The organism is Serratia sp. CoH_134_PS_4 (assembly GCF_058190535.1).
Map to the genome: position 1 here is coordinate 690,306 of NZ_JBXWKI010000001.1, position 57,671 is coordinate 747,976.

49 protein-coding genes (2 of these 49 cut by a window edge) are annotated in these 57,671 nt (G+C 55.5%); 18 read left to right on the plus strand and 31 right to left on the minus strand.

Annotation, left to right across the window (positions count from 1 at the left end):
- Positions 1-142: the start of a penicillin-binding transpeptidase domain-containing protein gene (locus AC2FCQ_RS03145; RefSeq protein WP_209633289.1), read on the minus strand. It extends 1,577 nt beyond the left edge of the window; only the first 142 of its 1,719 coding nucleotides appear in the window; its start codon is at positions 140-142; the stop codon falls past the left edge of the window.
- A 102-nt stretch (positions 143-244) separates the two neighbouring features.
- A complete protein-coding gene (gene mrdA / locus AC2FCQ_RS03150) occupies positions 245-2,170 on the minus strand; it encodes a penicillin-binding protein 2 (RefSeq protein WP_265556888.1) in 1,926 nt (641 codons plus the stop codon).
- A 294-nt stretch (positions 2,171-2,464) separates the two neighbouring features.
- On the opposite strand from mrdA, the gene AC2FCQ_RS03155 reads away from it, so the two are divergent.
- Complete coding sequence (locus AC2FCQ_RS03155) at positions 2,465-2,746, plus strand: YjcB family protein (RefSeq protein ID WP_209633285.1); 282 nt, start codon at positions 2,465-2,467, stop codon at positions 2,744-2,746.
- Between the two features lie 187 nt (positions 2,747-2,933).
- Positions 2,934-3,620, plus strand: a complete 687-nt coding sequence (locus AC2FCQ_RS03160; RefSeq protein WP_209633284.1) for an ATP-dependent Clp protease proteolytic subunit — start codon at positions 2,934-2,936, stop codon at positions 3,618-3,620.
- 86 nt (positions 3,621-3,706) lie between these two features.
- On the opposite strand, the gene AC2FCQ_RS03165 is transcribed toward AC2FCQ_RS03160, so the two are convergent.
- The 7 genes from AC2FCQ_RS03165 to AC2FCQ_RS03195 all read right to left on the minus strand — a co-directional run bounded on the left by AC2FCQ_RS03165 (position 3,707) and on the right by AC2FCQ_RS03195 (position 10,856).
- Complete coding sequence (locus AC2FCQ_RS03165; protein ID WP_265556890.1) at positions 3,707-4,654, minus strand: oligopeptide/dipeptide ABC transporter ATP-binding protein; 948 nt, start codon at positions 4,652-4,654, stop codon at positions 3,707-3,709.
- Positions 4,644-5,648, minus strand: a complete 1,005-nt coding sequence (locus AC2FCQ_RS03170; protein WP_265556891.1) for an ABC transporter ATP-binding protein — start codon at positions 5,646-5,648, stop codon at positions 4,644-4,646. The genes AC2FCQ_RS03165 and AC2FCQ_RS03170 overlap by 11 nt, the downstream gene beginning before the upstream one ends.
- Positions 5,648-6,535, minus strand: a complete 888-nt coding sequence (ddpC, locus tag AC2FCQ_RS03175) for a D,D-dipeptide ABC transporter permease (protein ID WP_265556919.1) — start codon at positions 6,533-6,535, stop codon at positions 5,648-5,650. Before ddpC ends, AC2FCQ_RS03170 begins: the two co-directional genes overlap by 1 nt.
- A 5-nt stretch (positions 6,536-6,540) precedes the next feature.
- Entirely contained in the window at positions 6,541-7,557 is a 1,017-nt protein-coding gene (locus AC2FCQ_RS03180; protein WP_209633278.1) for an ABC transporter permease, read from the minus strand.
- A 258-nt stretch (positions 7,558-7,815) separates the two neighbouring features.
- Positions 7,816-9,366, minus strand: a complete 1,551-nt coding sequence (locus AC2FCQ_RS03185) for an ABC transporter substrate-binding protein (RefSeq protein ID WP_490307554.1) — start codon at positions 9,364-9,366, stop codon at positions 7,816-7,818.
- A 35-nt stretch (positions 9,367-9,401) separates the two neighbouring features.
- Positions 9,402-9,965 (minus strand): D-alanyl-D-alanine dipeptidase, encoded by a 564-nt coding sequence (gene ddpX / locus AC2FCQ_RS03190; RefSeq protein WP_265556892.1) that lies wholly within the window; start codon positions 9,963-9,965, stop codon positions 9,402-9,404.
- An 18-nt stretch (positions 9,966-9,983) separates the two neighbouring features.
- A complete protein-coding gene (locus tag AC2FCQ_RS03195) occupies positions 9,984-10,856 on the minus strand; it encodes a MurR/RpiR family transcriptional regulator (protein WP_209633272.1) in 873 nt (290 codons plus the stop codon).
- Between the two features lie 545 nt (positions 10,857-11,401).
- Here AC2FCQ_RS03195 and AC2FCQ_RS03200 point away from each other — a divergent pair.
- Positions 11,402-12,598 (plus strand): multidrug efflux MFS transporter, encoded by a 1,197-nt coding sequence (locus tag AC2FCQ_RS03200; RefSeq protein ID WP_209633269.1) that lies wholly within the window; start codon positions 11,402-11,404, stop codon positions 12,596-12,598.
- A 68-nt stretch (positions 12,599-12,666) separates the two neighbouring features.
- On the opposite strand, the gene AC2FCQ_RS03205 is transcribed toward AC2FCQ_RS03200, so the two are convergent.
- Both AC2FCQ_RS03205 and AC2FCQ_RS03210 read right to left on the minus strand, forming a co-directional pair.
- Positions 12,667-13,104 (minus strand): VOC family protein, encoded by a 438-nt coding sequence (locus AC2FCQ_RS03205; RefSeq protein WP_209633267.1) that lies wholly within the window; start codon positions 13,102-13,104, stop codon positions 12,667-12,669.
- A gap of 20 nt (positions 13,105-13,124) precedes the next feature.
- Positions 13,125-13,994, minus strand: coding sequence for a helix-turn-helix domain-containing protein (locus AC2FCQ_RS03210; RefSeq protein WP_490307555.1), 870 nt, complete (start codon positions 13,992-13,994; stop codon positions 13,125-13,127).
- Positions 13,995-14,173: 179 nt separating this feature from the next.
- Between AC2FCQ_RS03210 and AC2FCQ_RS03215 the strand changes: the two genes are divergently transcribed.
- Positions 14,174-15,079, plus strand: coding sequence for a DMT family transporter (locus AC2FCQ_RS03215; protein WP_209633262.1), 906 nt, complete (start codon positions 14,174-14,176; stop codon positions 15,077-15,079).
- Positions 15,080-15,176: 97 nt separating this feature from the next.
- Here the strand turns inward: AC2FCQ_RS03215 and AC2FCQ_RS03220 are convergent, their stop codons facing one another.
- Complete coding sequence (locus tag AC2FCQ_RS03220; protein WP_490307556.1) at positions 15,177-16,412, minus strand: alpha/beta fold hydrolase; 1,236 nt, start codon at positions 16,410-16,412, stop codon at positions 15,177-15,179.
- Between the two features lie 125 nt (positions 16,413-16,537).
- Here AC2FCQ_RS03220 and AC2FCQ_RS03225 point away from each other — a divergent pair, with 125 nt between their 5' ends.
- The 5 genes from AC2FCQ_RS03225 to AC2FCQ_RS03245 all read left to right on the plus strand — a co-directional run bounded on the left by AC2FCQ_RS03225 (position 16,538) and on the right by AC2FCQ_RS03245 (position 21,157).
- Positions 16,538-17,413 (plus strand): LysR family transcriptional regulator, encoded by an 876-nt coding sequence (locus AC2FCQ_RS03225; RefSeq protein ID WP_490307557.1) that lies wholly within the window; start codon positions 16,538-16,540, stop codon positions 17,411-17,413.
- Between the two features lie 144 nt (positions 17,414-17,557).
- Positions 17,558-18,727, plus strand: a complete 1,170-nt coding sequence (locus AC2FCQ_RS03230; protein WP_490307558.1) for a pyridoxal phosphate-dependent aminotransferase — start codon at positions 17,558-17,560, stop codon at positions 18,725-18,727.
- Between the two features lie 125 nt (positions 18,728-18,852).
- Complete coding sequence (locus tag AC2FCQ_RS03235) at positions 18,853-19,857, plus strand: alpha/beta fold hydrolase (RefSeq protein WP_490307559.1); 1,005 nt, start codon at positions 18,853-18,855, stop codon at positions 19,855-19,857.
- A 75-nt stretch (positions 19,858-19,932) separates the two neighbouring features.
- On the plus strand, positions 19,933-20,592 hold the full coding sequence (locus AC2FCQ_RS03240) for a dihydrofolate reductase family protein (RefSeq protein WP_490307560.1): 660 nt from the start codon (positions 19,933-19,935) through the stop codon (positions 20,590-20,592).
- A 205-nt stretch (positions 20,593-20,797) separates the two neighbouring features.
- The gene (locus AC2FCQ_RS03245; RefSeq protein ID WP_209633253.1) at positions 20,798-21,157 is read left to right on the plus strand and encodes an AprI/Inh family metalloprotease inhibitor; all 360 of its coding nucleotides are present in this window, start codon (positions 20,798-20,800) and stop codon (positions 21,155-21,157) included.
- A 56-nt stretch (positions 21,158-21,213) separates the two neighbouring features.
- On the opposite strand, the gene AC2FCQ_RS03250 is transcribed toward AC2FCQ_RS03245, so the two are convergent.
- Both AC2FCQ_RS03250 and AC2FCQ_RS03255 read right to left on the minus strand, forming a co-directional pair.
- On the minus strand, positions 21,214-21,735 hold the full coding sequence (locus AC2FCQ_RS03250) for a chromate transporter (RefSeq protein ID WP_490307561.1): 522 nt from the start codon (positions 21,733-21,735) through the stop codon (positions 21,214-21,216).
- Entirely contained in the window at positions 21,732-22,304 is a 573-nt protein-coding gene (locus AC2FCQ_RS03255; protein ID WP_265556901.1) for a chromate transporter, read from the minus strand. Before AC2FCQ_RS03255 ends, AC2FCQ_RS03250 begins: the two co-directional genes overlap by 4 nt.
- Before the next feature lie 98 nt (positions 22,305-22,402).
- Between AC2FCQ_RS03255 and AC2FCQ_RS03260 the strand changes: the two genes are divergently transcribed.
- Positions 22,403-23,323 carry a LysR family transcriptional regulator gene (locus tag AC2FCQ_RS03260; RefSeq protein WP_209633246.1) on the plus strand — a complete coding sequence of 307 codons (921 nt, stop codon included), beginning with the start codon at positions 22,403-22,405 and terminating at the stop codon, positions 23,321-23,323.
- On the opposite strand, the gene licT is transcribed toward AC2FCQ_RS03260, so the two are convergent.
- Genes licT through AC2FCQ_RS03275 form a run of 3 tightly spaced genes read right to left on the minus strand, consistent with a single transcriptional unit; the run spans position 23,320 to position 27,461 of the window.
- Positions 23,320-24,159: a BglG family transcription antiterminator LicT gene (gene licT / locus AC2FCQ_RS03265; RefSeq protein WP_209634196.1), complete on the minus strand. Its 840-nt coding sequence runs from the start codon at positions 24,157-24,159 to the stop codon at positions 23,320-23,322. The genes AC2FCQ_RS03260 and licT overlap by 4 nt on opposite strands.
- Before the next feature lie 24 nt (positions 24,160-24,183).
- Positions 24,184-25,599 carry a glycoside hydrolase family 1 protein gene (locus AC2FCQ_RS03270; RefSeq protein ID WP_490307562.1) on the minus strand — a complete coding sequence of 472 codons (1,416 nt, stop codon included), beginning with the start codon at positions 25,597-25,599 and terminating at the stop codon, positions 24,184-24,186.
- Complete coding sequence (locus tag AC2FCQ_RS03275) at positions 25,596-27,461, minus strand: beta-glucoside-specific PTS transporter subunit IIABC (protein WP_490307563.1); 1,866 nt, start codon at positions 27,459-27,461, stop codon at positions 25,596-25,598. Before AC2FCQ_RS03275 ends, AC2FCQ_RS03270 begins: the two co-directional genes overlap by 4 nt.
- 583 nt (positions 27,462-28,044) lie before the next feature.
- On the opposite strand from AC2FCQ_RS03275, the gene AC2FCQ_RS03280 reads away from it, so the two are divergent.
- Positions 28,045-29,214 carry a cupin domain-containing protein gene (locus AC2FCQ_RS03280; RefSeq protein WP_490307564.1) on the plus strand — a complete coding sequence of 390 codons (1,170 nt, stop codon included), beginning with the start codon at positions 28,045-28,047 and terminating at the stop codon, positions 29,212-29,214.
- Positions 29,215-29,247: 33 nt separating this feature from the next.
- Here AC2FCQ_RS03280 and AC2FCQ_RS03285 read toward each other — a convergent pair whose 3' ends face one another.
- The 3 genes from AC2FCQ_RS03285 to AC2FCQ_RS03295 are packed head-to-tail and all read right to left on the minus strand — an operon-like array spanning position 29,248 to position 33,244.
- Positions 29,248-30,552, minus strand: a complete 1,305-nt coding sequence (locus tag AC2FCQ_RS03285; RefSeq protein WP_490307565.1) for a c-type cytochrome — start codon at positions 30,550-30,552, stop codon at positions 29,248-29,250.
- Between the two features lie 11 nt (positions 30,553-30,563).
- A complete protein-coding gene (locus AC2FCQ_RS03290) occupies positions 30,564-31,022 on the minus strand; it encodes a (2Fe-2S)-binding protein (protein WP_209633236.1) in 459 nt (152 codons plus the stop codon).
- A 14-nt stretch (positions 31,023-31,036) separates the two neighbouring features.
- Positions 31,037-33,244 carry a xanthine dehydrogenase family protein molybdopterin-binding subunit gene (locus AC2FCQ_RS03295; RefSeq protein ID WP_209633234.1) on the minus strand — a complete coding sequence of 736 codons (2,208 nt, stop codon included), beginning with the start codon at positions 33,242-33,244 and terminating at the stop codon, positions 31,037-31,039.
- A gap of 238 nt (positions 33,245-33,482) precedes the next feature.
- Here AC2FCQ_RS03295 and AC2FCQ_RS03300 point away from each other — a divergent pair, with 238 nt between their 5' ends.
- Both AC2FCQ_RS03300 and hpxO read left to right on the plus strand, forming a co-directional pair.
- Positions 33,483-33,977 carry a DUF1003 domain-containing protein gene (locus AC2FCQ_RS03300; protein ID WP_037414954.1) on the plus strand — a complete coding sequence of 165 codons (495 nt, stop codon included), beginning with the start codon at positions 33,483-33,485 and terminating at the stop codon, positions 33,975-33,977.
- 151 nt (positions 33,978-34,128) lie between these two features.
- Positions 34,129-35,286 carry an FAD-dependent urate hydroxylase HpxO gene (gene hpxO / locus AC2FCQ_RS03305; RefSeq protein WP_490307566.1) on the plus strand — a complete coding sequence of 386 codons (1,158 nt, stop codon included), beginning with the start codon at positions 34,129-34,131 and terminating at the stop codon, positions 35,284-35,286.
- A gap of 174 nt (positions 35,287-35,460) precedes the next feature.
- On the opposite strand, the gene AC2FCQ_RS03310 is transcribed toward hpxO, so the two are convergent.
- The 4 genes from AC2FCQ_RS03310 to AC2FCQ_RS03325 form a co-directional block, all read right to left on the minus strand.
- On the minus strand, positions 35,461-39,036 hold the full coding sequence (locus AC2FCQ_RS03310) for a molybdopterin cofactor-binding domain-containing protein (RefSeq protein ID WP_490307567.1): 3,576 nt from the start codon (positions 39,034-39,036) through the stop codon (positions 35,461-35,463).
- Complete coding sequence (locus AC2FCQ_RS03315; protein WP_490307568.1) at positions 39,029-39,571, minus strand: (2Fe-2S)-binding protein; 543 nt, start codon at positions 39,569-39,571, stop codon at positions 39,029-39,031. The genes AC2FCQ_RS03310 and AC2FCQ_RS03315 overlap by 8 nt, the downstream gene beginning before the upstream one ends.
- A gap of 147 nt (positions 39,572-39,718) precedes the next feature.
- The gene (locus AC2FCQ_RS03320) at positions 39,719-40,192 is read right to left on the minus strand and encodes a MarR family winged helix-turn-helix transcriptional regulator (protein WP_209633227.1); all 474 of its coding nucleotides are present in this window, start codon (positions 40,190-40,192) and stop codon (positions 39,719-39,721) included.
- 66 nt (positions 40,193-40,258) lie between these two features.
- Positions 40,259-41,317 (minus strand): 2,5-dihydroxypyridine 5,6-dioxygenase, encoded by a 1,059-nt coding sequence (locus AC2FCQ_RS03325; RefSeq protein ID WP_490307569.1) that lies wholly within the window; start codon positions 41,315-41,317, stop codon positions 40,259-40,261.
- A gap of 329 nt (positions 41,318-41,646) precedes the next feature.
- On the opposite strand from AC2FCQ_RS03325, the gene AC2FCQ_RS03330 reads away from it, so the two are divergent.
- The 5 genes from AC2FCQ_RS03330 (at position 41,647) to AC2FCQ_RS03350 (ending at position 46,587) form a co-directional block, all read left to right on the plus strand.
- Complete coding sequence (locus AC2FCQ_RS03330; protein ID WP_404759666.1) at positions 41,647-42,798, plus strand: FAD-dependent monooxygenase; 1,152 nt, start codon at positions 41,647-41,649, stop codon at positions 42,796-42,798.
- Complete coding sequence (locus tag AC2FCQ_RS03335; protein ID WP_209633221.1) at positions 42,795-43,589, plus strand: alpha/beta fold hydrolase; 795 nt, start codon at positions 42,795-42,797, stop codon at positions 43,587-43,589. The genes AC2FCQ_RS03330 and AC2FCQ_RS03335 overlap by 4 nt, the downstream gene beginning before the upstream one ends.
- Before the next feature lie 16 nt (positions 43,590-43,605).
- Complete coding sequence (locus AC2FCQ_RS03340) at positions 43,606-44,358, plus strand: maleate cis-trans isomerase family protein (RefSeq protein ID WP_404759667.1); 753 nt, start codon at positions 43,606-43,608, stop codon at positions 44,356-44,358.
- A gap of 9 nt (positions 44,359-44,367) precedes the next feature.
- Positions 44,368-45,036 (plus strand): N-carbamoylsarcosine amidohydrolase, encoded by a 669-nt coding sequence (locus AC2FCQ_RS03345; RefSeq protein WP_209633219.1) that lies wholly within the window; start codon positions 44,368-44,370, stop codon positions 45,034-45,036.
- A 243-nt stretch (positions 45,037-45,279) separates the two neighbouring features.
- Positions 45,280-46,587 carry an MFS transporter gene (locus AC2FCQ_RS03350; RefSeq protein ID WP_209633217.1) on the plus strand — a complete coding sequence of 436 codons (1,308 nt, stop codon included), beginning with the start codon at positions 45,280-45,282 and terminating at the stop codon, positions 46,585-46,587.
- Between the two features lie 379 nt (positions 46,588-46,966).
- Here AC2FCQ_RS03350 and dcp read toward each other — a convergent pair whose 3' ends face one another.
- The 7 genes from dcp to guaD form a co-directional block, all read right to left on the minus strand.
- Complete coding sequence (dcp, locus tag AC2FCQ_RS03355) at positions 46,967-49,165, minus strand: peptidyl-dipeptidase Dcp (RefSeq protein ID WP_209633215.1); 2,199 nt, start codon at positions 49,163-49,165, stop codon at positions 46,967-46,969.
- Between the two features lie 283 nt (positions 49,166-49,448).
- Positions 49,449-51,074, minus strand: a complete 1,626-nt coding sequence (locus AC2FCQ_RS03360) for a thiamine pyrophosphate-dependent enzyme (RefSeq protein ID WP_490307570.1) — start codon at positions 51,072-51,074, stop codon at positions 49,449-49,451.
- A 45-nt stretch (positions 51,075-51,119) separates the two neighbouring features.
- The gene (hpaX, locus tag AC2FCQ_RS03365; protein ID WP_490307571.1) at positions 51,120-52,472 is read right to left on the minus strand and encodes a 4-hydroxyphenylacetate permease; all 1,353 of its coding nucleotides are present in this window, start codon (positions 52,470-52,472) and stop codon (positions 51,120-51,122) included.
- 330 nt (positions 52,473-52,802) lie between these two features.
- Complete coding sequence (gene xdhC, locus AC2FCQ_RS03370) at positions 52,803-53,576, minus strand: xanthine dehydrogenase accessory protein XdhC (RefSeq protein ID WP_404759672.1); 774 nt, start codon at positions 53,574-53,576, stop codon at positions 52,803-52,805.
- Positions 53,569-55,962, minus strand: a complete 2,394-nt coding sequence (xdhB, locus tag AC2FCQ_RS03375; RefSeq protein ID WP_490307572.1) for a xanthine dehydrogenase molybdopterin binding subunit — start codon at positions 55,960-55,962, stop codon at positions 53,569-53,571. The genes xdhC and xdhB overlap by 8 nt, the downstream gene beginning before the upstream one ends.
- Complete coding sequence (gene xdhA, locus AC2FCQ_RS03380; RefSeq protein WP_490307573.1) at positions 55,955-57,385, minus strand: xanthine dehydrogenase small subunit; 1,431 nt, start codon at positions 57,383-57,385, stop codon at positions 55,955-55,957. Before xdhA ends, xdhB begins: the two co-directional genes overlap by 8 nt.
- A protein-coding gene (gene guaD, locus AC2FCQ_RS03385; protein WP_490307574.1) for a guanine deaminase crosses the window boundary here: on the minus strand, positions 57,382-57,671 show its 3' end. Its footprint extends 1,042 nt past the window's final position; 290 of the gene's 1,332 nt are visible here — the last part of the coding sequence; the start codon falls outside the window, past its right edge; the stop codon is at positions 57,382-57,384. Before guaD ends, xdhA begins: the two co-directional genes overlap by 4 nt.

Below are 57,671 nucleotides of genomic sequence, written 5' to 3' on the forward strand. Positions count from 1 at the left end.
CGGCCAACTGCTGGTGCTCCATCAGTTGCAAATAACCGACCCTGAACGCCAGCAGAAAAAAGCACACCAGTATCCCGCCGCAAATCCAGCCAAAGCGAAGGCTTGAATAATTTTTACCGCTTTTTTTTGTTGAAGGCGCCACTGTTAACCCTGCGTTTTTATTCGGATTATGTAATTATTTCAGTCTAACCTGACGGAAATCTTTAGAAGATTGCAGTTTGTAAGAAAGTAAAAACAAACGCGTTTACTGTTGCACATCCGCGCTATCGTTTAACTCCGGTTTACCTTTCTGGTCCGCGTCAGGCTGCGGTGCGTTAGCCGGGTCAAAAATGTGATCGAGAATTGCCCGCGCGGTCGGCCCTGCCACCACGCCATCCCCCCCGCCGTTTTCCAAAATCAGCGCCATTGCCACCCGCGGATTTTTATAAGGAGCAAACAAGGTATAGAAAATATGATCACGTAACCGCACCGGGATCATTTTGGCGTTATACGTCTGATTTTCTTTCAAACCGAAGACCTGTGACGTCCCGGACTTGGCGGCTATTTGATACGGAGCGGTATGGAAAAGCTTATAGCCTGTACCGTTCGGCAGATTGGCCATGCCATACATTCCATTACGCACGATGCCCCAATACGGCGATTTGGCATCACCGATCTGCGTGGCCTTTGCCGGCGGCTGGTAGCGGCTTACCTGATTGCCCTGGCGCATGGAGTACAGCAAATGCGGCGTTTTCGCCTTACCGTTATTGATCAGCGTGGTTAATGCCTTCACCATCTGGATCGGCGTGGCGACCCAATACCCCTGGCCGATACCCACCGAAATGGTGTCACCCTGGTACCAAGGTTTCTTATGTACCCGTTGTTTCCATTCACGGCTTGGCAACACGCCACGATACTCTTCGTTAAGGTCGATCCCGGTCGCCTGGCCGTAACCAAACTGGCTCAGCCAACTGTGAATACGGTCAATGCCCATTTCGTACGCCACCTGATAGAAGAAGGTATCGGCAGATTCTTCAATGGCCTTGGTCACATTCAACATGCCGTGGCCGCTCTTTAGCCAATCACGGTAACGGCGTTCGGTGCCTGGCAATGTCCAGGTCGGCGCGCCGAAGAAAGTGGTATTGGGGGTAATCACACCGGCAAACAGCGCCGACGTCGCCATGTAAGGCTTCACGGTGGAGGCCGGTGGATACAACCCCTGCGTGACGCGGTTAATCAGCGGTAAGTCGGGGTTGGTCAGCAGTGTTTTATAAGCTTTATAGCTGATGCCTTTCACAAAAGGATTGGGATCGTAACTGGGGCTGGAAACCATGGCCAAAATGCCACCATCGCGCGGGTCCTCAACCACCACCGCCGCACGCTGCCCCTTCAATACCGACTCAATGTACTGTTGTAGAGACAGGTCCAGCGTCAGATAGATATTTTTACCGGCCTGTGGCGGTTGTTCCTTCAGCAGGCGTATCACGCGACCATGGTTGTCCACCTCCACTTCTTGATAACCGGTCGTGCCATGCAATTCGGACTCGTAGTAAGCCTCGATGCCCTGCTTACCGATATTGTGGTCGGCGGCATAGTTCTCGCTCAGACCGGCTTTATCCAGCCGCTTTAAATCACCGTCATTGATTTTCGAGACGTAACCCACGACATGGGCTAATTCGGCCCCGTAGGGATATTCCCGCTGCTGATAGGTATCAATGGTCACGCCGTCAAAGCGATACTGATTTACCGCAAAACGTGCCACCTCGGTTTCTGTCAGACCCGTTTTCAGTGTCACCGGTTTATAGCGGCCGTTGTGATGCATTTCATCGCGAAAAGCAGTGATATCTTCGGGGGTCAGATCGACAATCGGCGTCAACGCCTGCAAAAGCGCAGCCATATTGTCGATTTTGCTGGGGGTAATCTGGATCTGGTACAGCGTAATGTTGCGCACCAAAGGAATGCCATTGCGGTCGAATATCAGCCCTCGGCTGGGTGCAATTGGCACCATTTTAATGTCGTTTTGGTTGGACCGCGTTTGGTAAAAGGCATGCTGCTTAACCTGCAGACGGTACAGGTTAACAATCAAAATGCCAAAACAGGCGACAACCAACACCATCGCCACGCCAGCACGGCGGATAAACAGCATTTCCTCAGCGGAATGGTCACGGATTTTATCTTTTAATAGTGCCATACGTGGCAAGTTACCTGTCTGACGTCACATTTTCCCAAGATAAATCAGGGCAGTGAAAAGTCGGCAAGCATAGCGTTATTGGCTAACGGTCCCCATGAAAAGGTTGCTAATGAAATGGCATAAATGTTTCAGCATGTTTGAATGTTACCAAATGCCGATTTTCCCCCGTTCAGGGATTGAGCAGTGATTTGCAGCGATGCTACAATGTGACGAAGATCACACTAATTTACCCTTGCCCGCACTGATTTCCCGACGCACCGCCGGGTGCGGCTTTTCCACCAAGGATCATGTTCGATGAGTACCATAGCCACAGGTTTTATTATGATGCGCTGGGAGTTACTGAGCGCTGTTATGATGTTTTTGGCCAGCCAGCTAAATGTCGTGTGCCGTAAGACCAGCCGTAACGGTATGGCATTTATGTTCAGCAGCCTGGGGCTATTCACCACCTGTTGGTTCGTTATGGGCCTGATGGGCATCAGCGTCAGCCAGGAAGGATTTGTGCAATTTTGGTCAAACGCGTGGGATATGTATGTCGACGTGGTGAGCAACACGCCTGTCGACTGGCCCATGCCCTGAAATCGCCTCGGCAGGTAGAGTGCGACGCGCTTTACCTGCCGTGAATATCGGCTCCGGCCTCGATGTTATATTCTTTCCGCGTTGTTCGTAGGGGTAAATAAACGCTAAACCAACCTGATTCATTCCAAAACGGTTCATCGACTCGTTTTACAATAGTGCACCACTTTATTGAATAAGGAATATTCAAATGCATAGAAACACCTTTAAAATAATAACACTTTTCTGCGCCACGGTATTTTCGACGGCCTCTTTTGCGACCGTATCCGTCGTCAAAAAGAGCAATGTAAAAAACAATAACGTTGAATCCGCCAAAATCCTGTATGTCGGCGATGTCACGGAAAAAAGTGTCACCGAACTCATTGCCTCCATCGATGAAATTAACGCCAGCTACCCCGCGTTAAAACACCTGTATTTGTATATCAATAGCGGCGGCGGTGATATGGCCAGCGGTTACATGGCTTATGAAGCGGTCAAGAGCTCGCCGGTCCCCATTACCACGGTTAACTCGGCGTTTGTCGGTTCAGCGGCAACCCTGTTCTATTGTGCCGGTAAAGAAAGACTCTCCATGCCCGCCGCCAGCTTTATGCTGCATCCTGCGGCTGCGTCAAACATCAAGCAAGACTATCTGAAGCCTAACGAAATAGCGCAAATCAAGCAGTTCTCTGACGGTTACAATGCGTTGTTCCGTAACGTATATAAACAATGCACCACGTATAATGATGAAGAAATAAGTAAAATGCTGTTCAATGAAGATGGCCGCCAACTTATTAATCTCGATACTGCATTGGCAAGGAAGATGACGACCGACAAAGCCAATAAGATGGAAACTGTTCCAGTGTCTTATTACATCTTGAATGAAGAAACCAATAACTGATTGCGTTTCACCCTGAGCCACTGTTCAACACCCCTATATTCACAGCGCCCCTGAATTTAAAAAGGGAACGCTGTGAATGTTCTGCATCATGCCACCTTGTGGCAACGCACCGCCGATCCCCCTAAATTCACCCGTAAACTTTGTGGCAGTTGGCACCCTTCCCCCGCATACGGGCATCTCTCGCGGAAAAAACAGCCTGGCGGTAATTGGCGGTTGCCCGGCAGTTCGCCCTTACGGTCTTCAATCGCACTGTCACTCAGTGAGCGGCCTGCCCGCGGCACAGAATCCAGCAGCAGCCGCGTATAGGGGTGCTGCGGCTGGCGCAGTACCTGTGCGGTCGGCCCCAGTTCGACGATTTGCCCCAGATACATCACGGCCACCCGGTCACTCATATGCTGGATAACCGAAACGTTGTGCGAAATCAGCACGTACGTCAGATTGCGTTCGCGCTGCAATTCCACCAGTAAATTGAGGATCTGCGCCTGTACCGAAATATCCAACGCAGAGGTCGGTTCATCCAGCACGATGATATCCGGTTGCGAAGACAGCGCACGTGCAATGGAGATGCGCTGGCGCTGGCCACCGGAAAACTCATGCGGCAATCGGTCGATCGCCTCCGGTCGCAGGCCAACCTGTTGTGCCAGCTCCGTTGCCAGTGCTCGCCGCTGTGCCACACTGTTATGCTGCTGCACGTACACCGGCTCAGTGATAATGCGCCACACTGGCAAGCGTGGATCGAGCGACGACTGCGGATCCTGAAATACCATTTGCATACCGCTGCCAAACCAAGAACCCGCGTTGCGAGCACGTACCAGTTCGCCACTGCTCGGTTTTAACAATCCCATCAGCAACTGCGCTAACGTGCTTTTGCCGCAGCCGGACTCACCGACGATACCCAACGTTTCGCCACGCATGATGTTGAGATCCAGCCCATTGAGCGCATGCACATACTCTTGTGGTTTGCCACGCCAGTTATAACTGGCAGGAAAACGCAGGCGCACATCGCGCAACTCCAGTAGTGCTTCAACGTTCATTTCGCGCCTCCAAATCAATAGACTGCGGATGCCAGCAGGCCACGTGTTGGGCCGGTTCAGAGGCTAATGGCACCAGCCGTGGCGTTTGCAGGCACTGAGCGTCAGCGTGGCTACAGCGATTACTGAAAGCACACCCTGGCGGCAAGGCACCAAGATTGGGCACCGTGCCAGGAATGGCACGTAACAGACTGCGTGGCTCGGCACGTTCCGGTGCCGCTAACAACAACCCGATCGAGTAGGGATGACGGGGATTTTCTATCACATTTCCCGTGGTACCACTTTCTATCACGTGCCCGGCATACATCACGTACACCCGGTCACACAGCTGCGAAACCACGGCCATATCATGAGTGATAAACAGCACTGCCGTACCGCTGGCGCGCGCTTTTTGTTGCAGCAAACGCAGTACCTGTCGCTGTACCGTGACGTCCAGTGCGGTCGTCGGTTCATCGGCGATAATCAGTTCCGGTTCGCAAGAAAACGCCATGGCGATCAACACCCGTTGGCGCATGCCGCCGGACAACTCAAACGGATAGCGCTCCATCACCCGTTCCGCGTCGGCAATTTGCATCTCACGCAGCAGTTGGGCAGCCTTGTCTCGTGCCGCCTGCGGGGATAGCTGCTGATGCAGGCGGATCACTTCACACATTTGCCGACCAATTTTGCGCGTAGGGTTTAGCGCACTCATCGGCTCCTGAAAAATCATCGACACCCGTGCGCCGCGCAGTTGGCGCATTTGCCGCTCGCTGGCGTTAAGCACGTCAGTGCCCAACATCTCCAGAGAACCGCCGGTAACGCTGTAGCCGTCTTCAGCCAACAGACGCAGCGTCATCATCGCCGTCACCGACTTGCCGGAGCCGGACTCGCCAACCACGCCCACAATTTCGCCAGCCTTGACCTGCAGCGATACCCGGTTGAGCGCTTTGATACTGCCGCCGTAAACCGGGAATTCCAACTGCAACTCATCAATGGATAACACCGTAGTTTCGCTCATTAACGCCCCCGGGATTTAGGATCAAGCAGGTCACGCAGACCATCGCCGAAGAGATTGAACCCCGTGGCGGTGATCAAGATCGCCGTTCCGGGAAACGCCGAATACCACCACTGGTCGAGGACATAGTTCCGGCCGTTGGCCACCATCGCCCCCCACTCGGCGGTCGGCTGCTGCGCACCCAGCCCGATAAAACCCAGCGTGGCGGCCATCAGAATCGCGGTGCCAATATCCAACGATGCCTGCACCACCAGCGGCGGCATCACGTTGCGAAGGACATGCCAACCGATCAGGTGCCAGCGTGAGGCACCAAAGGTACGTGCCGCTTGCATATAGGCCTGATGGCGAAGCGTCAACGTCTGCCCTCGTGCCAATCGGACGTAGAATGGGATGCGTACCACGGCAATCGCCAGCATGGCGTTGAACAGGCTGGGCCCCAGCGCTGCCGCCAATGCCATCGTGAGCACCAGCGAGGGCACTGACAGCATGATGTCCATGCAGCGCATGATCAACGCATCCACCGTACCGCCCATCACGCCGGAGAAACAGCCGAGCAGCGAGCCAATTCCGCCCGCCAGCACCACCACCGCCAATCCGGCGGCCACCGACTGACGGCTGCCGACCAGCACCCGGCTGAACAGGTCTCGGCCCACTTCGTCGGTGCCGAACCAATGCGCTGCCGAAGGCGGCAATAACCGGGCGGTAAGATCGATAGCGTCTGGGTTATGCGGTGCCAACCACGGTGAAAACAGCATCAGAAACAGCACGGCAATCATGATGGCAGCACCCAACAGCGTAAGCGGACTGCGGCGTACCCGGTACCAGGCACGACGCAGGCTGACAAAACGCAGTGCTGCCTCCGCCACGGGCGGTTGTTCGATTTGAATCATCGTCATTATCCCTCGCGCCCCATTCGCGGGTCGATCCACAGATAGAGCAGATCGACGATCAAATTCACCATTACATAGGCAAAAGACACCACGACGGCAAAGCCCATCACCGCCGGGAAGTCCAATGCCTGAATGGAGTCCACGACGTAAGCCCCCATACCTGGCCAGGCAAATACCGTTTCAGTCAGCACCGCACCGTACAGCAAATCCCCCAGCGCCAGCCCCAACACCGTCACCGAAGGGATTAACGCATTGGGCAACGCATGGCCCAGCACCACACGCCAGTGTGAGAGGCCATTGGCCCGCGCGGTACGGATGTAGTCTTCCCCCAACTGTTCAAGCATTGCCGAGCGGATTTGCCGCGCCACCACGCCGAGGTGAACAAACGCCAGGGTGAGTGCCGGCAAAATCAGATGCCGCAGACTGTTCCAGAACGCTTCACCATTGCCGGTCAGTAGTGAATCAAGTAGATAAAATCCGGTGATATGCGTGGGTGGATCTAACCAGTCGTCTAACCGACCACCGCCGGGTAACAGATTGAGTTGTCCATAAAACAAAATGATCACGCCCAGCCCCAGCCAGAAAGCCGGGGTAGAGATGCCGGTCACCGACAATAGCCGTACCAGATGGTCGGGCCATTTATTACGGTAAACCGCCGACACAACCCCGAGTGGAACGCCCAACGCGATCGCCAATACCAACGCGCAAAAAGCCAACTCTAACGTCGCGGGAAAGAAAGCGCGTAAATCCTCTAGCACCGGTCGCCCGGTGCGGATAGATGTCCCCAGATCGCCGTGCAGCAAATCCAGCACGTAGCGACCGAATTGCACATATAGCGGCTGATCCAGGCCCAGCTGTTGGCGAATATGCTGGACAATCTCCTCGCTGGCCCGGTCACCGGCCAACAGCCGCGCCGGATCGCCGGGGATCAGGTGTGAGATGGTAAAGGTGATCACGCACACCCCGAACATCACCAGCACCAGTCCCCAGCAGCGCTGACGGATAAGGCTCCAAACGTTCATAGTGGTTTCCCATGGTGCATGGGCAGCCAAACGGCTGCCCGAGTTGGATAGCAATATTGTCTTCAAACCAGAGATACTCGGGCCTGGCGCACCGAGGGGCCATTATGGGACACATCCGTGTGTCCCACCCTACGGGCCGACTCGACGTCGTTCCCATTTGCTCCCGGCAAATGGGTCGACGGCCAAGGCCGTTACGACCCCTTCGGCACGCTCTCTCTAATAACTGGCTTTGTTAGCTGTCTGAAGCACCCAAACAACTTACTTGCTCATCTGCCCAACGTTGAATACCTGCTCCAGCATCGGGTTATATACAAAGCCCTTCACATCTTTGTTCATCGCTACCTGATAGTTTTTCTGGAACAGATAGACGTAGGCCCCCTGGTCAATGACGATTTTCTGCGCAGCCTGATAGTCAGCAGTGCGCACCTGTTGATCGGACACCGATACCGCTTTCTTCAGCAGCGCATCGACCTGCGGATTACTGTAGAACGCGCGGTTGCCGGGTAGCCCTTTCTTGTCGGACTCGAACCAGTAGTTCATGAACATGTAGGGGTCGGCAAAGTCCGGGCTCCAGTTGCCAATTGCGATGTCGTAATTGCCCTGACCGATGCGATCGCGCATGGTGGCGTTAGCCAATTTCTCCAGCTTGACGTTGATGCCCACGGTCGCCAGACTGGCCTGTACCGAAAGCGCAATCGCCTCCCAGTTGGGATCGCTGACCGAATACAGGAAGTTCAGCGACGCGGGTTTATCCTTCACCGCCGCCAGCGCTGCTTTGGCTTTATCGGCATCTTGGCTGTACTGCTGCGCGCTGGCATCGTAACCCCACATGCCTTCCGGGATCGGGCCACGCATTTGTTTGCCGTTACCGCCGAGGATCCCTTTCACCATGCCCTGATAATCCACCGCGTAAGAAATGGCCCGGCGCAGATCCACCTGGTTCAGCGGTGCTTTGCCGTTGTTGAGGTATAAATAGGTCACCCGCAACGACGGATATTCATTTACCGCCACCTTGTTTTCGCTCTTTAATGCAGTGAGCTGGTCGATCGGCAGTGACTCGGCAATGTCCAGATCGCCACGTGTCAGTTGCAAACGGCGGGTTGCGCTTTCACCGATGATTTTGACCGTCACACGCTTAAACGCCGGTTTTGTCCCGTTGTAATGCGGGTTCGGCACCAGCACCAGTTGTTGTCCTTTCTGCCAACGATCCAGCTTGTACGGGCCCGAACCGGCACTGTGACTCGACAGCCAGGCTTTACCTTCATCGGCCGGATTGGCCTTGGCGATAGCCGGGTTAACAATACCGGCCCCGTCGTTGGCTAAGGTGTACAGGAACGGCGCAAACGGGGTTTTCAAGGTAAAGCGCACAGTGAGCGGATCCACCACCGTGACCTGCATGTCTTTCGGGAAGGCTTCTGACGGCCCCTGGCCAATTTTCATCAGGCGTTCAAACGACCACTTCACGGCGTCTGCATTGACATCCGAACCGTCGTCAAATTTGTTGCCCGGCTTAAGCTTAAAGGTCCAGACGAGTTGATCATCAGAAGCCGTCCAGCTTTCGGCCAGTTCGCCTTCAACCTGAGTCGAGCCTTTCCCGCCTTCGGTTTTGTACTGGACCAGCCGTTGGTAAGCCGGATAGGTCACCGTCCAATCGTTGTTATCAATAGTCACCGCCGGATCCAGCGTTTGCGGATCGGCGGCTTTGCCAATCACCAACATGTCTTTGGGTACGGCGGCCTGTGCCTGCCCCATGACGACCATGCCCAACGTCACTGCTGCCGCCAGAGCGGCGTATTTGATCTTATTCATAAACAAAGCTCCTGATGCGTTGAATGTGTGTTGTTTTAATCGTAAGAAAAACAGCCGAAACGATCGGCCAGCAGCGGGTAATCACCGGCGTTAGGCAGTTCAAAGTGCCACCATTCGCTGGCAATGCCGCGAAAACCTCCGGCAGCCATCACCGCATTCAGCAGCAGCCGATTGCGTTGCACCTCCGGAGAGAAATCAGGGTAAAACGGGTGAGAGCGTTCGCTCATCTCATCAAATCCGGTGCCCATATCCAGCGCTGTGCCACTGGCGTCCAGCAACGTCACATCGATCGCCACGCCGCGGCTGTGGTGCGAACCGGTTTGTGTGCTGGTGACATACTGCGGATCGGGACACGCCAGCCACAACAGTGCCTGCGCCTGCTGTGGACGGTAAGCATCAAACACCTGCAGAGAAAAGCCGGCCAGCCGCGCAGCCAATAAACAGCGCCGTAGCCCTGCCACCGCATCGGGATGCAGCAAGCAGCGGCTTTCACGGTAGATTGCCCGCCCCGTCAGGTTGTCAGCGGTGGCGTACTTCAGATCGATAGGCAAGTCGGGGAACATGGCTGCCAGATCGGTTAAGGTTACATTGTCACTCATTGCATTTTCCCATAGCGATTAAGATTCAAATTGCCCCAGTTCTTTTTGCAGGATGCGGTTATTGGCCAGCCGTTGTTCTACCGCCGCTCCCCCTTGTTCCAGCACGGAGGACAGCAGCAAGTTGAACAAGCAGCTGAACGGTGCCAATGAATCCCAAAATTGGCCGGTGTCAGTTTTCACCTGCAGCAGGTCAATGGGATAATCTCGTGCCCAAGGGCAGTAAATATCGGTAACCAGTGCCAACCGCAGCCCGCGTGCGCATGCCGCCTGGCAGTATTTCTGGGCGATAGTGGAATAGGCGCGGGTATCGGTCAGCACCAGATAGGGTGAATTGAATTCTGAATTGAGTGACTCTACGTAGGTACCGGACAGACCATCGGCGTAATAGACCTTGGGCCGCAGGTATTCCAGGTGGCTGTAGAAGGCGTTAGCAATCCCCCGCGTCGACTGGACGCCAATCACAAATACCGCCTCTGCCTGTGCCAACTGGCGGCTGATCTGGGCAAAAGCTTCGCCACCTGCCAATTGGTAAACGTGTTCTATCGCCTCCAGTTCCAGCGTTAACGCCTGGCGCAGCTTCTGAGGCTGTGGCTGTTTGCGACGTTGTCGGTAGGCACCCAGACGATCGGTCACGCCCCAGGGCTGATACAGCGCGGTGCCCTGTTCACGCAACGTGCGTTTCAAGTCCTCAAGATTGCGGTACCCCAGACTACGCAGATAGCGCCCGACTGAAATGCCGCTGGTGGCCGTGCTGCGGGCGATGCTGTCAGCCGTTTCAAACGGAACTTGCGCCAAATTGGCCAGCAGATATCCGGCGATACGCTTGCCCGTTGGGGTCTGAACCGCAAATGACGCTTCGATTTGTGCGATCACATCAGGGTGCTCTGCCATATTCTGCCCACTGTTGTTGAGTTGTCACTAAACCACCTTCTGTTACTCAGGTAACAGACGCTGATGATGGCTATGCATGGCCTGTGCCAATTGCGAACGGCTGGGGGAGATTCACGCAGGGCGGCGTAGGGACGGCAGAACCTACGGTTACAACATAGTCATCAGTTGATAACTATTGCACAACAATTGGGCAATGCATCTGGCAATGCACTGCCATGAACCACTGATTTTCAATTTTATGACAGCGCTTGCGAAACCAATGCAAACGTCGGTGCAAGATCGTAATCCGGTCTATGAGGCTCGCCTCGGATCCTGATCGTGGGCGTATCAATACAGGGCAGACCCCGTCTAACGCCCCCTTCGCTAAGTCCACTGTCCAGCGGTGTATCCACCCGCACAGACTGGCCGCTGCAAGGCTTGATCAGGGCAATGTCCCGGCGGGTTTTACTTTTGTTCACTTATTTCCCCCGGCACAGCCTGATAACTGGTGTTATTATTATTCTGCTCAATAATTCCCTCCTAATTCAAAGTGGTACGACAAGCTGATGGAAGCGTGGAAACTCAATCTGATTTCGGTCTGGCTCGGCTGTTTCTTTACCGGGCTGGCAATGAGCCAAATCCTCCCTTTTCTCCCGCTGTATGTCGAACAGCTCGGTGTTACCGGCCACCAGTCGCTGAGTATGTGGTCCGGTTTGGTATTCAGCGGTACTTTTTTGGTCTCCGCATTGGTATCGCCGCTGTGGGGCAGCCTGGCGGACCGCAAAGGCCGAAAACTGATGTTGCTGCGTGCGTCCCTGGGGATGGCAATCGTGATTGCGCTGCAAGGCCTGGTCAGCAACGTTTATCAACTGTTCGCGCTACGCGCATTGATGGGGCTAGCCTCCGGTTATATCCCCAATGCGATGGCATTAGTTGCCTCGCAGGTGCCACGCGATAAAAGCGGTTGGGCACTGGGTACGTTGTCCACCGGCCCGGTGACCGGAGTGATCGTCGGTCCGCTATTGGGTGGATTAATGGCCGATCACCTTGGCTTACGCGTGGTGTTTTTTGTCACTGCCGGGCTGATGTTCGTCAGCTTCCTGATCACTTTGTTCCTGATAAAAGAACGTCGCATTGAGGTGAAAAAAGCCGATCGGCTGACCGGTAAGGCGGTATTCCAGTCGCTGCCCTATCCAGCGCTGATCGTAACGCTGTTTGTCAGTACGCTGATGATCCAAGTGGCCAATTCGTCCATCAGCCCAATCTTGACGCTTTTTATTAAGGAGTTATCCAGTGATAGCAGCAATATTGCTTTCATTAGCGGCATGATTGCCGCCGTTCCCGGCGTTGCGGCCTTGATTTCCGCCCCGCGTCTTGGCCGGCTTGGCGACCGTATCGGCACCTCACGTATTTTGTTGGCCGCACTGGGGTTAACAACGGTGCTGTTCGCGATCATGGCCTGGGTGGAAACGCCACTCCAACTGGGGATACTTCGCTTTCTGCTGGGGTTTGCTGACGGGGCCTTGATGCCTGCGGTACAGACGCTGCTACTGAAGTATTCTTCCGATCAGGTCACTGGCCGTATCTTTGGTTATAACCAGTCATTTATGTACCTTGGCAATGTGGTCGGCCCGCTGGTTGGCTCTGGTGTTTCGGCACTGATGGGATTCCGCTGGGTATTCGCCGTAACGGCGGTACTGGTATTGATCAACTGCCTGCAGGTTCGCCGTCAGTTTAAAAAAGTTGAGCGTGACCAGGCGTGATCAATAGGGCCGCCGCAGCGGCCCTGATAAAAGGAAGTACTGTCATTGAGGGCGGTAATAAACAGCGATTAATCCCGCAACCAAGGGGTAACGGTCACGCCGATCAACATCCCTTCCGGGCTGAGTAAGCGGGTCACGCTTTGGCCCCACGGCTCTTCACGGTTGGCAACCAACAGGCGATAGCCGCGATCAATCAGCCCTTGAGTCGCCAGCGCGATATCGGCGACGTCGAATTCCATCCAGGCCTGCGGCACCGGCAGATCAACGGGCCATTGATCGCTACCGAAACACGATTGTGCGGCCTGCGCCAGCGGCCACAGGGCAAAGTGTTTTACCCCCTCCAGCGCGCCATGCTCGGTTAACAGATAGTCTGGATTACCTTCCATCGGCTTAAGCGGCAATCCCAATGCGTCAACATAAAAGGCTTTGCTGTGATCCGTCTCTTGAGTAATCGGGCCAAATCCAGCGATAAATAACACACCCAGTCCTGCGAACTGCTGTTCCATGTTCTCTCCTGTAAAGGACATCAACGCCCCTGGCGCATTTGTGTTGGGGAAAATCCGTAGGCCGCTTTAAAGCGATTGCTAAAGTGGCTGGACGAGCTAAAGCCGCACTCCAACGCAATCTGCGTCAGCGACAGTACGCTGTGGCACAGCAACCTTTCCGCCTGTTGCAACCGTGCACGCATCACGAACTGGTGCGGCGCCATACCGGTATCATGTTTGAACATACGGGCAAAGTGGAATTCACTCAACCCGGCCTCTGCCGCCAAATCTGACAGCAACAACGGTTGGTCCAGATGCTGCTCTATGTAGGCTTTCACCCGCCTGGCAACCACGGGGGCCAAACCGCCCCGTACCTGTGGCAACACCCAATGCAGTTGGCTGTAATGCTGCACCAAATGCGACATCAAAAAGGTCGTCGCACTACTGAGTGCCAGCTGATTGACATTCTCCTGCCAGTTACAGTTGAGTATAAACTGGCGAAACAGCAACGTAATCTTGGGATCTTCGCCAAACGCGAGCTGATCGAGGTTAATCGCGGCGGGGCTCCGATCCCAGGTGTGTTCCACCACCTGACGCAGATGCCGATCGGTGCAATAAAGGTGTACGAAAGATAAATCGCTGCGCACATCCCAGGTAGATTCATATTGACGGGGCATAATGCAGAAGCGGTCTGGCCCACCGCCATTTTTCCAACCGCCGGGCACTTTCTGATAGCACTCATACCCGTCTGCGACATACAGACTCAGCGTATGGTGATCGGCACTTTCCTGAGTAATGCGATCGTTACGGTTGGACCAGGCCGCAATTTCCACACCGGACCCCAGCTGCACATTGTTGTGCAACTGCGCGTTATGCTCCCGCAGTGTTTCAAACGCCTTGTACCTGGACATCACCCGCCCCCGCTTTTTCCAATGTTTCCAGTGTAGAGAGAGGTGCCGTACCACACCAGACGCTAACCCTCGCTTTTGCCAAAAAAAGCGCAAGAATATGCAATTGCGCGCAATGCACTGAAAGCGCGATACCCAGCCACGAAGGATACTGACCCAGTCTATTTTTGTCGGAGCCAATTATGAACACGCTGTTGTACCTGGCCGTGGTACTGATTTGGGGCACCACCTGGATTGCAATTACCTTACAACAAGCAGGCCCGGTGGCCATTCCTGTTTCCATCAGCTACCGCTTTGTTGTTGCCGCCATGACGATGTTTGTCATCTTGTTGTTGATGCGCCGCTTGCGCCGCATTGCCCCACGTGATCATGTGTTTTGCATCCTGCAAGGCTGCTGCGTTTTCGGTTTTAACTTCTACTGTTTTTACCATGCTGCGGCTTATATCAGCAGTGGTTTGGAATCGGTAATTTTTTCAATGGCAGTGCTGTTCAATGCCGTTAACGGCATGATTTTCTTTCGTCAACGCCCCAGTCCGAACCTGTTGCCGGCAGCGGTGCTGGGATTAACCGGGATCGTCGCCCTGTTCTGGCAAGATTTGGCCGCCACGCAAATGGCACCCGAACTGTTGAAAGGCATTGGACTGAGTGCGCTCGGTACTTACGGCTTTTCGCTGGGAAATATGATCAGTACTCGCCACCAGCGGCGCGGGCTGGATATTCTCTCCACCAATACCTATGCCATGAGCTACGGCGCAATACTGATGGCATTGATCGCGCTGTCTCAAGGAGCGTCGTTCCAGATTGAATTCAACACCCGCTATATTGGCTCATTGCTGTATCTGGCCATTTTTGGATCAGTGATTGCCTTCGCGGCCTACTTCAGTCTGCTGGGCCGCATTGGCGCCGGGGCTGCCGCCTACAGCACACTGTTGTTCCCGCTGGTCGCACTCAGCATTTCAACGTTCTATGAAGGCTACCAATGGCACCTCAATGCCGTGATGGGTTTAGGCATGATTTTACTCGGCAATCTGGTGATGTTTGCGAAGCCGGGCAGGTTCAGTGCGCTATGGCACAAGCGGGCCGTTTAAGTAAAGAGCGCCTTACTGGAAGGCGCCCCCCCTGGTTATCAGTTATCAGCCATCACCCAGAGCGAGTTTTTTTGGTTACTCCGCCATTAATAACCGGTCAGTTAATGTCGGTGAACGTTCCAATGAAACACTCAAGCGCCTGCGCCAGTTCGCTGGCGGCCTCCCGTGGGGGATGGTGCCCAACACCGGGCATCATTAATAAACGGGCGTTAGCAATCCCCTCAGCAATTTCCCCACTGAGCTCTGGCGGTGTCGCTACGTCTTGTTCCCCACAAATAACCCATGTCGGGGTCGTTATCAGCGGTAACAACGCACGGCAATCTCCGCGTTCGATGACCGCCGCATCTATCGCCAACGACAGCCCCTTACGGTCATGTTTCAGCATGATAGCCCGGTCTCTCACCATGGCCTGCGGATTGTTACGTCGCCAGGCTGGCGCATTGACGTGTTGCTGCACATTGATGAAAGCGGCCTCGCAATCTTCATGACTACCTTGCAGGAGTGTCGTTTTTAAACGCTCCCACGTCCCGTAGCGTTGGGGATCCTCTTCACGGGCGCTGGTTCCAATTAACACCAAACCGGACAACAATTCCGGGTGCTTTGCCGCCAACCGGATCCCCACCATTCCGCCCTGACTTTGCCCAATAAATACCACAGGCCCCAGAGAGAGTTCGTTAATCATCAACGCCAGATCGTCAGCAATATCATCCAGACTCCATCCCCGGTGATTGAAACTGCTTTCCCCGTGGCCTGGCATATCAAGCCCAATACAGCGGTAATTTTTTGCCAGTACTGCCATCTGCTCGGTAAAAATATCGCCATCGACAAAAAGTCCATGGGCAAACATGAGCACAGGTCCTTCACCACGATCCGTATAGGCATATTCTGTGTGATTGAGGCGTACCCTGTATTTCTCATCATCGCAGGTAGAATCAAAAGCTCGTGCAAGCAACGCTGAATCTTCAAAAATCTGATAACGCGCAATCAAACCCTCTCGGATTTGAAAATGCAGTACAAAATCGCTGCCTACAGTACGGCCGGTAGAAACCACCCGGTGGCGGAAATACCCTTTCACCATGACGCTATCATCGGAAACCCACCAGTTATCCAACCGGAAAACCCGTGGCTGAAAGTTTTCAGGGAATGACTGCAACCACTGACGCACCGACTCGCGTCCTTTCAATATGCCAACGGTTGAAACCTGTGTGACCCCGTCAACATGCCACACCACATCATCGGTCAGCAGTTGTAATGCGCTATCAACGTCGCCCGCCCCAAAAGCGCTGATGTAACGCTGCACAACTTCGGTATGAAGTGAGGTAAGGTTAGCCATGTCATGATCCTCTTAAGAAATAATAAAACCCGCCGTCAAAACTCGAACAAAGGGCGTCAGAGGGGTATTATTGGATTTCTTTTTATGCATAACTACAGAAGAAATTGCCAATAGGTTTTCTAAAAATGAAAAATATGGATTGGAACGATCTGCGTTATTTTCTTTGTGTGGCCAGGCATGCAAGCCTGACCGGCGCAGCACAAGAAATGAGTGTCAGCCAGTCCACTATCGCAAGACGTATTGCCGCATTAGAAGAGAGTCTGGGTACTGCGCTATTTGTGCGTCATGCAACGGGTTATTTCCTGACGGATAATGGGAAGGACGTTTTAACGCAAGCCGAACGCGTTGAAGCCCGGGTGTTTGAATTGGAAAAAGATGCATCAAACCTGGACGCGACAGTTGCCGGGGTTGTCCGGTTGGCCACTGCAGAAACAATGGCCACTCATGTCATTATTCCTGCATTGCCGTTATTGGCTGCACGCCATCCCAAACTACGGCTGGAGTTGATCACCGGCATCGACATGGTTGATCTCCCCCGCTATCAGGCAGATTTGGCATTACGCTTGGTGCGACCTGGTCACGGCAATTTAGTCATCCAAAAGCTGGGGAATATGCCCTCTGCTGTCTATGGCAGCCAGGATTACCTTGCCCTGTCCACACCAGAAGAAAGGCGCTTCATCTGCTGGGATAAAACTTTTGCACATCTGCCGGCCGCACAGTGGTTAGAAAAGCATGGACATAGCCAAGAACCGGCATTAACCACCAGCAGTGTCGCAACACAATATTCCGCAGCAAAAATGGGGATCGGCTTAGCCGTCTTGCCCTGTTTTATGGTGATGGATAATGATCCGCTGGTTCAAACGCTGACACCGCAAGAGGTATTCACAGAAGAATTGTGGCTGGTAACGCATGCTGACGTTCGTGTCTCAGCACGCGTGCGAGCGGTCAGCTGTTTTTTGCAGGATATTTTCAAGGCAACAGATACCCGGTGGCATAAGTAAAAACATCGTCTGGTGCACTTAACGACTCACGCTGGTGCACTATAGTGCACTGAATAGATTTAATTTTAATAAAATCAATATATTAAAAGTTGGCATGTTTTCTGCCTGTTCTCTTTGCAACTTTATAAAAAGGAGAACGGGCACATGCAAGAAAGCAACACCTTAAACGTTAAGCGTAGGCAGTTATTAAAACTCTCTGGGGCCCTGGCCAGCGGTATCGCGCTGGTGGGGTTGAATCGTAGTGCACTGGCGAACCTCTCTTCGGGCGACGCCCCTTTCACCACCCCCACCGTTGATAATCCGATCCGGATTAACTTCAACGAGAACCCACTGGGCATGTCACCCAAGGCTCAGGCCGCCGCACGTGATGCCGTGATCAAGGCCAACCGCTACGCCAAGGACGAGATCGTCGCGCTACGCAATAAACTGGCCAGCCAATATCAGGTACCCGAAACGGCAATCCTGCTCACCGCGGGTTCATCCGAAGGGATCCGCGCCGCAGTAGAAGCTTACGCCACTTTAGATACCCAGTTGGTGATCCCAGAACTGACCTACGGCGACGGCGAGCATTTTGCCAAAATCGCGGGTATGAAAATCACTAAAGTGCCGATGCTGGATGGTTGGCAGTTCGATATCGATGGATTGAAAAATGCGGTGGCAAACTACAAGGGTCCGTCATTGGTCTACCTGGTTAATCCAAATAACCCCACGGCAACCATTACGCCGGCAGATGTGATCGAACCCTGGATCGCCGCGAAACCGGCCAACACCCTGTTCATTGTGGATGAGGCTTACGCCGAGTTCGTCAATGACCCACGTTTTCGCTCGGTCGGCCCATTGTTCAAGCAGGGAGCGGACAATGTCATCCTGCTTAAAACCTTTTCAAAAATCTTTGCCATGGCAGGCATGCGTGTGGGCTACGCCGTGGCGCAGCCAGAGATCATTGCCCGTCTGAGTCACTACGTCGCCGGTGAGAAAATCAATTTCTGCGGTGTCGATGCAGCATTGGCCTCGCTGGATGATCAGGCCTTCATCACGTACAGCAAAAAGAGCAACGACACGTCACGCCAGATTCTGTTGGACGCATTAAAAGCGCTGAACATCACGTATTTGCCGTCCGAGGGCAACTTTGTCTTTCACCAGCTTAACGTGCCGCTGAAAGCGTATCAGCAGCACATGAAGCAGGCTGGCATCCTTATTGGGCGTGCGTTCCCTCCGGCCGATGCCTGGTGCCGCATCTCGCTCGGCACGCCGCAAGAGATGACCTTTGTCGCCAAAACCCTGCATGATTTCCGCGCCAAAGGCTGGGTATAGTGGCCCTGGCGTACTGAAACCTACCGCCAGTTCGCTGGCGGTTATCCCTATAACCCCTTTCATCCTAAAAGCTGACGCCTTATGGCTATACTGAGACTCTGCCGATTTTTCATAAGGACATCAGGATGCTGAGATTCTCTCGCCGTTGGCTGTTATCAGCAGCGCTTATTACGTTCGCAACGACCGCAGCAGAAACACCCAAATATGGCCAAGAGCTACAGGGCTTCCACTATCCTTACCCACTGCAACAGTTTAGTTTCGGCTCTCAGGGGCAGCAGTTGAGTATGGGCTACATGGACGTGCCGCCAGAGGGGAAAGCCAATGGCCACACAGCGGTGTTGATGCACGGCAAGAACTTCTGCGCGGCTACCTGGCAGGAAACCATTAAAGCGCTGACCAAGGCCGGTTATCGGGTGATTGCCCCGGATCAGATCGGTTTTTGCAGCTCGACCAAACCGCAACATTATCAATACAGTTTTCAACAGTTGGCGCAAAATACCCACGCGTTGCTGAGTAACCTGAAGATCAGTAAAGCGGTGATCGTCGGCCACTCTACCGGCGGCATGCTGGCAACCCGTTATAGCCTGATGTATCCGCAGGCAGTGGAACGACTGGTGATGGTCAATCCCATTGGGTTGGAAGATTGGAAAGCCAAGGGCGTGCCGTGGCGCAGCGTCGATCAGTGGTTCGAACGCGAACTCAAGACCTCCGCCGCCGGCATTCGGCAATATGAGTTGAACACTTACTATGTGGGCCGCTGGAAACCAGAATATGACCGCTGGGTCGATATGCTGGCCGGGTTGAACAATGGGCCGGGGCATCGCCTGGTGGCCTGGAACTCGGCGCTGATATACGACATGATTTTTACTCAACCGGTGTATTACGAGTTTAAGGATCTGCAAACGCCGACCACGCTGATGATTGGTACCGCCGATACCACAGCCATCGGCAGTGACATCGCGCCACCTGCGGTCAAAGCCAAACTGGGCAAATACAACGTTCTTGGCAAACAGGTGGCAACGCTGATCCCCCACGCCAACTTGATCGAATTCCCCGGACTGGGCCATGCGCCACAGATGGAGGAACCCACACAGTTTAACAATGCGCTGATTAAGGCATTGCAGCCCTAAGCGTCATTGGCTGGATCTGTCACCCATGCCTGCCTAAACTTTGCGCTACGGGTAACAATGGCAGCGGAGAAGACTATGCGACAGATTATTGTGGGCGCGTTTATCAGCCTTGATGGGGTCATGCAGGCCCCGGGTGGACCGGAAGAAGATACGACGGGTGGCTTTCAGTTTGGCGGTTGGACAGTGCCCTATTGGGATGACAGCATTGCCGCGGCAATGGGGGAGACTTTCTCTCAGCCGTTTGATTTACTGCTGGGCCGTAAAACCTATGACATTTTCGCCGCGCACTGGCCGCGTATCGAAACCGATCCCAACGCAGAGGGGTTTGAACAACTCAACGCAGAGATTGCCAACACCTTCAATCGGGCGACCAAATATGTCGCTACCCACCGGGGTGAAACGTTGGCATGGGAAAACAGCCAATGGTTGAGCCAGAATGTTGCCGCACGTCTGCGAGAGATCAAAGCCGGACAAGGACCGGCTCTGGTGGTTCAAGGCAGCACCGAGTTAATCCAACTGTTGCTGGCTGAGGATTTGGTGGACGAACTGCGTCTGCTGACCTACCCGCTGCTGCTGGGCGGCGGTAAACGCCTGTTCGGCAAGGGGACGTCACCGGCCGCCTTTAAGCTGGTTAAGTCAGTTATCTCACCCAGTGGGGTGATCATCGCGCACTATCAGCGCGCCGGTAACATCTCCACGGGATCTTTCGCATTGGAAGCCAGCGCGGCGAAGTAGCGGCTAGCCCTGCACAAAGTGGTCGTTCTGCATCCGGCAAGCCTTGTCATCTGTATCTATTTAACGAGGATTAAAAGCCCTTATCCTTCCCCCATCCAATGCCGGGGATCGTGCTATGGTATTAGCGGATTTTAGTAAGGAGTGGCCGATGCCGAGATTTCTCTCTTTACGCGCATTACGGCGCGTTGCCCTGACAGGAGTTGTTATGAGCCTTATGTTAAGCAGCAGTACCTTTGCCAGTTCACTGCCTCTGCTGGCCCCCTCTGCACTGAAGGGGCACTGGCAGCTGATCGACGCCGAGGACAAAACCGCTACCTGCAACGTTGAACTCAGTGATGAACTTATCGAAGGCAGCAACGCTTACCGCTTTACTGCCTCCGCGCAGTGCTTGCAACCGCTGGCGCTTAGCGAGCTGCCGGTTGCCTGGCGCCCAACGCCGGACGGCATGACGCTGACCAATGCCGACGGCAGCATGGTCGCGTTTCTCGCGCTGACCGCGCCCAAACGCTATGAAGTGATGAATCACACTGGCAAAGCGCGTTTTACGCTGATACCGCGCCCATAGTCACTGCGCTGTTTACATGGCGGCAGTGTGACACTTCTGCCGCCTACGCCCATCGATTACGCCACCAACAATCCCAATAACGCCCCGCCCGCCAATACCCACAGCGGGTGAATGTGTTTGTTCATGCTCAACACCGTGGCCAATAGAATAATCACCGCCAGCGGCCAACGGGGGGCAGAAGCCTCAGCGATCAGCACCCCGCTCGCCGCCACCAACCCAACGGTAACCGGTACGAGCCCACTCTGCACGCGGCGGCGCCAGGGTTTGTCCTTAAAGCGACGCCAGGCGCCCATCACCAACAACGTGACTATCGATGACGGGCCAAACTTGGCAACAGAAGACACCAACAGCCCGGCCCAGCCGGCCACGTGCCAGCCAATCAGTGGCACGATCATCATATTCGGTCCCGGCGCAGCCTGCGCCATAGCGAAAAGTGCACTGAATTCCTGCGCGCTCATCCATTGGTGAACCTCCACCACCTGACGCTGCATTTCCGGCAAAATTGTCATGCCGCCACCGAACGCCAACAGTGACAATTCCGTGAAGATGATCGCCAGCGAAATCAAAACACCGATCATGATGGGTTCCTCCACCACATCAGTAAAATACTCAGCGGTGCCAGCACCAGCATGGTCGGTAGCAACGGCAAACGCAGCCAGGCGATGGCGATCAAACAGAGTGCGACAATCCCCAGCGCCAGCCATTTACCGCGCAACGGCAACAGCATTTTGATCCCCGTGGACAGCAATAAACCCGCTGCCGCTGCCGCCAATCCGGCAAAGACGTGTTGCACATGGGCATCATTCTGGAAACGGGCATAAACCATACCCAGACCGACCACAATCGCCGTCGGCGCACTGATCAGCCCCAGCAATGCGCAGAAAGCACCGCGCAGGCCGCGAAACTCCATCCCCACCGCCACCGAAAGGTTGATCACATTGCCCCCAGGCAAGAATTGGCATAAACCCAGCAGCTCGGTGAACTGTTCGCCGCTCAGCCAGCGCCTGTCTTCTACCAGCATATTGCGCGCAAGCGGCAATACACCGCCAAAGCCAATCAGCCCAAGCATCAAAAAGCCCCAAAACAACTCGCCATTGCCCGGCGGGGCCGCAAGCCGTTCGTTTTTTACCGCATCAGATTCAGACATGGTCCTTCCACATTGCTTATTGTGATGACTGGTATGATGCGCGCCGTCATGACATGATGTCTAATGCATTTCGGAAGCAATAAGGATACCTAAAAGGTATGGCTATGATCGAACTTCGTCGCCTGCGGGCGTTCGTTACCGTGGTAGAAGAAGGTAATATCACCCGCGCTGCCGAACGTCTATTTATCCAGCAACCACCGCTGACCCGACTGCTGCAAGGACTGGAAGATGAGCTGGGCGTCAAACTGCTGCAACGCCTGCCGCGTGGGGTTCGCGTCACCGAGGCTGGCAGCGTGCTGTTCAATGAGGCGCGCGCCTTGCTGGCACGAGCAGAGCACTTGACCGAAGCCGTGCGCCGCGCCGCTCGTGGCGAACAAGGGCACATCGCCATCGGCTTTACCAGCTCCGCTGCCCTGCATCCGTTCGTGCCCAACCTGTTGCGGCGCTACCGTGAGATCCTGCCAGGTATTACCACCCAGTTGGAAGAAGCCGGCAGCGGAGAACTCTTGGATGCCTTGGTGGAGGAGCGGCTCGACGTTGCCTTTGTCCGTTCGCCTGTGGGCGGCATTCCGGGGCTAACCATTGAACCTGTGTTACGTGAGCCTATGCTGGTCGCTCTGCCTGTCGGGCATCCATTGGCAGTCAACAGCGAACAATCTCTGCCGCTGGCAGCGTTAACCCACGAAGCATTCATTCTTTATCGTCGCCCTGCCGGCCAAGGCCTGTATGATGCCATTTTGGCTGCCTGCCACCGCGCAGGGTTCAGTCCACGTGTTATTCAAGAAGCCCCACGCCTGCCCGCCACGCTCAGTCTGGTGGGGGCCGGTTTAGGGCTGTCGATTGTACCGGCCTCGATGCGGCGCTTGGGGGGAGATGGCATTATCTATCGGACGATTGCCGAACAAGCCCAGCTGAGTGCGCCACTTTACCTGGCGTTACGCAGCAATCGCGCCTCCGCCATCATCACACGTTTTCGCGATCTGGTGGCAGAGGCGGTCAGTGAGCAGCCGGCTGACTAGTCTTGTGTGTCGGTAATACGCGTGAGGTGGATCACCAGGTACAGCAGTTCATCGTTCGACATCTCCATTTGCAGCAGATTCTTCACGTAATCGCGGATCAGTAACGCGCCGCGATAAGCGTGCGGATATTCTTTGGTCACCTGCGCAAAAATAAAGTCGTCTTTCGACACCACCTGCTGCCCTTCCACCATTCGCTGGATAAAAAACTGCATATGAACCAGAAAACGTGCGTAATTGAGCGAATCTGTGTCGATATTGATGCGAAAGTGATATTTGATGATGTTGAATATATCCTTCAACATCTTCACCGCCAGCAGCGTGTGTTCCATGTTTTGCACATCGGTTTGCCCATTAACCAAATGGAAAGCGATGTTGCCGGCCTCTTCTTCCGGCAGCTGAATATTCAGCCGTTGGTTGATATAGGCCAGCGCCTGCGCCGCTACCGCAAACTCCTGCGGGTAAAAACGCTTCACTTCAAACAACAGCCGGTTCTGGATCGCAATCCCTTTGTGATAGCGTTCAATGGCGAAACTGATATGGTCTGCCAGCGTGAAGAAGATCTGCTCGTTAATCCGTCCGTTAAGATGGCGATTGGCCTCTGCGAGGATCATCTGCACAATCTCGATGTGTTCTTCCGGCGTCGTTTCTATCAAGCGCAGATAATCTCGGCCCTTTTGACCGTTTTGCACCACATACACTTTCTCGATCGCGGCCGGATCGAGAACGTCACCCACTTTGCTGTTAAACCCTATACCCTTACCCATAACGATAACTTCATTGTTATCGCCATCCGTCGATAGCACCAGGCTATTGTTGAGTACCTTAATGACTTCCATCGTCGTAGCCATCACCCTCTGTTTTTATTCGCGTTGCCGGCCATCGGAGGCAATCAGGCGTTGGTACCAGTCAAAACTGCGTTTCTTGATACGCCGCAGATCTTTCAGATCCTGCTCACCCCGGTTTACATAGATAAATCCATAACGTTTGGCATAGCCCTGATGAGTACTGACCACGTCTATCGCTGCCCACGGGCAATAACCGATCAGTTCAACGCCATCGTTAATCGCCAACTGCATCTGCTCAACATGTTGGCGCATAAACTCAATGCGGTAATCATCGTTAATTGTACCATCGGCCTGTAGCGCATCAGGGGCACCAATACCGTTTTCAGTAATTAATATGGGTAAATGATAGCGTTCAGCGGTTTTGCGTAATGTCAGCCGCAACCCAACCGGGTCGATCACCCAGCCGTAACGGGTTTTGCCGACGAAAGGATTCTCTGCCGCCCGATAAACCCCGGGTTCTCCCAACATGATTTGTTGATCGCCCGCACGCGCACTGACGTCTGAAGCATCACCACGGCTGGCGGCAATGGTCGCGGTAGAGTAGTAGTTTATCGCCACATAATCCGGTTTCCCCTGCAGCAACAGCGCCGCGTCGCCTGGCGCCATCTGCGGCGCTAATTCGCGGTCCAGTAAATAACGCCAGGCCAGAGGGTTATAGCGGCCATGCACGGCAACATCCAGGAAGCTCCAACAACGCAGCGTCTCCCAGTTATGGGCGGCGATAGCGTCCAGCGGATTGCAGGTTTCCTGATACATCGAGGTCGTGTTTATCGCCGGACCGATTTTAGCGCCCGGGCAACGCTGGTGACATAACGCCATCACGCGGGCCTGAGCCACCAGCATATGGTGGCTTTGCTGATACAGCACCCGTTTGGATGGCAATTCGCCCCCTTTGGGCATGCCAATGGCGCCTGGGTGCAAGATCATGGTGTTTTGTTCATTGATGGTCAGCCAATACTTCACTCGGTCACCAAAGGCGTTGAACAGCACACCGGCATAGTCGACAAAGGCGTCGATAGTGGCCCGATTGGACCAGCCGCCCTGTTGTTCCAGTATGTAAGGCAAATCGAAGTGATACAGCGTCACCACGGGCTCTATGCCATAACTCAACAGCTCATCAATCAACTGGCGATAAAAATCCAGCCCGGTGGCGTTGACCTCGCCGGTGCCATTAGGCAGCACTCGCGTCCAGGCAATTGAAAACCGATAGGCCTTTAACCCGAGTTCGGCGAACAACTTTACGTCCTCGCGGAAGCGGTGATAGTGATCGCTGGCAACCTTAAAATCGGCCGTCTCTTTGGGATGATCGAGCATATCCACAATCGATGGGCTTTTGCCGCCCTCGTTCCACGCGCCTTCCACCTGATAAGCGGAGGTGGATGCCCCCCACAGAAAATCTGCGGGGAAATCATTCAGTCGTTGATAAATCATGCCTGCTCCTGCTGCGCATTATTAAGGCTGATGATAGGTTGCCCAAAGCCCACCGCACCCGGCCTACGGCAACTCAGCTGCGGAAAGTCTTCGCTGTTGACCACCAGTATCGGCGTGGTCATGTCATAGCCCAGCCCGGTGATCGCCGCCAGATCAAAGCGCACCAGTTCATCTCCCACCTTAACGCGGTCGCCAATTTTCAAGCTTGAAGTGAAATGCTGCCCCGCCAGATTGACGGTGTCGATACCGATATGCACTAACAGTTCGACGCCGTTATCGCCCTTGATACCGACCGCATGTTTCGACGGCAAGAAGGTCATGACCTCTCCGTCCAGCGGCGCACGCAATACCCCTTCCTGTGGCCGTACCGCAACGCCCTGGCCCAATAATCCCTGAGAGAAAACGTCGTCATTCACCTGATCCAAGGCCACAAGTTGACCGGACATCGGGCTTAAAATCTGCTGTTCACTGCCGCTGAGTGGCTCCGCCGCCTTGACGTCTTGCTCATCAACCGGATCCTCAAAACCCAAGATCCAGGTCAGTGCAAAGGTCACTACAATCGCGATAGCGCAGGTGACCAACGCATGGACGATATTCATCGGGTTTTCACCGATAAAGGCTGGCAGCGCCGCTAACCCAGGGGAGACAAAGGCATAGCGAACCAGCCCGCTGAGTCCGGCATAGATACCTGCACAACCCCCGCCGATCATCGCCGCAATCAGTGGTTTGCGCAGTTTGAGCGTAACGCCATACAGCGAAGGCTCGGTGATGCCCAGCAGCGCAGTAAAACCGGCAGAAGACGCCAGTTGGCGCAGGTTTTTATTTTTCGTGCGGAAGGCCACGCACAGGGTCGCCGCGCCCTGTGCAATGTTAGATGCCAACATACCGGGCCCATTGATCATCTCGAAACCGTTCTTACTCAACTGCCCGGTCGCAATCGGCGTCATGGCCCAGGCAGTGCCGGTGATCACCAGAAACGGCTGTAACCCCCCCATCAACATCGGAATCAACCAACTGGCTTTACCGTCAACGATCGCCGCACCGGCCGCAACCAGGTCATTGAGGAAAATACCGAATGGCCCCACCACCACTAACGCCAGCGGTGCGGTAACCAACAGGATAATCATTGGCTTAGTGAAAAATTTGATCATCGTCGGTGAGACTTTCTCGGCAAAACGTTCGATATAAGACATCAGCCATACGGTGAAAATAATCGGCAGCACTGAGCCGGCGTAATCCGCCAAGCGCACAGGAACACCGACAAAATCAATCGCCGTGCCTGCCGCCAGCATCTGCGCCAGATTCGGGTGCAGCAACACCCCGGCGATGGTCATTGCCAAGATCGGGTTACACTCAAACTTGATCGCCGCACCGTAAGCCAGCAATACCGGCAGGAAGAAAAATGCCGCATCGGCAATGGTGTCCAACAAATGGTAGGTCGGGCTGGCAGCGTCTATCGCCCCGGTCAGCTTGAGGATCGCCAACAGTGCCTTAATCATCCCCGCGCCAGTGATCGCCGGGATCACCGGCGTGAACGTGGTAGAGATCACACTGATGATCCGCGACATCACCCCGCCCCGTGCCGGAGATGTTTTTTCGCTTTGACGGCCAGAGAGCTCGCCAATTTCTTTTTGTAGCGTACGGAAGGTTTGCTGCACGTTATTGCCAATCACGATCTGAAACTGGCCGCCGCGCTCCACCACGCTGATCACGCCCGGCAGAGCCTCAATGGCCTTCGCCTCTACCTTGCTGTCATCGTTAAACTCCATACGCAGGCGGGTGGCGCAGTGTGTCAGTTTGCTGACATTGCCCTTGCCACCGACCCGCGCCAATATCTCTAGCCCCAGCTGTTTGTAATCCATCATGTTTCCCCGGTAAAAAAACAAAAAAAAAGACCAAAATCAAAATGCGCCTCATCACAAGGAGAGGTGCATTCCTATTTTGGTCTTGCCTGCCGAAGCAGTAACACGCCGTAATAAAAATGTCTGGCGATCGCTAAGATCGCAGCGAAAGTATCGTCACAGTTGTGATTTTTCGGCAATAGCCTGCGTCAATCTTTGTGATTAACATCACTCATTTTCTGAAATGCACGGCTGTGTTGTCTGCATGCCCTGCCTTAGCGCCGTCGCGGTTTAATTAACCGGTTAAAATAACACCAGCAATAAGAAAAACACCTTGATAGATTAAATTTGTTTATTATTCATTTAATAAAAAACGAAATTAAACTGGTAACGAGGGATTATTATTTTAAAACAAACCCAATAATTACAACCCCACTCAATTGGTAACACAAACAAATAAATTATTCGCTACGAATGCAGCTCAACCCACTATGATTTAACCGTCGCCGAACATTTTAACGCGGCAACAAACGCCTGCAGTCAATAAACAAACCAATAAACACGCCGATACTTCGGCAAATATTCAATATATTGGAGAAATTATATGTTATCGCGTCGTGATATATTAAAAGCCTCTGCGGTAAGCGCAGCGGCAGCCAGCGTCATGGGAGCTATGATTAAATCCGCCAGCGCCGACGAACATCGCAATATTGTCCCACCCAGTACTTTCCAACCCGCCGCCGATGCACAAAACGTTTATAAGTATGTCTTTGCCAACAGTAAGAAACGCAGCCTGCCCAAGGGGTGGGCCAGAGAGGCCACCGTCGAACAATTCCCGATTTCTGAAGGCGTCGCCGGGGTAGATATGACATTGGAACCGGGCGGCGTACGTGAGCTTCACTGGCACGCCATTGCCGCCGAGTGGGCATTTATGCTGGAAGGCCATGCGCGCATTACCATCATCGAACCGGACGGAAAGTGTGAAGTGGCGGACTTTGGCGCTGGCGACGTCTGGTACTTCCCCAAAGGCTATGGGCACTCGATACAGGCGCTGGCAGACGGCGCACACTTTGTCTTAACCTTTGATAACGGTCATTTTTCCGAATTCGGTACTTTTAGCATTACCGACTGGGTAGCGCACATGCCTAAAGAGGTGTTGGAAAAAAGCGTTAATATGCCTGCATCGGTATTTTCCAAAGCCAAACAGGGTGAAGCCTATATTGTCGGCGGCGCAATTCCGCCGGCGTTGCCCCTTCCCACCCAAGATGGCGGATTGAATAACGCCCCGCTGGCCCATCGCTATGAATTAATGAAACAAAAACCTTTCTTTGAAAACGATGCAGGCAGCGTTCATTTGGTGTCGTCAAAAGAATTTCCTATTTCAACCACCATGACCGGAATTGTAGAAATCGTCAAACCTGGTGCAGTGCGGGAATTGCACTGGCACCCCAACGCCAATGAATGGCAATACTATATTTCCGGCAAGGGTCGCATGACGGTATTTAGTTCACACGGTCATGCGCAGACATCTGAATATGCACCGACCGACGTCGGTTATGTCCCGCAGGGTTTTGGTCACTACATTGAGAATATGGGCGATGAGGATCTTAAGGTGTTAATTGTACTGGATAACGGCATTTACCAGGATATTTCGCTGTCTGACTGGCTGGCAAAAACGCCGGCCTATCTACTGGCTGATAACTTCAATAATCAGATTGCCGACTGGCAAGATCGCCCCAAGGATAAACTGGTGATGTCCCGCCGCAGAGGTTGATGGATAGCGAGGGGGTAACCCCCTCGCCAACGGCTACTGCTTGCGCTGTTCCGCGACCTGCTTGGCCGTTACCTTCCCTTGTTTTTCACCAAACTGACCGACGACGTAGTTAGCTACCGCAGCCACTTCCTCATCCGAATATTGGGCCCCAAAGTCCGGCATAAATTCGTGCTGCTCACCGATACTGATACGCGTACCTTTCAGAATGGCCTGCACCACGCTGCGGCCCTGGGGATCGTTGACTGCGGTGCTGCCAACCAACGACGCATATTTGCTCTGGCGGCCCGTACCGTTCCACTGGTGGCAACCACTGCAATCCCCCGCAAATAAACGGCGTCCCAGTGAATCTTCCTGCCCGCCCGGCAATATCGCGCTGGACGACGTTGCCCCCTTCGGCTGCAGATTGACCGCGCTGGCACTGTCGGTGGCGATAGGCTCGATATTGCGCAGGTATTTCACCAGCGCCCGATTATCCTCCGGCGTCAGGTACTGCAGGCTGTTCTCTACTGCTTCCGCCATCGGGCCAGAAGCGCTGCTGCGGCCTTCCGCATGACCGGTTGCCAAATACTGCGACAGTTGCTGCTCGCTCCAGCCCCCAATACCTGTTTGTGGGTCCGGGGTAATATTGGCGGCAAACCACCCCTGGATCACCTCACCGCTAAGGTTTTTGCTTTGATTGATGCCAAAGCCCAGGTTGCGTGGCGTGTGGCATTCGCTACAGTGCCCCAACGCCGTGGCCAGGTAAGCCCCACGGTTCCACTGTTCATCCTGATTCTGGTTGGGTTCAAAACGTTTCTCATTGAAAAATGCCAGGTTCCAGAACTTCATGCCCCAGCGTTGGTTAAACGGAAACGACAGCCCATTTTCCGGGTTGGCTTGCTTCACGGGCGGCAAGCTAAACAGGTAGGCTTTGATCGCCAATACGTCGTCGCGGCTCATCGCAGTATATGAGGTGTAAGGCATGGCGGGATACAGATTCCCCTGTGGCCCAACCCCCTCACGCACAGCACGTACAAACTGATCGTCACTCCAGCCACCGATGCCGGTTTCTTCGTCGGCGGTAATGTTGGTGCCATAAATGGTGCCGAACGGCAGTTTAAAGGCAAAGCCACCGGCAAAAGGTTTCCCGCCTGGTGCCGTGTGGCAAGCCACGCAGTCGGCGGCACGGGCAAGATATTCACCGCGAGCCAGCTTATCGCTCATCCCTGCCGGGGCTCCGGCGATAGGGGCTGTGGGCTCGGGGCCAACCGGGCGTAACAGGGTATAGAGCGCGTAACCGCCCGCTATCACCACGATTACGACAATCAACCATAATAGCCATCTCAGGGCGTTGCTCATGGGTTTCTCCCTTAATCCAACGCCTTGGCGGCCTGGTGGATGGCAGCGCGAATGCGCACGTAGGTAGCGCAGCGGCAAACGTTGCCACTCATCGCCGCGTCAATATCGGCATCGCTCGGATTTTTGCTCTGTGTCAGCAGGGCACTGGCACTCATAATTTGACCGGATTGGCAGTATCCACATTGCACTACGTCCAGATTGACCCAGGCCGCCTGCACCGCTTTGCCTGCCGGCGTTTCGCCGATCGCTTCGATAGTGGTGATTTTCTTGCCCTCAGCGGCTGAAACCGGCGTCATGCATGAACGCACCGGCACACCATCCAGGTGGACAGTACAAGCACCACACATCGCAATGCCGCAGCCAAATTTGGTGCCCGTCAGGCCGGCTTCATCACGTAAAAACCACAGCAGCGGCATGTGGGGATCGCCATCAAACGTCAGCGGTTGGTCGTTCACGGTTAAAGTTATCATGCTGTTCTCCTTGATCAGACGCTGGCGTCGGGGTTAGGTCGATGAAATGGCAGACTAAGCGAAGTCCGCGGCCGCCCGAGCAACGCCAACGCATTGCCGACCGCAGGTGCAATCGTGGGGACACCGAGTTCCCCTACGCCAGTGGGTTTCTCCGTTGAAGGCACAATAATCACGTCTATTTCCGGCATTTCATCAATGCGCAGCGGGCGGAAATTGTTGAAGTTGGATTGCTCAATCACGCCATCTTTCAAGGTGATGTTGCCGTACAGCGCGATGCTCAGGCCATAACCAATTCCCCCCTCAATCTGTGCACGAATCACATCGGGGTTGACTGCCACACCGCAATCCACCGCACACCACACTTTGTGCACTCGTGGAATACCGCCTTCGCCGATAGAGACCTCGGCTATCTGCGCCACCAGCGTATCGAACGCCTTGGCAACACCGACGCCACGCGCCCGCCCCTCCACCACTTTCGCACCTTGCCAATTGGCAGCTTTGGCCACCGCACGCAATACCCCTGCCTCACGCGGCGCATCTCCCATCAACGCCAAGCGCCCCTCGACCGGATCCTGCCCGGTCTCTTGCAGCAGTTGATCGATAAAGCTTTCCACCGCGTGACCGGTATGGGTACTGGCGACCGATCTCAGTGACGTCGTCGGCACCTTACCCGGCACGATATGCGCGTCGCAGCGGAAACTTTCAAAGCTATAGGGCACTTCACTGGCACCTTCAACCATCATCTGATCGAGGCCGTTAACCACCAGTGCCGTCATCGCGCTGTTAAGCGTCCAGGAATGGCCGACGATGGTATCGCTCCAGGCCACCACCTTGCCGCCACGGATCGCACCGCGCATCCGATGCAAGATCATCGGGCGGTACCACCCATTGCGAATATCATCCTCACGCGTCCAGACCACCTTCACGCCGTGGCCTGGGCCAATGGCCTTGGCCGCCGCCGCCATATCCGCGGCCAGATCCGGCCCCAGCGTTGGGTTACCCAAATCAATACGTCGCCCAAAACTGCCGCCAGCCAAAATGGTTTCAATTTCTACTTTGTCCGGCGGCAGTTGGAACAGATCGCACAGCTGTTTATGATCGAGGGTTTGGATCTGGCAGCCGTATCGCGCCTTGACGCTTTCGCCATCCCAGAACAGGTAACCGTCCAAGGGTTCCATCGGCGCATGAGCAACGTACGGGAAGGTGTATTCCGCCTCGATGACCTTATCGGCTTTATTAAAAGCGTCATCCAGATTGCCGTGGCTTTTCGCCACGACGCCGGCCTTTTGGGCCACCTGCCGAAACTCGGCAAAGATCTGTTCGGTGTTGCGGCGTTCGGCCTGCGAGTCATCCCACTCCACCTGCAATTTTTCGCGTCCCTGGATCGCCGCCCAGGTGTTTTTGGCGTACACCGCTACGCCGGTATCGGTCAGTTTCACCGTAACGACGCCCGGCACCGCCAGCGCCTTGCTGGCATCAAACGAGGCCACCTTGCCGCCAAAGCGCGGCGGCTTTTTGATGGTCACCGTCAGCATGTCCGGCTCATGAATGTCCTGCGTAAATTGTGCCGTGCCGTTGGTCTTCGCCAGTGAATCCACCCGGTGCAGGCCGCTGGCCTTGCCGATCAGGGTAAAATTGGCGGGGTCTTTGAGTGTCAATGTGGCGGGATCGGGTGGCGGCAGTTGGCTGGCTAACAGGGCAAACTCACCGAAGCCTGCTTCACGCCCACTGGCAGCATGGCGGATCTTGCCCGCCTGCACGGTAATTTCCTGCGCTGATGTTTTCCAACGTTGCGCGGCGGCCTGAACCAGCATCGCACGCGCCATGGCGCCCATGCGGCGCATCTGCTCGTAAGCATTGGCTACCGAGCTGGAACCCCCGGTGCCCTGGAAACCGAATGACAGGTTTTTGTAGACGTTGGTGTCAACCGGCGCGGCAACCACCCGCACCTGCGCCCAGTCGGCGTCCAGCTCTTCGGCGACCAGGGTCGCCATGCCGGTGTACACACCCTGGCCCACCTCGGTGTGTTTACTGATTACGGTGACAATCCCTTCCTGGTCGATCTGCACGAAGGCATTGGCTGCATGAGGATTGTTTTCAGGCACGGAGGCGGAGGATGAGCGGGCCAGAGCGCCGGTAGACGGCAGGTAGGCTCCGATCACCAGCGCACTGGCGCCGACGATAAAACGCCGCCGGGTAAGCGGGACTTCGGGTAGATTCATTGCTCATAGCTCCAAAATGCCGATCAACCTTAATCAATGCGGCGAAATCATTCTTTTTATGCGCACCGTCTGCATGCACTAGCGCGACAGGCTAATAGTTAGCGTAGTCTATTATTTTGATTGTTTAACATTCGAACGCGGTTTTCTGTGGTGGATTTGTGCTGTGTCTTGCGCGGGGATTTCGGCCCCCATGCTATAAATGACATCTTTCTTCATTACATTCACGAGTGTGAACGCCATGTCGCAACCCAATAAAAAGTTTCGTTTTTATCGCCCGTTGAAAAGCCTAACCCACACCTTTGGTGACCAATGGTTTGCGTTGAAGGCGGAGGCCTTTGCCCGCTTTTTCGGTACACCGACGTTTTTGGTCGGCCAGACCGTCGTCGTTGCCGTCTGGATTTATCTCAATCTGGCAGGCTTCACCAAGTTTGACCCCTATCCATTCATTTTACTGAACCTGGCATTCAGCCTACAGGCCGCTTATGCCGCCCCGTTGATCTTGCTTGCACAAACCCGGCAGGCCGAGCGCGATCAGGCACATGCTCTGACCGATGCTCAACACCGTGAGGATTTGGATGAGGCCATGGCGCAAAGGCAAACGCTCGCTGCCCAGCAATCTGATCAGTTACTGGCGCTGTTAAAACAAAACACAGAATTAACCGCCCTGACGAAACAAATGGCAGAGCGCATTGAAAACCTGGCAATCCAGTTGGCAAACCGGGATCGCACCTAGCGCAGTGACTTTTCTGGTGCAAAAGTACGCGGCCATTTTCCTGTATTGCACCAATGAGCATCAGGCGGCTGCCTTATACCGCGCCAGCGCCCTGTTTACGGGCTGGTATGGAAATTGCTTCTCCTCAGCATGGCTTATGAAGGAGAAGAACATGAAAGCAATCGTCATTGGCGGCGGCATTGGCGGTCTGTGTACCGCCATCGCATTGAAGCGTTGCGGCATCGACACCGAGGTGTTTGAAGCCATCAAAGAGATCAAACCGGTTGGCGCTGCAATTTCCATTTGGCCCAACGGCGTTAAATGCCTTAATTATTTGGGGATGAAAGAACCGTTGCGGGCGCTCGGCGGTGCCATGCACTACATGGCGTATCAGGAGTATCGGCACGGCCAGACGTTGACGCGCTTTAGCCTGGAGCCGCTCATCGCCAGCGTCGGCGAACGCCCTTACCCGGTAGCCCGCGCCGAACTGCAAGCGATGTTGCTCGAGACTTATGGCCGAGATCAGGTGCGTTTTGGCAAGCGCGTCAGTAGCATTGAAGAAACGTCGGAAGGCGTGACTGCCTGGTTTGAAGACGGTAGCCAGGTCAGCGGCGATTTCCTGATCGCCGCCGATGGCACCCATTCCGTCATTCGCCCGTATGTGCTGGGCCATGGCGTTGATCGCCGCTACGCCGGTTACGTCAACTGGAACGGGCTGGTGACCATTGATGAATCCATCGCGCCAGCCGATCAATGGACTACCTTTGTTGGCGAAGGCAAACGCGTGTCGTTAATGCCGGTATCCGACAACCGTTTCTACTTTTTCTTCGACGTTCCGCTGCCCACCGGGCTGGCGGAAGATCGCAGCACCGCGCGTGCCGATCTACAGCGTTATTTCTCTGGCTGGGCCGAGCCGGTGCAAAAACTGATTGCGGCGATCGACCCCAACACCCTTAACCGCATAGAAATCCACGATATCGAACCTTTCGAACAACTGGTTCGCGGTCGCGTGGCATTATTGGGCGATGCCGGGCACAGCACCACACCGGACATCGGCCAAGGCGGATGCGCGGCAATGGAGGACGCCGTAGTACTGGCGATTGCCTTGCAGACAAATTCACTGGGTATTGAAGATGCGCTGCTGCGCTATCAGGAAAAACGCGGCTATCGCGTGAAGGATTTGGTGCTGAAAGCCCGCAAACGTTGCGATGTGACTCACGGCAAAGAAATGGAGATCACCCGCGGGTGGTACGAAGAGCTGAAAACCGAAACCGGCGAACGCATTCTCTCTGGCATGAAAGAAACCATTATGGGCGGGCCGCTGGCCTGAGTCGCTTATCTCTTTGCCCGTCGTCTGTTTTTTTCCGCCATTTTGGTAACAATAATGGCTCTTGGGCATTTCACCTGCCTGCTGACAGGTGAAATGCCTGTCTGCGGCCTCCTCCTTAAGGCGCCGCACAATACAAAAGGACGCAAGCTTGCTTGCGCCACTTTCTGACAGCCGCTAATGACTACCAGGATTAGCGCGTAACCTGGACACCTGCGCCTCAACCCCGGACCAGGCCGGTTTGTCAGCGGCATAGCGCTGGCGCAGATAGTTCACCAAATCCGCCACTTGTCGATCGGAAAAGCTGTCCTTGAAGCCAGGCATAAAACCCAGTTCGGTGGTGGCCGGTTTGGCGATGCCTTGCAGGATCACGTGGATCAGGTTGTCCGGCCGCTCGCTGAAAATATTGGTGTTATTGGCCAGATCAGGACTGACGCCAAACAGTTGCGGCCCGCCGCTGGCGGCGCTGTGGCAGGCCTGGCAGGCCCCCTGAAACAGGCGCTCACCGGCCTGCTGACCCAATGCGGGTTGCAGGCTGGAGGCCAATTTTACCTGCGGTTCCAAATTCAATTGCGTCGGACTGCTCAGGGATATCAGGTAATTGGCCATCGCTCGCACGTCCGATTCCGGCAACGTCGCCAGTTCGCTGACCACCGGCCCCATCGGCCCTGCCGCGACGCCGTGTTCGGTTGAATGACCGCTGCGAAGATACTGGAACAGTTGATCCTCGCTCCAGGGTTTATCCGCATTGGCCAGTTGGTTCAGCGCCGGCGCCTCCCAGCCGTCCACCATCGCGCCGGCCAAGAAACCGGGGCCGCCCTTTTCCGCCCCCATAAAGTTGCGCGGCGAATGGCAGGCCGCACAGTGCCCCAACCCATTGACCAGATATGAACCCCGGTTCCACTGCGCAGTTTGCATTGGGTTCGACTGGAACTCACCCTGACGCAAAAACAGCGCATTCCAGCCGGCCATCAGCGGGCGCAGATTAAACGGAAAACGCATCTGGTTAGTCGGATTAGTCTGCGCGACCGCCGGCTGCGACATCATATAGGCATACAGCGCCTGCATATCGCCGTCGGTCATTTTACTGAACGACGTATAGGGAAATGCCGGATACAGATGACGACCGTCACGGCTGATACCTTGCCGCATCGCCCGGTCGAAAGCCGTAAATGACCAGTTGCCGATCCCGGTTTCCACGTCTGGGGTGATATTGGTGCTGTACAAGGTGCCGAACGGCGTTTCCATCGCCAGCCCCCCCGCATTGGTCGCCCCCTCAGAGGCGGTGTGGCACACCGCGCAATCCCCCACGGCGGCCAGTTGACGACCGCGCTCCAGAGTGGCCGTCGACCAGGTACTTGCCCCTGAGGTGGCCACCGGGGCAATCTCGGCCCGCCACGGCAACGCCGTCGTCGCGACACCCAATACGGCACCGAAAATACCGACCGCACCGCCGAACCACCATTTGCTGCGTTTGGGTTTTACCGGTGGCGCAGGTTCCTGCCGGGCGCTATCCGGGCCGTTCAACGCCTCGCGCAGACGATCGGACGTGATCGGCAACTCGCGAAAACGAATGCCGGTAGCGTCGAACACCGCATTGGCAATGGCCGCCGCACTGGGTACCGAAGCAGACTCTCCGGCCCCCAACGGGGGATCATAAGGCCGCGGCATCATCACCACATCCACCTCAGGTACTTCCGGGAACGTCAGGATGGGGTAAGCGCCCCATTCCTTACTGGAGATCGTCGACGCCTCGAAGGTCACCCGTTCTTTCAGCACCCGGCTGGTCGACTGGATCACGTTACCGTGGATCTGGTGACGCACACCGTCCGGGTTGACCATCATGCCGGCGTCGTGCCCGACCACAATACGCGTGACCGCCACTTCACCGCTGGCCTTGTCGATCGCCACATCGGCGACCCAGGCCGCCCAGGCGGCACCAAAACCGGGGAATTTACTGTGAATGTAGCGCGCATAGGCAAAACCGCGCCCGCGCAGCACACCGTCTTCCGCCGCGGTTTGCATCGGTTCGGTATGTGGCGTCCAACCTGCCCGTTCGGCGGTGCTGAGCATCAGTTCGGTGGCGCGTTGATCTTTGATATAACGCAGCCGGTACTCAAGCGGATCCACACCGGCAGCGGTTGCCAACTCATCGATATAGGACTCGTGAGCGAAGGTATTCGGCAGTGCCGACACGCCGCGCATCCAGGAGGCACGCACGATGGGCGCCATATCCTCAATGCTAACGCGCAGCTCGGGGTATTCATAAGGCGGCACCGAGGTGCGATCGCCCATCTCATAGGCCACCGGCACCGGTTCGACCATCCCGGTCAACAACAGTGCCAGCGTGGGTGCACCGTTGGACGGATAATAGGTACGAAAATCATAGGCCACCGGATGACCGGCGGCGTCCAGCCCACCGTCAACTTCCATCAGTTGTGCGGTGCCCTTAGGTTCCCACAGGTGTTCCTGCTCGCGGGTGAGCTGAACCCGCACCGGGCGGCCCACCGCGCGCGACAGCAAAGCCGCATCGGCGCAAACATCATCGGCACAGTTACGGCCGTAGCAGCCTGCAGCTTCCATGCGGATTATCTCGATCTGTTCTTCCGGGTATTCCAGTAACCAGGCGAGATCGGCACGCAACAGGTGCGGGTTCTGGCTACCTGACCACACCTGCAACTGCTGCGGTTGGTAGTCCGCCAGCGCGCAGGAAGGACCGATAGAGGCGTGCAGTTGGTACGGCCACAGGTAGCTGCGGGTAAAGCGCCTATCGGCGGCAGCCAAAGCCGCATCCACGTTACCGGTGTCATGCACCACCCGCGTAGAATGCGGGTTATCGCGCAGCGCCTGCGCCACGTCGGTCATCTGCGGGAGGTTACGCCGCCAGTCCTTCCAGCTCACCTGCAGCGCCTGCGCCGCCTTGATCGCCTGCTCCTCGCGCTCGGCGACAATGCCGATAAAATCCCCGATCACCACCAGTTTAATGATGCCGGGAATATGAGCAATTGACTGTTCTTCTACTGCCAACAGGCTGGTACCGACAAACTCGCCGCTGTCGTAACCGGCATACGGCGGCCGCACCACCCGCCCGTGCAGCATATTCGGCAGCCGCATGTCGTGCACGTAAGTGGATTCGCCGGTGGCCTTGGCCGGAATATCGACGCGTGCGGTGCTGGTGCCGACCAGCCGGTAGTCGGCCTGCGGCTTGAGTGGCGCATCGCCGGAGATCGGCAGTTCAATATGCACCCCGTTAACCAGTTCGCCATAGCTCACCGCGGCTCCCTGCGGGCTGACAATGGTGCCGTCGTTCAACATCAGTTGCTCAACCCTAACGCTAAAGCGCTGCGCTGCCTGCGCCAGTAGCCAGCGCCGTGCCTCGGCGGCGGCATTGCGCAGCGGTACGGCGGAAATTTGCAGCGTGGCGCTGGCAATGGTGGCGCCCTGATTCGGCGTGCTTTCGGTATCGCCTAACACCATGCGTACCTGGTCCATGCGCAGATAGAGTTCTTCGGCGACAATCTGCCCCAACGCGGTGCGAACACCGGTGCCAAGATCGACATGGCCGTTGAAGGCGTAGACTTCGCCGCTGTCGCAAATGGCGATGAACAACCCCTGTTCTTTGGGTTTCAGGCTCGGGGTCTGGCCTTTCGGCACCAGGCCCGGCGGGGGTTGGATCTGATCGATAATCAGCAAGGTGCCATGACGTTGCAATAATTCGGCCTGGCTCGGGAATGAGGAATGGGCGTCAGTCATGGGGCGAGATTTCCTCACTGCGGCAGAGAATGATGGCGCGCTGAACCGCACGCAGGATTTCGATATGGGTGCCGCAGCGGCACAGGTTGCCGGACAGCGCCTGACGGATCTCGCCATCGCTGGGCGACGGGTTGCGATCCAACAGGGCCTTGGTGGTCATGATCATGCCGTTCAGGCAGTAGCCGCACTGGGCCGCCTGTTCTTCGATAAAGGCACGTTGCACCGGATGCAGATGCTCGCGATCGCCCAGCCCTTCCAGTGTGGTAACGGCATGCCCGGTCATGCCCAGAGCCGGGATCACACAGGCGCGTGCGGCAATGCCGTCAACCAACACCGTGCAGGCACCGCACTCACCCAGGCCACAACCGTATTTCGGGCCGTTAAGCGCCAGATCGTTACGCAATACCAGCAGTAGGGGCGTATCCGCCATGACCCGGGTATGAATATCTTCGCCGTTGACTGACAGCATCAGCGGATGCTCCGTCAGTATTTTTACCGCGCCTTCCTTGGGCAATTGCACTTCAGCTATCGCCATTTTTGCGTCTCCGCCTGCGCTCTGGTTATACCCGCCATCGTTCAAATCGCCGCTGGGTGCCCAGCGTGAGAGCCAGAGGGTATATATTGTGGGCCGTGACCTCGCCGCCACCGCCTTCACCAGATAACCGCAGTTGCGGGTGGCGAATCAGGTGGCCGGCGGGTCCTCCAGCATTTTATTAAGCAGGAACATCAGTGCTATACGTTCGGCCGGATTAAGCGTACCGAAAGTTAATTCTGTGATCGTCGCCGCATGCGGCAGTGTTTCCGCCAACAGCGCAGCGCCGTTGGCGGTCAGCCCGACCACCACTTTGCGTCGGTCGATCGGATCCGGCATCACGGTGATCAATTCACGCGCCTTGAGACGCTCGACAATACCGCGAATGGTCGCCTGATCGACCGCCGTCGCCTGCACCAACTCGGTCAACGAACTTGGGCCCATGTCACGCACCGCGCACAGCGTAATAAACTGCACGGCGGTCAATTGCGAATCGCCAACGTTCTGCTGGAAAATCGCCACGTGGCGCTGATAAACCTTGCGCAGCAGGTGCCCGACTTGTTCAGTAAAATGATAATTTTCGGTCTTGCCGTTCTCTGCAGCCGGGTATTCGGGGGGCGTCATTGCGTTACTCTCACCATCTATGGAAACCACCGAGAATAGTACAAACCCCCACGTTTAACAGCAAGGTTAACCCTGGTTGACCCGCGATGCCGCCGGTGCCACCACTTCGCCATTCGCCACCACCGTAGCCCCGTCCAGGCTGATGTCGCAATGGCGCAGCGCGATGTCCATATGGCACGGCGTTTTGCGCGTGCCGCCGACTTCGGTATTCGGTCCGGTGGAGAACAGGAAGTTGCCGTAGAAGGCGCGTGCATCCATACACATACCGTCGTTTTTGTCGTGTAAACCCATCGCCGTCCACTGCGCCCGTGGCTGCAAGCCCCAACCGATATGCGAGATGCCGTACACCTCCGGGTCGTTGAAATACTTCATATACTCCCGCAGATATTCCGCTTCAAAGCCACCGTGAATACGCGTAACAAAGCCTTTGTCGATCTCCAGCGTAATGCGCTCACGCGCATAGCTCTTGAACGGCAACAGAATATCGCCCACCTCCAGCACCAACACCCCTTCCGCCTGTTCTTCATTCGGCCAGGTGAACAAGAACCCGCTCGGCCAGTGATCCCAGCGCCCCGGTTCGTCGGCATAGCCGTATTCGGTCACCGTCGGGTATTGCCCCAGCGGCGCACGGAAATCGCTGCCGGCAGCAGACTTCACCTGCATCAGTTTGGCCTTCTCCAACACCGTGGCAGCCGCCAATACCCGTGCTTTGTCCTCTGCATTAGGCAACATCCGTGCCAACACTTCTGGCGGTTCGACGGCCAGCAGAATACGCGTGCCGGTTTTCAGGATCTGTTCCTGCTCCGGTGAGTGCAGCAGCATCATGGTGTCGACAATCAGATCGGCCGCCTCCAGTGCGCGCTGCGCCGCAGGGTTACCGGTCAGCGCCGTGTCGCCGCAGTAAGCCGTCATGTCATTGCCCATGGCACGCGGATGGTTGAATGACGGCAGTTCTACCGCATAAACCTTGGCACCCAGCCGTAACGCCGCATCGGTGGCAGCACGTACCGTACGCGCATCGGAATAGTGGCTCTTCAGGATCGCCACGCTTTGCGAAGCATCCACCTTCGACAGCGTAAGTACCTGCTCGAACAGTTGAACCAACTGACTATCATTGACCGCCATAGTGTATCTCCTGTCTCGCTATGGGTTGGACGACGCACCCGGCGCCGATGAGGTTATTTTGCGCAAATTAAAGTGAATACGCTCTTTTAATCATATAATCCCAAAATCAGACAGGAAGCAACACTCCGTGATTACCCATAAGTAATTCCTATTTTAAGCCCTATCCATCCTGTGATTAACATGAGATTAACAGAAATCGGCGATTGATTAGCGTGAGCCAGATCTAAATTAACACTTGTGCAACTTTTCAATATAAAGCGTATACACTATAAACCAATCATCCGGCGTCACTGCGGATGACGGGTAAAAAACCAACAGTCAGGGGAAAAATGATGAGCAAACAACAACGCATTGCCGTAGTCGGCGCCGGTCTGGGTGGCGCAGCAGCAGCCGGTCTGCTGCAGAAAGCCGGCTTTGCCGTCGACCTGTACGAACAGAGCCCAGTGTTTTCACGCCTGGGGGCCGGTATCCATATGGGGCCGAACGTACTGAAGATTTTCCGCCGCCTCGGTATTGAACAGCCACTGGAGCAAATGGCCTCGCACCCGGACTTCTGGTTCAGTCGCGATGCCGAAAGCGGTGACTATCTGTCGCGCATTGAGCTGGGGGCCTTTGCCCGCAAAGAGTACGGCGCGGCTTACGTGACGGTACACCGGGGCGATTTGCAGGCCTTGCAGATGGCCGCCTTGCAACCGGGCAGCGTGCATTTTGGCAAGTGCCTGAGCAAAATTGAGGAACGCGACAATGAAGTGGTGCTGAACTTTGCCGATGGTACCCAGGCCAGCGCCGATATCGTGATTGGCGCCGACGGTATCAACTCCCGCATTCGCGAACACCTGCTGGGCGCTGAAGCGCCGACCTACAGTGGCTGGGTCGCCCACCGTGCGTTGATCCGCGGCGAAAAACTGGCCAAATACAACCTGAGCTTTGAAGACTGCGTGAAGTGGTGGTCGGCAGATCGCCACCTGATGGTCTACTACACCACCCAAAAACGTGATGAATACTATTACGTCAGCGGCGTGCCTCACCCGGCGTGGGATTTCCAGGGCAGCTTTATCGACAGCAGCCGCGAAGAAATGTACGAAACCTTTGCCGGCTATCACCCAATTGTGCAAGCGCTGATCGAGTCCAGTGAACAGGTCACCAAATGGCCGCTGTTGAACCGTAAGCCACTGCCGCTGTGGAGCGAAGGCCGAATGGTGCTGCTCGGCGACGCCTGCCACCCGATGAAACCACACATGGCGCAAGGCGCGGCGATGGCGATCGAAGATGCCGCCATGCTGGCGCGCTGCCTGCAGGAAACCGGTTTGACCGACTACCGTACCGCTTTCCAACTGTATGAAGCCAACCGCAAAGAACGCGCCTCCCGCGTGCAGGCCGTTTCCAATGCCAATACCTTCCTGCGTACTCAGGAAGATCCGGCCTGGGTCTACGGCTATGACCTGTACGCGCAGGCGCTGAAGTCGGAGAACGCCGCATGAGCCACTTCCTTTATGGCGCCAACGTGCAGGCCAACGGCATTCGCCAGCACTACCTGCGTTACGGGGGGCAAGGCCCGGTAGTGATCCTGATCCCCGGTATCACCAGCCCGGCGATTACCTGGGGCTTCGTTGCCGAACGGCTGGCCGAGCGCTACGACACCTACGTGCTGGACGTGCGTGGCCGTGGCCTGTCCGCCAGCGGACCGGATCTGGCCTATGACGCTGAAACCTGCGCCGAGGACGTCAACGCCTTCGCCGCCGCATTAAAGCTGGAAAACGTCGCTCTGCTTGGCCATTCGATGGGTGCGCGCTTTGCACTGCGCGCTGCCGCGCTGCAACCGGCTGGCGTACGGCGTTTGGTATTGGTCGATCCGCCGGTTTCCGGCCCCGGCCGTCGTGAATATCCGGGAAAATGGCCCTGGTACGTTGATTCGATCCGCCAGTCGCTGCAGGGGATGGACGCCGAACAGATGCGCAGTTTCTGCCCGAGCTGGAGCGAACAACAGCGCCAACTGCGGGCCGAGTGGCTGCACACCTGCTACGAACCGGCGATTCAGCGCGCCTATGAAGATTTTCATCAGGTCGACAGCCACCGCGACTATCCCTCGCTGAGCATGCCGACGTTGCTGATGATTGCGGGCCTTGGTGGCGTGATCCAAGCGGAAGACGAAGCGGAGATCCGCCAGTTGCAGCCGGAAATTACCCTGGTTCACGTTGAAAAAGCCGGCCATATGATCCCGTGGGACGACTTCGACGGTTTCTTCCACGCCCTGGGCGATTTTCTGGATTAATTAAGGAACCTTTGTCATGAGCAAAAATTACCGTATCGGCCAGATCGTGCCCAGTTCCAATACCACGATGGAAACCGAAATCCCGGCGATGCTGACCGCACGTCAGTTGATCCGCCCGGAACGCTTCACCTTCCACTCCAGCCGCATGCGCATGAAGCACGTCAGCAAAGCAGAGCTGGCGGCGATGGACGCCGAATCAGACCGCTGCGCGCTGGAGCTTTCCGACGCGCAGGTCGACGTACTCGGCTATGCCTGCCTGGTAGCGATCATGTCGATGGGATTAGGCTATCACCGTGAGTCCCAGGCGCGGCTGGCGCAGGTGACTCGGGACAACAACGCCGCCGCCCCGGTGATCAGCAGCGCCGGGGCATTAGTCAACGGCCTGAAGGTGCTGGGTGCCAAACGTATTGCACTGGTGGCGCCCTACATGAAGCCGCTGACCCAAATGGTGGTGGAATATATCGAACACGAAGGCATTGAGGTCAAGGTGTGGCGCGCGCTGGAGATCGCCGACAATCTGGCCGTAGGCCGCCATGATCCGGCCAACCTGCCGGGCATTGTCGCGGAAATGGACCTGAGCGATGTGGACGTTATCGTCCTGTCCGCCTGCGTGCAGATGCCATCGTTACCGGCGGTCGCTACCGTGGAGGCGCAAACCGGCAAGCCGGTGCTGACCGCCGCCATCGCCACCACCTACGCTATGCTGACGGCCCTGGAGCTGGAGCCGATCGTTCCCGGCGCCGGCGCCCTACTGTCCGGCGCTTATTGAGGAGGCAACATGGAATCCGCAACCGAGAACAGTCTCACCGATAACTACAGCGGCGTCTGGGGTAACCGTATCGGTTTCGGCCATCGCCCGGCACTGTTGGTGGTCGACTTTATGCAGGGCTACACCACCGAAGGTGCCCCCTTGTTCGCCCCTGGCGTGGTCAGCGCGGTCGATGAAAGCGTGGCATTGCTGGCTACCGCACGCCAGGTGGGTATTCCGGTGATCCACACCAATATCCGCTATCATGCAGGGCATTTTGCCGACGGTGGCATCTGGGTGAAGAAAGCGCCGGTGATGAAAGACATGGTGGAAGGCCATCCGCTGGCGGCATTCTGCCCGCAGGTGGCACCGCTGTCCTCGGAAGTGGTGTTGACCAAGCAGTACGCCAGCGCCTTTTTCGGTACCTCGCTGGCCCCCATGCTGGTGGCGCTTGGCGTCGATACCCTGTTGCTGGTCGGCTGTTCGACCAGCGGTTGCATCCGCGCCAGCGCTGTGGATGCGGTACAGCACGGATTCCGCACCATCGTGGTACGTGAATGCGTGGGCGATCGCCACCCTGGCCCGCATGAGGCCAATCTGTTCGATATCGACAGTAAATACGGCGACGTCGTGACCAAACAGGAGACCCTCGATTATCTGTACACAAAATCATTCAAATTGCGTCGAGGCGGCAACTGAGTGAATCCCGATGAGCTTACTCAAGTAAGTGATTCGGGTGAACAAAGGCAGCCAACAAGGACGCAGTTTGAAGGATAAAGTGTAAAAACCGGCTGTAATCCAGAGCTTCACCTGCACGGAGAACTGAAAAATAAAGAAGGCGCGGCAAGCGCCTCAAGCGACCGCCCGATACAGGGCGGCGATCAAGCCAACACACAACACTCCTCCTCAGGAGGCCACCATGCACCACCTGGAGACATCATCATGGCCATTGTTGAAACCCCGTTAACCGGGAAAGCGGGCGCAGAATCGCTTCTGTACCGCAAAATCACCTGGAAGCTGATCCCGTTTCTCTGTCTGTGCTATCTGGCCGCCTACCTCGACCGCATCAACGTCGGGCTGGCCAAGCTGCAGATGGCAGAGCAACTGCAATTAAGCGAGGCGGCCTTCGGTTTGGGTGCCGGGCTGTTCTTTGTCGGCTATATCCTGTTTGAGGTGCCTAGCAACCTGATCCTGCAACGGGTCGGCGCCAAGGTGTGGATCGCCCGAATCATGATCACCTGGGGCCTGCTTTCCGCGTGCACCATGTTCGTCACCACCCCGAATCAGTTTTACGTCATCCGTTTTCTGCTCGGCGTGGCGGAGGCCGGTTTCCTGCCCGGCGTGCTGTTCTACCTGACGCTGTGGTTCCCGACCTACCGCCGCGGCCGCATTATTGCGTTGTTCATGATCGGTCTGCCGCTGTCGAGCGTGCTGGGTGGCCCGATCTCCGGCTGGATTATGGGGCATTTCGACATGCGCCACGGGCTGCACGGTTGGCAGTGGCTGTTCTTGCTGGAAGGTATCCCCAGCGTACTGCTGGGCATACTGACGTTCTGGGTGTTGCCGAACCATTTCCGCCAGGCCAAATGGTTATCCGACGAAGAGAAACAGCGTATTGCGGATGACCTGGCGCAAGATGATGCCGAAGCCGGTCACAGCAAACACCGTTTTCGCGACGGCTTTTTTAACCTCAAGGTCTGGATGCTGGGCGGCATCGACTTCTCGATCCTGCTTAGCGCCTATGCGATGGGGTTCTGGATGCCCACTTTTATCAAAACCGCCGGGGTGACCGACATTACCACCATCGGTATGCTGACCGCGCTGCCGAGCGTCGCCGCACTGCTGGGTATGCTGCTGATCGGCACCAGTTCTGACCGCATGCGTGAGCGGCGCTGGCATATCATAGTGCCGTTTATTGTTGGCGCGATGGCGATGGCTGGCAGTACGTTCTTCACGCACAACGTGATCGCCACGGTGTTGCTGTTCTCCGTCGCCCAGGCGGCGATCATCGGTGCGGTGCCGGTGTTCTTCAGCCTGCCGGCCACCTTCCTGCGCGGTACGGCAGCGGCCACCGGCTTTGCGCTGGCCTGCTCGCTGGCAAATATCGCCGGGTTGGTGAGTAACTCGCTGATGGGCCTGGCACTGGATCTGACCGGAAAAAGCGGTGGCGCACTCTGGGCCTTCGCCGGTTGCCTGCTGATCAGTTCTTTACTGGTGGTTGCCCTGCCGGCCAAGGTGGTTAACCGCTGAAGGTGTTGGGCGCGGTTTTTTTGAACTGCGCCCATGATTCAAACCTGTTGTTCGGCGTAATAGTTCTCTATGTGCTCTTGAGCTTGCCGCCTGAGTTTTTCGGTGGCGGGAAAACCGCTATAGAGAGCATAAAAAGTACAATCCAAGTAACAAATAAAGCCAACCCCAAATAAGGGTCATCTTTTAACGACCCAAAAGAAACAAACAGAAAGAAAAATGAAAATGCCATTATTAACCATGCTTCATGACGTCTTCTTTTCACCTTGCTCTCATCCAGAAACAACCTGGAATTCGTCAACGATAGGTAAATGTTAAATTTATGAAATAACAAGGGCGTAATTTATTACGCCCTTGTTCGTCGTACAGACATCACACTATTTTATTCGTCTTTCAACCCACGGTTAATCAGCATGGGTTCGATGCTGGGTGCTTGACCGCGCCAGTCGATATACAGTTTTTCCAGATCCTGGCTGTTGCCACGCGACAACACCATGTCGCGGAAACGCTGGCCGTTCTCGGGGGTCAGGCCACCGTGTTCGGTAAACCATTGGAAAGCATCATCCGCCAGCATTTCTGTCCACAGATAGGCGTAGTAACCAGCGGCATAGCCGTTACCCCAGATATGTTTGAAGTAACTTGAGCGATAGCGTGGCGGCACATAGCTGAGATCGATTTTGTCTTTTTGCAGCGATTCGGCTTCGAACTTGTCCACGTCCTGTTGCGGTTGATCAGCACTCAACATGTGCCAGTGCATATCCAGCAGCGCCGCAGACAGCAGCTCGGTCATGTCATAGCCTTTGTTGAATTTGTCGGCCTTTTTGATTTTGTCGACCAGTTCTTGCGGCATCGCTTCCCCGGTTTTGTAATGCTTGGCGAAGTGCGCGAACACTTTAGGATCACTGGCCCAATGCTCGTTGAACTGTGATGGGAATTCAACAAAGTCACGCGCCGTGTTGGTGCCGGACAGGCTTGGGTATTCCTGATCGGCGAACATGCCGTGCAGCGCATGACCAAACTCGTGGAACATGGTGATCACATCATCATACGACAACAACGCAGGCTGGCCTGGCGCAGGTTTGGTGAAGTTGGCAACATTGTAAATCACCGGTTTGGTGCCTTTGAGCTTCGACTGTTCGACAAAGTTGCTCATCCAGGCACCACCGCCTTTGTTGTCGCGCTTAAAGAAGTCGGTATAGAACAATGCCAATGATTTACCGTCTTTATCGAACACTTCATAAACCCGCACGTCCGGTTGGTAAACCGGGATATCTTTGCGTTCTTTGAAGCTGATGCCGTACAGCAGATTCGCAGCATAGAACACGCCGTTGTTCAGCACGTTATTCAGTTCGAAATAAGGTTTGATCTGCGACTCATCAAGGTCGTATTTTGCTTTACGAACCTGTTCTGCATAGAACTGCCAGTCCCAGGCTTCAACCTTAAATCCACCTTTCTGCTGGTCAATCACAGCCTGAATGTCTTTGGCTTCACGTTCTGCACGGGCGGTCGCCGCAGGGACGATGTTACGCATAAAACTCAGCGCGGCATCCGGTGTTTTGGCCATCTGGTTTTGCAGTTTCCAGGCTGCGTAATTCGGGAAGCCCAGCAGCTTGGCCTGTTCAGCCCGAACCTTGGCCAAACGAGCGATTGTCTGGCGAGTGTCGTTAGCATCGCCTTTTTCTGCCCGGTTCCAGGACGCATCAAACAGCGCTTTGCGGGTATCACGATCCTTCAGGCTTTGCAGTTCTGGTTGCTGGGTGGTGTTTTGCAGCACCAGCAACCACTGTTTATCCAGCTTACGTTCGCTGGCGGCCTGGGCTGCGGCAGCCAGTTCGCTTTCCGACAGGCCGTCCAGCTTGCCTTTATCGGCGATCGCCAGCGCACCCTCTTTGGTTGCGGCCAGCAATTTGTTGGAGAACTGGGTGCTCAGCGTCGCCGCTTCCTGATTCAGCGCCTTCAGCTTGGTTTTATCGGCGTCGGACAGATTGGCCCCCGCCAGCTCGAAGTTCTTGTAGGTCACTTCCACCAGTCGGCGAGATTCCGCATCCAGTTTTAGTGCGTCACGCTGTTCATACACAGCCTTGATACGGGCAAACAGTTTGCTGTTAAGCATGATGGCGTCGTCCAGCGCCGCCAGCTTCGGTGAGCTTTCTTCGTCCAGCTTCTGTAACGCGTCGCTGGTGTTGGCCGAGGTCATGGCCCCAAACACGTTCATCACTCGCGACAGCAATGCGCCACTTTGCTCTAGGGCCACAAAGGTATTTTTAAAATCAGGCTTGGCCGGATTGTTGGCGATCTTCTCCACCTCCTCCAGTTTTTGCTTGATACCGGCGTCAATCGCCGGCGCATAGTCACTTTCTTTGATCACATTAAACGGTGGTGCCTGGAATGGCAGGCGACTTTGGTAGAAGAACGGGTTTTCGTTCTTTTTGTCGTGCTGGTTGGCTTCGCCGGTCACGGTAGCCTCCTTTGCCTGGCCGCTTGGCAACGCGCTATGATCCGCGTGCGGGTTGGTCTCTTCTGCTTGTGCCTGTGTGCCCAGCGCCATGCCGATCGCCAGCACCAATGTTGATAAACGCATCAAATCGAAACTCCTCCATGTCCACAGAAAATTGTTGCGGGGAGTTCGTCTCCCCTTGAGTCACATCCTAGCTTAGGCGCAGTTGGCAGTTTGAGCAAAAACAAGTGATTAGAAGATTCGGTCGACACCGGGCCACGGTTTCATAAAGTCCAGCAGCGTCCGTTAATGCCACTGCTGTTACTCTGGGCACTAAGCGCATTCGCTTCAGCGCTGTTTAGCCTTTGGCTGCAAAAAACGCCATCAGCGTGAAATTTGCACAGAGTACCGCCTAAATTGGAACATGCTACTGCGGGGCTTGAGGGTGGATAAATGGCCAAGGACTGGCTTCTGATCCTGTCTCAACAGGCACCTCGATCACCACAGGCCGTTCGGCGTTCATCGCCTCCACCAACCGAGCTTTAAGTTCACCAGGCGTCGTCGCACGATAGGCCAAGGCACCAAAACTTTCCGCCAGTTTGACAAAATCCGGATTTTTTAGCGCAGATCCCAGGTAATGTCCTTGATAGCTATCCCGTTGATCACGTAGCACATTGCCATAAGCGGCATTATTGAACACGATGGCGATCACATTAATGCCATGTTGTACTGCCGTCGCCAACTCTTGCACTCCGAACATAAAACCACCGTCACCGGACACCGAGATAACCACCTTATCTGGATGCGCCACTTTGACGGCCAGCGCAGTGTTGTAGCCAAACCCCAGATTGTCCTGATAGCCGCACGTCACATAATGACGCGGCTCATACACCGGGAAGGCAAAACGGGCGGTAAAACCTACCTGGCTAACCTCTTCCACAAAAAAACCATCCCTCGGTAACGCGGCACGAATGGCATTGAGATAGTCAACCTGCGGCTGTACGCAGGAGAAACGTTCTCTGGCCTGCTGGTTTAACCGGCACAGCGCTGCACTCCGATCCACCGGCTGCATAAGCGGCAGTGCCGCCAATAACGCCTCAACACCCTGTTGCGCATCCGCAACAACAGCAACGTCGGGTTTGAGCCGAACCATTTCGGTTGGGTCAATATCAATACGTATCACTTTCAAATTCTTTGGTAGCCAGCGCCAGCGCATAAATTGCAGCTCAAGCCGGCTACCAATACCGATCAACAGATCGGTCTGTTGCCAATAGTCGAACCCCGCGACAAAATTAAGCGCATAAGGCGAATCGTCAGGCACCACACCCTTACCGGAACGATGAGACGTCACCGGGGCTTGTAATCGCCGAGCCAGTTCAGCCACTGCGGCCCCCGCATCGACAGCACCACCGCCAACCATGATGAGCGGGTTTTTGGCCTGAGCTATCAGGCTCGCCGCCGCTTCTATCGCCGCAGGATTAACCGCCGGTGCCGGGCGCGTATTGGCTAACGGAGTCTCCGTCTCAGCACCCTGCATACCGAACACATCCCACGGTGCTTCGATAGCGCCAGGCCCTTGTCGTCCCGATAACATATGGCCGATCACCTCCGCCATTTCCGAACCCGCTTCTGTGACATGGTTGACCCGCCGGGCGATCTTGGTGATTCCGCTCAATGTATTGAGTTGATCCGGCAATTCATGCAATTGCCCACGCCCCTGGCCAATCAGGTGAGACATGATATTGCCCGTCAGACACAACACTGGAGTGTTGCCACCATAGGCGGTACATAATGCAGCACCGGAATTAAGCACTCCTGGGCCGGGCACAACGGTATAAGCACCGATACGGCCCGTGGACTTGGCATAGCCATAAGCCATGTAACCCGCGCCCTGTTCATGACGAGTGTGAATGAATCGAACCTGCTCCCGCTGTTGATAGAGAGCATCATTGAAATCGTACATATGTGCACCCGGGATACCAAATACCGTATCTATGCCATGCGCGATCAGCGAGCGAACCATGGCCTGACCTGTGGTTGCTGTATTTCCCATTATTGCCTCTCCGTTGTTAACCTATCCAATTTCAAGTGGGTTGCCTCAACGAGGTCTGAACACCGAATTTGATGCATTACCCTTCGGTAAAGGTTTTTCCGTCATCGGGATGACCGTGATAACCGCGGCACCCACCAACAGCAATATGCCCATCACGCCAATGCCTGCAGAAAAACTGCCTGTCATATCATGCAGAACGCCCAATAGCACCGGACTGAACGCCGAGCCGAGATTGCCGATAGCGCATATCAATGCAATGGCTAACGCCCGCGATGGCGCGGCGATCACTTTATCCGGGGTTGTCCAAAATATCGCCATAGCGGTGAAGGAACCGGCGGACGCAAGAATAATTCCGGTAAGTTGCCAAAATGGTTGGGTAGAGATAATGGTCACCAGCCAGCCTGCTGCCGCAACGGCAAACGGGAACCAAGTGTGAAATTTACGTTCTCGAAAATGGTCGGAACTTAAACTCCACCCCACCATTGCCAGCACGGTACAAAACTGTGGGATAGCTGCCAACAGGCCAATGGTTTGATTACTGCTGCCCTGATTCATGTTTTGCAGTATTTGTGGGGTCCAGATATTAATCGCGCTCAGGGTATTGGTCAGGCAGAAATAGGCCAGTGCGTATAGCACCACCACCGGCGTAAACACCGTTCGCAAACCAGGACGTTGTGTGGACGCTACTCCCCTGTATTGCTCTGCCGCAAGCATTTCACTCAACCGCGCCTTTTCTGCAACGGTTAACCAGCTTGCTTGCTGCGGGCCATCATCCAAAAAATGCCAGGTCACGATCCCCAATACCACTGCAGGAAGCCCTTCCAGCAAAAACAACCACTGCCAGCCTTTCAGCTTCATTACGCCGTCCAACGCCAGAATATAGCCGGAGAGAATGGATCCCAGCATCATAGTGATCGGCATGGCAACCATAAACAGGGCGTTGGCACGAGCCCGGTAGTAGGCCGGGAACCAGTAAGTGAGATACAGCATGATGCCGGGGAAAAAACCGGCCTCTGCGACACCCACAATCATACGCAGGGCGTACAGTGATAGCGGCCCGGTGGCGAACATTGTCAGGGTAGACGCTACCCCCCAACACACCATGATAGTGGCAATCCAGCGTCGGGCACCAACGATGCCCAGCATGACATTGGAAGGAATTCCAAACGTTGAATACGTAATATAAAAAAGCGTGGCTGCCAAGCCAAACATTGTGGCGCTCAAGCCAAGATCTTTGCCCATGGTTAATCCGGCAAAACCGATATTAATCCGATCGAGAAAAGAAAATACAAACAAGATAAATAAGAAAGAAATAAGACGTTTGAACAGTTTTCGGATAATGACATGATCATTTTCCGTTGTTTGTTTGGCGCTCTCTTGCACGGTAAGCGAATTCATACCTGCTCCTGGATGGCATATCCACGGGCCAGACGGCTTGGGTACTGGCACCGTCCACCACGACTTTGATGTTTGCGCCATGACGCGAACACCATCATTAACATGTTAATGAATAGAGGTATACATAGGGGGAAATAAAACCGCAAAATTATTTAGGGGAACTTGTGACTTGCTTAACGATTTTCAATTTAAATATAAAACATACCGTTAGTTAATTAACAACAAAGGCTATTTTGTAAATTAATTAATATCAGAATTCGTTAATTTATTTATAAACAATAAAAAATTCTCATTCCCTGTTATGAAACAGGGATATTATGCCAAGGTTGACTAAGAGTATAAGCGCCCATAACAGGCAATGATCTCCCCGGCTACCGCCACCGCAATTTCCGCTGGCAGCTTGCCTTTCACGTCCGGCAGCCCCAGAGGGCAACGCATACCGGCAATCGTCTGTTCACTGATACCGCGCTGGCCCAGTTTATATTCGAAGCGTTTGCGTTTGGTCAGTGAGCCGATCAGGCCGAAGTAACCGGCATCACCACGGCGTAAAATGCGTTCTGCCAGCGCCAGGTCTAATGCGTGATCATGCGTCATGACGATGAAATAACTCCCTGCCGGCATGGCATCGACCATCTCCAGCGGGTCTTCACAGATCTGTTGTTGAACCCCCGCCGGGATCAGTGCAGGGAACTCCGCAGCACGACCATCCACCCAATGCACCCGGCACGGCAGTGTGGCAAGGATGGTCACCAACGCCCGGCCCACGTGTCCTGCGCCAAACAGCGCAATCTGTGGTCGAGGGGATATCAGGGGTTCGAACAGCACGTTGGTGGTTCCACCGCAGCATTGTCCCAGCCGAGCCGCCAGAGGGAAGCGCTCCAGTCGCAGCGTGGCAACGCCCTGCTTGAGCATGTCGCGGGCGATCGCTAACGCCTGAAACTCGAGATGGCCACCGCCAATGGTATTCACCGCCCGTTCCGCGGTTACCAGCATTTTGGTTCCACGGTTACGCGGCGTGGACCCCAACTCATCCACCAGCGTCACCAGGATGCAAGGCTCGCCACGCCGCCGCTGCTCGGCCAAAGCCTCAATCCATTCATCCATTGCCGTTCTCCCGCGCCAAGTTAGTGACAATGTCACTATTCAGCATCTGCTGTACGCCCCACAGCACCCGCTCTGGCGTGGCCGGTGCGTCAATGTTGGGCTGCAGGCGGTAATCCGCCAGGCTGGCCACCGCGTCTTTTATCGCACACCAGACCGAGATCCCCAGCATGAACGGCGGCTCGCCCACCGCTTTGGAGTGGAACACCGTGTCCTCCGGGTTTTTGCGGTTCTCCAGCAGCGTGACGCGCAGATCGGCAGGCACATCGCCAATCGCCGGGATTTTGTAGCTGGCCGGCCCGTTGGTCAGTAACTTGCCCTTGTCATCCCACACCAGTTCTTCGCTGGTGAGCCACCCCATACCCTGCACAAATCCCCCTTCCACCTGACCTATGTCGATCGCCGGGTTCAGTGAGTCGCCCACGTCGTGCAGAATATCGGCACGCAACAGCTTATATTCACCGGTCAGGGTATCGATGACGACTTCCGCGCAGGCCGCACCGTAGGCAAAGTAATAAAACGGATGGCCGCGGGCCTGGTCGCGATCGTAGAAAATCTTCGGCGTGCGGTAATAGCCGGTGCTGGCGAGTGAAACCTGGTTGAAATAGGCCTGCTCAACCACCTGTTCAAAGCTGAAATAGTGCTCTCCTACCTTGACCTGACCATTATTGAAGGCGATCTGCTCGGCATCGACGCAATGCTGTTTGCTGAGCATGTCGATCAGGCGTTGCTTAATGGTCAAGGCGGCATTCTCCGCCGCTTTGCCATTCAAGTCTGTGCCTGACGACGCCGCCGTTGGCGAGGTATTGGGTACCTTGCCGGTATCGGTGGCGGTGATTTGGATACGCTCAACCTCGACCTGGAACACTTCTGCGACAATCTGTGCCACCTTGGTGTTCAACCCCTGGCCCATTTCGGTGCCACCGTGGTTGAGTTGAATGCTACCGTCGGTGTAAATCAGTACCAGCGCCCCGGCCTGGTTGAGGAAGCTGGCCGTAAAGGAGATGCCGAACTTGACCGGCGTCAGCGCCAGCCCTTTCTTCAAAATCGGGTTTTGTGCATTGAAGTGCCGAATCGCCTGACGCCGCGCCTGATAATCGGCGCTGTGTTCCAGTTCAGCGGTGATCTCTTGCAGCAGATTCTGCTCAACCGGCTGATAGTAATGAGTGACGTTGCGCTGTTCCTTGCCGTAATAGTTGGTTTTGCGCACCGCCAGCGGATCGTCCCCCAGATAGCGGGCAATATGATCCATGACCTGCTCAATTGCCATCATGCCCTGCGGGCCGCCAAAACCACGGTAGGCGGTATTGGATGCAATATGGGTTTTACATCGGTGTCCCGTAATCAATACATCCTGTAAAAAATAGGCATTATCGGCGTGAAACATGGCACGATCGACGATAGAACCCGACAGATCGAGCGAGTAACCGCAGTTGCCTGCCAGGTCGATTTTCACGCCGTGCAACAATCCGTTGTCGTCAAAGCCGACGTCATACTGGATATAAAACGGATGACGCTTACCGGTAATCAGCATGTCGTCACGGCGATTAAGCCGCATTTTGGCCGGTCGTCCAGTGAGATGCGCCACCACGGCACATAAACACGCCGGGCCTGCGGCCTGCGTTTCTTTGCCACCAAAACCACCGCCCATACGACGCATGTCGATAGTCACTTTATGCATGGGCAGATTGAGCACCGCAGCGACCAGTTTTTGTATTTCTGTCGGGTTCTGGGTCGATGAATAGACCAGCATGCCGCCGTCTTCGACGGGCAGCACCGAGGCTATCTGGGTTTCCAGATAGAAATGCTCCTGTCCCCCAACGTGCAACTCACCCTGAATACGGTGCTTCGCTTGTGCCAGTGCCCCCTGGACATCACCCCGTTGATGATGATGGGCCTCCTGTACCACAAAGCCATCTCGCAGGGACTGCGTGACGTCCAACTGGGCAGATAAATCCTGATAGGTTACGCTGACCGCCTGCGCAGCGCGCCAGGCGGTCTCGGGATCGTCCGCCGCCACGACCACAATCACCTGCCCGACGTATTCCACCTCATCTTTCACCAACAGCGGATCGCCGTGGGTTAAAGGTGCGATATCCAACTCGCCCGGCACGTCCTGCCAGGTGATCACCCGCACTACACCGGGAAAATCGTAACAGGCGGACAGATCCAGTTTTTCTATACGGGCATGCGCCCGTTCGCTCAGCTTGGCCGCCAGGTGCAACTGGTTGGGAAACTCCAACCGGTCGTCAATGTATTGTGCTTCTCCGCTAACGTGTTTGTCGGCGCTTTCGTGTTTACGGCTCCGTCCCACACCGCTGGTCAATGACTGACGGAAGCGTTCGGCCAGTTGCGCCTGCGTCTGTTCGCTGTATTTGCGATTACTCATGGGCAGTCACCTCGATCGCCAGCTGTGGCTCGGTCAATGCGATGAAATAGCGACGCAGCAGATTTTGCGCCACCAGCAAACGGTAGGCGCTGCTGGCACGAAAATCGCTCAGCGGCGTAAAGTCTTGTGCCAACGCCTGCGCAGCCCGTTCCACCGTGGCGCGCTGCCACGGCTGCCCCACCAGTTGCTGTTCGCTCAGCAAGGCGCGTTTCGGCGTTGCCGCCATGCCCCCAAACGCCAAACGGGCGTCACGAATGACACCTTGGTCAAGGGTGAGATTGAAGGCACCGCAGACCGCAGAAATATCATCTTCCAGCCGTTTAGAGACCTTCCAGGCGCGGAAATCTGCCGGCGCGCTGGCTGGCAACAGGATATTTTCAATAAACTCTCCCGGCTGCAATGCGGTCTGGCGGTAGCCAAGGAAGAAGTCGTTCAACGGCAGTTCACGACGCGCCTTACCGCAGCGCAACGTCAGCTTCGCATCCAGCGCTAACAGTAACGGTGCACCATCACCAATCGGGGATGCGTTGGCGATATTGCCGCCCAAGGTGCCCTGATTGCGAATTTGTTGCGAAGCAAAACGCCCCAACAGTTCGCCAAAGGCCGGGTGATAGCTGGCCAGTAGCGGGTATATATCGCTTAACGTCGCCCCGGCCCCGATGATCAGACGCTCATCCTGCCAACGGACGCGCTTGAGCGCGTCAATCTGACCAACGGCGATCATCAACGGGATATCCTGATGACGCTGAGTGACCTCCAGTGCCAGGTCGGTACCGCCGGCCAGCAGTTTGGCCTCGGAGTGTTGCTGATACAGCGTCGCCAGTTCATCGAGGGTTTGTGGCAACAGGCAGCGTTTGCCCGCGGACGCCACCAACGTCGCCGGGCGTATCGCCTGTAAACGCTGTCGCGTTTGCGCCTGGTCGCGTTCGAAACTGTCGGGCGTTTTGGTATTGCAGGCCTGCTGCGCCGCGGCCAAAATTGGCCGATAGCCGGTACAACGACACAGATTCCCAGCCAACGCGTGCTGCGCCTGTTCAGGCTGATAGCTTTCACTGTTTTTTTGTAGACAAAACATCGACATGACAAATCCCGGCGTGCAAAAACCGCACTGTGAGCCATGACAGTCAACCATCGCCTGCTGCACGCTGTGCAACGCCCCCTGCTGTTTAAGATCCTCTACGGTGATCAGCTGTTTGCCGTGCAGCGCACTGACGAAAGTCAGGCAGGCGTTTACGCTGCGATAGCGCAATTGTTCGCCGTCCGGCTCCGCCAGGACGACAGTACAGGCGCCACAGTCACCGGAAGCGCAGCCTTCTTTGGTGCCGCAGCGGCCGAGATCGCGACGCAGATAGTTCAGCACCGTCGTGTTGGGATCGAGCGCTGTTTCACTTTTCAGCGTTTGATTAAGCAGAAACTGGATCATGCAGCCTCCTGGTGCGTGGTCGGCCGATAGACCACTTTACCGTCGACGTAGGTACGGTAAACGTTGCGATCATCGCCCAGCGTCATCAGCACAAAAAGTTGTTCCGCTAACTCGCGGCTGTTCTCATGGCGCAGCTTCTGCAACGGTGACACCGCAGGATCCAGCACCACAAAGTCCGCCTCTTTGCCAATGTCAAAGTTGCCGATTTTATCCTCCAGCGACAGTGCCCGTGCACCGCCCAGCGTGGCATGGTAAAACGCCTCGCAGGCGGAAAGTTGATAGTGCT

Excerpts from the sequence above, each read along its gene's own strand:
- mrdA (WP_265556888.1), bottom strand. The coding sequence starts at position 2,170 with ATGGCACTATTAAAAGATAAAATCCGTGACCATTCCGCTGAGGAAATG.
- AC2FCQ_RS03155 (WP_209633285.1), top strand. The coding sequence starts at position 2,465 with ATGAGTACCATAGCCACAGGTTTTATTATGATGCGCTGGGAGTTACTG.
- AC2FCQ_RS03160 (WP_209633284.1), top strand. The coding sequence starts at position 2,934 with ATGCATAGAAACACCTTTAAAATAATAACACTTTTCTGCGCCACGGTA.
- AC2FCQ_RS03165 (WP_265556890.1), bottom strand. The coding sequence starts at position 4,654 with ATGAACGTTGAAGCACTACTGGAGTTGCGCGATGTGCGCCTGCGTTTT.
- AC2FCQ_RS03170 (WP_265556891.1), bottom strand. The coding sequence starts at position 5,648 with ATGAGCGAAACTACGGTGTTATCCATTGATGAGTTGCAGTTGGAATTC.
- ddpC (WP_265556919.1), bottom strand. The coding sequence starts at position 6,535 with ATGATTCAAATCGAACAACCGCCCGTGGCGGAGGCAGCACTGCGTTTT.
- AC2FCQ_RS03180 (WP_209633278.1), bottom strand. The coding sequence starts at position 7,557 with ATGAACGTTTGGAGCCTTATCCGTCAGCGCTGCTGGGGACTGGTGCTG.
- AC2FCQ_RS03185 (WP_490307554.1), bottom strand. The coding sequence starts at position 9,366 with ATGAATAAGATCAAATACGCCGCTCTGGCGGCAGCAGTGACGTTGGGC.
- ddpX (WP_265556892.1), bottom strand. The coding sequence starts at position 9,965 with ATGAGTGACAATGTAACCTTAACCGATCTGGCAGCCATGTTCCCCGAC.
- AC2FCQ_RS03195 (WP_209633272.1), bottom strand. The coding sequence starts at position 10,856 with ATGGCAGAGCACCCTGATGTGATCGCACAAATCGAAGCGTCATTTGCG.
- AC2FCQ_RS03200 (WP_209633269.1), top strand. The coding sequence starts at position 11,402 with ATGGAAGCGTGGAAACTCAATCTGATTTCGGTCTGGCTCGGCTGTTTC.
- AC2FCQ_RS03205 (WP_209633267.1), bottom strand. The coding sequence starts at position 13,104 with ATGGAACAGCAGTTCGCAGGACTGGGTGTGTTATTTATCGCTGGATTT.
- AC2FCQ_RS03210 (WP_490307555.1), bottom strand. The coding sequence starts at position 13,994 with ATGTCCAGGTACAAGGCGTTTGAAACACTGCGGGAGCATAACGCGCAG.
- AC2FCQ_RS03215 (WP_209633262.1), top strand. The coding sequence starts at position 14,174 with ATGAACACGCTGTTGTACCTGGCCGTGGTACTGATTTGGGGCACCACC.
- AC2FCQ_RS03220 (WP_490307556.1), bottom strand. The coding sequence starts at position 16,412 with ATGGCTAACCTTACCTCACTTCATACCGAAGTTGTGCAGCGTTACATC.
- AC2FCQ_RS03225 (WP_490307557.1), top strand. The coding sequence starts at position 16,538 with ATGAAAAATATGGATTGGAACGATCTGCGTTATTTTCTTTGTGTGGCC.
- AC2FCQ_RS03230 (WP_490307558.1), top strand. The coding sequence starts at position 17,558 with ATGCAAGAAAGCAACACCTTAAACGTTAAGCGTAGGCAGTTATTAAAA.
- AC2FCQ_RS03235 (WP_490307559.1), top strand. The coding sequence starts at position 18,853 with ATGCTGAGATTCTCTCGCCGTTGGCTGTTATCAGCAGCGCTTATTACG.
- AC2FCQ_RS03240 (WP_490307560.1), top strand. The coding sequence starts at position 19,933 with ATGCGACAGATTATTGTGGGCGCGTTTATCAGCCTTGATGGGGTCATG.
- AC2FCQ_RS03245 (WP_209633253.1), top strand. The coding sequence starts at position 20,798 with ATGAGCCTTATGTTAAGCAGCAGTACCTTTGCCAGTTCACTGCCTCTG.
- AC2FCQ_RS03250 (WP_490307561.1), bottom strand. The coding sequence starts at position 21,735 with ATGATCGGTGTTTTGATTTCGCTGGCGATCATCTTCACGGAATTGTCA.
- AC2FCQ_RS03255 (WP_265556901.1), bottom strand. The coding sequence starts at position 22,304 with ATGTCTGAATCTGATGCGGTAAAAAACGAACGGCTTGCGGCCCCGCCG.
- AC2FCQ_RS03260 (WP_209633246.1), top strand. The coding sequence starts at position 22,403 with ATGGCTATGATCGAACTTCGTCGCCTGCGGGCGTTCGTTACCGTGGTA.
- licT (WP_209634196.1), bottom strand. The coding sequence starts at position 24,159 with ATGGAAGTCATTAAGGTACTCAACAATAGCCTGGTGCTATCGACGGAT.
- AC2FCQ_RS03270 (WP_490307562.1), bottom strand. The coding sequence starts at position 25,599 with ATGATTTATCAACGACTGAATGATTTCCCCGCAGATTTTCTGTGGGGG.
- AC2FCQ_RS03275 (WP_490307563.1), bottom strand. The coding sequence starts at position 27,461 with ATGGATTACAAACAGCTGGGGCTAGAGATATTGGCGCGGGTCGGTGGC.
- AC2FCQ_RS03280 (WP_490307564.1), top strand. The coding sequence starts at position 28,045 with ATGTTATCGCGTCGTGATATATTAAAAGCCTCTGCGGTAAGCGCAGCG.
- AC2FCQ_RS03285 (WP_490307565.1), bottom strand. The coding sequence starts at position 30,552 with ATGAGCAACGCCCTGAGATGGCTATTATGGTTGATTGTCGTAATCGTG.
- AC2FCQ_RS03290 (WP_209633236.1), bottom strand. The coding sequence starts at position 31,022 with ATGATAACTTTAACCGTGAACGACCAACCGCTGACGTTTGATGGCGAT.
- AC2FCQ_RS03295 (WP_209633234.1), bottom strand. The coding sequence starts at position 33,244 with ATGAATCTACCCGAAGTCCCGCTTACCCGGCGGCGTTTTATCGTCGGC.
- AC2FCQ_RS03300 (WP_037414954.1), top strand. The coding sequence starts at position 33,483 with ATGTCGCAACCCAATAAAAAGTTTCGTTTTTATCGCCCGTTGAAAAGC.
- hpxO (WP_490307566.1), top strand. The coding sequence starts at position 34,129 with ATGAAAGCAATCGTCATTGGCGGCGGCATTGGCGGTCTGTGTACCGCC.
- AC2FCQ_RS03310 (WP_490307567.1), bottom strand. The coding sequence starts at position 39,036 with ATGACTGACGCCCATTCCTCATTCCCGAGCCAGGCCGAATTATTGCAA.
- AC2FCQ_RS03315 (WP_490307568.1), bottom strand. The coding sequence starts at position 39,571 with ATGGCGATAGCTGAAGTGCAATTGCCCAAGGAAGGCGCGGTAAAAATA.
- AC2FCQ_RS03320 (WP_209633227.1), bottom strand. The coding sequence starts at position 40,192 with ATGACGCCCCCCGAATACCCGGCTGCAGAGAACGGCAAGACCGAAAAT.
- AC2FCQ_RS03325 (WP_490307569.1), bottom strand. The coding sequence starts at position 41,317 with ATGGCGGTCAATGATAGTCAGTTGGTTCAACTGTTCGAGCAGGTACTT.
- AC2FCQ_RS03330 (WP_404759666.1), top strand. The coding sequence starts at position 41,647 with ATGATGAGCAAACAACAACGCATTGCCGTAGTCGGCGCCGGTCTGGGT.
- AC2FCQ_RS03335 (WP_209633221.1), top strand. The coding sequence starts at position 42,795 with ATGAGCCACTTCCTTTATGGCGCCAACGTGCAGGCCAACGGCATTCGC.
- AC2FCQ_RS03340 (WP_404759667.1), top strand. The coding sequence starts at position 43,606 with ATGAGCAAAAATTACCGTATCGGCCAGATCGTGCCCAGTTCCAATACC.
- AC2FCQ_RS03345 (WP_209633219.1), top strand. The coding sequence starts at position 44,368 with ATGGAATCCGCAACCGAGAACAGTCTCACCGATAACTACAGCGGCGTC.
- AC2FCQ_RS03350 (WP_209633217.1), top strand. The coding sequence starts at position 45,280 with ATGGCCATTGTTGAAACCCCGTTAACCGGGAAAGCGGGCGCAGAATCG.
- dcp (WP_209633215.1), bottom strand. The coding sequence starts at position 49,165 with ATGCGTTTATCAACATTGGTGCTGGCGATCGGCATGGCGCTGGGCACA.
- AC2FCQ_RS03360 (WP_490307570.1), bottom strand. The coding sequence starts at position 51,074 with ATGGGAAATACAGCAACCACAGGTCAGGCCATGGTTCGCTCGCTGATC.
- hpaX (WP_490307571.1), bottom strand. The coding sequence starts at position 52,472 with ATGAATTCGCTTACCGTGCAAGAGAGCGCCAAACAAACAACGGAAAAT.
- xdhC (WP_404759672.1), bottom strand. The coding sequence starts at position 53,576 with ATGGATGAATGGATTGAGGCTTTGGCCGAGCAGCGGCGGCGTGGCGAG.
- xdhB (WP_490307572.1), bottom strand. The coding sequence starts at position 55,962 with ATGAGTAATCGCAAATACAGCGAACAGACGCAGGCGCAACTGGCCGAA.
- xdhA (WP_490307573.1), bottom strand. The coding sequence starts at position 57,385 with ATGATCCAGTTTCTGCTTAATCAAACGCTGAAAAGTGAAACAGCGCTC.